This is a genomic window from Microvirga pakistanensis (genome assembly GCF_004458765.1).
In the GTDB taxonomy this organism is placed as follows: Bacteria; Pseudomonadota; Alphaproteobacteria; order Rhizobiales; family Beijerinckiaceae; genus Microvirga; species Microvirga pakistanensis.
On record NZ_SPJX01000184.1, the window covers coordinates 111162 to 165136 of the forward strand.

The 53975-nt window shown below is 65.0% G+C and carries 58 protein-coding genes (1 of these 58 only partly in view); 27 read left to right on the forward strand and 31 right to left on the reverse strand.

The window, feature by feature from the left end; translation table 11 throughout:
• Positions 1–63 precede the first annotated feature (63 nt).
• From E4K09_RS08225 to E4K09_RS08235, 3 genes are all read right to left on the reverse strand, one after another.
• Entirely contained in the window at positions 64–1344 is a 1281-nt protein-coding gene (locus tag E4K09_RS08225) for an ABC transporter substrate-binding protein (RefSeq protein ID WP_134496259.1), read from the reverse strand.
• 73 nt (positions 1345–1417) lie between these two features.
• The gene (locus E4K09_RS08230) at positions 1418–2419 is read right to left on the reverse strand and encodes an ABC transporter ATP-binding protein (protein WP_134496260.1); all 1002 of its coding nucleotides are present in this window, start codon (positions 2417–2419) and stop codon (positions 1418–1420) included.
• A gap of 36 nt (positions 2420–2455) precedes the next feature.
• Positions 2456–3253, reverse strand: a complete 798-nt coding sequence (locus E4K09_RS08235; RefSeq protein ID WP_134496261.1) for an HAD-IIB family hydrolase — start codon at positions 3251–3253, stop codon at positions 2456–2458.
• A 200-nt stretch (positions 3254–3453) separates the two neighbouring features.
• On the opposite strand from E4K09_RS08235, the gene E4K09_RS08240 reads away from it, so the two are divergent.
• Positions 3454–4254, forward strand: coding sequence for a DeoR/GlpR family DNA-binding transcription regulator (locus tag E4K09_RS08240; protein ID WP_166802223.1), 801 nt, complete (start codon positions 3454–3456; stop codon positions 4252–4254).
• A 57-nt stretch (positions 4255–4311) separates the two neighbouring features.
• Positions 4312–5562, forward strand: coding sequence for a glycerate kinase type-2 family protein (locus E4K09_RS08245; protein WP_134496263.1), 1251 nt, complete (start codon positions 4312–4314; stop codon positions 5560–5562).
• 89 nt (positions 5563–5651) lie between these two features.
• On the opposite strand, the gene E4K09_RS08250 is transcribed toward E4K09_RS08245, so the two are convergent.
• Positions 5652–6431 carry a sensor histidine kinase gene (locus E4K09_RS08250; RefSeq protein WP_166802224.1) on the reverse strand — a complete coding sequence of 260 codons (780 nt, stop codon included), beginning with the start codon at positions 6429–6431 and terminating at the stop codon, positions 5652–5654.
• Between the two features lie 349 nt (positions 6432–6780).
• On the opposite strand from E4K09_RS08250, the gene E4K09_RS08255 reads away from it, so the two are divergent.
• Positions 6781–6957, forward strand: coding sequence for a CsbD family protein (locus E4K09_RS08255; RefSeq protein ID WP_134496265.1), 177 nt, complete (start codon positions 6781–6783; stop codon positions 6955–6957).
• 45 nt (positions 6958–7002) lie between these two features.
• On the opposite strand, the gene E4K09_RS08260 is transcribed toward E4K09_RS08255, so the two are convergent.
• The 3 genes from E4K09_RS08260 to E4K09_RS08270 are packed head-to-tail and all read right to left on the reverse strand — an operon-like array spanning position 7003 to position 9038.
• Positions 7003–7233, reverse strand: a complete 231-nt coding sequence (locus tag E4K09_RS08260; protein ID WP_134496266.1) for a sulfurtransferase TusA family protein — start codon at positions 7231–7233, stop codon at positions 7003–7005.
• A gap of 40 nt (positions 7234–7273) precedes the next feature.
• Entirely contained in the window at positions 7274–7903 is a 630-nt protein-coding gene (mobA, locus tag E4K09_RS08265; RefSeq protein WP_134496267.1) for a molybdenum cofactor guanylyltransferase MobA, read from the reverse strand.
• 7 nt (positions 7904–7910) lie between these two features.
• Positions 7911–9038 carry an Mrp/NBP35 family ATP-binding protein gene (locus tag E4K09_RS08270; RefSeq protein ID WP_134496268.1) on the reverse strand — a complete coding sequence of 376 codons (1128 nt, stop codon included), beginning with the start codon at positions 9036–9038 and terminating at the stop codon, positions 7911–7913.
• A gap of 219 nt (positions 9039–9257) precedes the next feature.
• Between E4K09_RS08270 and E4K09_RS08275 the strand changes: the two genes are divergently transcribed.
• The 6 genes from E4K09_RS08275 to E4K09_RS08300 all read left to right on the forward strand — a co-directional run bounded on the left by E4K09_RS08275 (position 9258) and on the right by E4K09_RS08300 (position 14489).
• A complete protein-coding gene (locus E4K09_RS08275; RefSeq protein ID WP_134496269.1) occupies positions 9258–9761 on the forward strand; it encodes a pyridoxamine 5'-phosphate oxidase family protein in 504 nt (167 codons plus the stop codon).
• A gap of 184 nt (positions 9762–9945) precedes the next feature.
• On the forward strand, positions 9946–11211 hold the full coding sequence (locus E4K09_RS08280; protein ID WP_134496270.1) for a PQQ-dependent sugar dehydrogenase: 1266 nt from the start codon (positions 9946–9948) through the stop codon (positions 11209–11211).
• A 56-nt stretch (positions 11212–11267) separates the two neighbouring features.
• Positions 11268–11597 (forward strand): c-type cytochrome, encoded by a 330-nt coding sequence (locus E4K09_RS08285; RefSeq protein WP_134496271.1) that lies wholly within the window; start codon positions 11268–11270, stop codon positions 11595–11597.
• 85 nt (positions 11598–11682) lie between these two features.
• On the forward strand, positions 11683–12975 hold the full coding sequence (pncB, locus tag E4K09_RS08290) for a nicotinate phosphoribosyltransferase (RefSeq protein ID WP_134496272.1): 1293 nt from the start codon (positions 11683–11685) through the stop codon (positions 12973–12975).
• A gap of 4 nt (positions 12976–12979) precedes the next feature.
• The gene (locus E4K09_RS08295; protein ID WP_134496273.1) at positions 12980–13744 is read left to right on the forward strand and encodes a LamB/YcsF family protein; all 765 of its coding nucleotides are present in this window, start codon (positions 12980–12982) and stop codon (positions 13742–13744) included.
• A gap of 1 nt (position 13745) precedes the next feature.
• Entirely contained in the window at positions 13746–14489 is a 744-nt protein-coding gene (locus E4K09_RS08300; protein ID WP_134496274.1) for a class I SAM-dependent methyltransferase, read from the forward strand.
• On the opposite strand, the gene E4K09_RS08305 is transcribed toward E4K09_RS08300, so the two are convergent.
• The gene (locus E4K09_RS08305) at positions 14463–15437 is read right to left on the reverse strand and encodes an alpha/beta fold hydrolase (protein WP_244610418.1); all 975 of its coding nucleotides are present in this window, start codon (positions 15435–15437) and stop codon (positions 14463–14465) included. The genes E4K09_RS08300 and E4K09_RS08305 overlap by 27 nt on opposite strands.
• 31 nt (positions 15438–15468) lie before the next feature.
• Positions 15469–16128 (reverse strand): YcbK family protein, encoded by a 660-nt coding sequence (locus E4K09_RS08310; protein WP_134496275.1) that lies wholly within the window; start codon positions 16126–16128, stop codon positions 15469–15471.
• A 332-nt stretch (positions 16129–16460) separates the two neighbouring features.
• Here E4K09_RS08310 and E4K09_RS08315 point away from each other — a divergent pair, with 332 nt between their 5' ends.
• Positions 16461–16892: a DUF4112 domain-containing protein gene (locus E4K09_RS08315; RefSeq protein WP_134496276.1), complete on the forward strand. Its 432-nt coding sequence runs from the start codon at positions 16461–16463 to the stop codon at positions 16890–16892.
• Between the two features lie 69 nt (positions 16893–16961).
• Here E4K09_RS08315 and E4K09_RS08320 read toward each other — a convergent pair whose 3' ends face one another.
• The 6 genes from E4K09_RS08320 to E4K09_RS08345 all read right to left on the reverse strand — a co-directional run bounded on the left by E4K09_RS08320 (position 16962) and on the right by E4K09_RS08345 (position 22050).
• On the reverse strand, positions 16962–17756 hold the full coding sequence (locus E4K09_RS08320) for an ABC transporter ATP-binding protein (protein ID WP_134496277.1): 795 nt from the start codon (positions 17754–17756) through the stop codon (positions 16962–16964).
• Complete coding sequence (locus E4K09_RS08325; RefSeq protein WP_134496278.1) at positions 17749–18474, reverse strand: ABC transporter permease; 726 nt, start codon at positions 18472–18474, stop codon at positions 17749–17751. The genes E4K09_RS08320 and E4K09_RS08325 overlap by 8 nt, the downstream gene beginning before the upstream one ends.
• Positions 18474–19130 (reverse strand): ABC transporter permease, encoded by a 657-nt coding sequence (locus E4K09_RS08330; protein ID WP_280177452.1) that lies wholly within the window; start codon positions 19128–19130, stop codon positions 18474–18476. The genes E4K09_RS08325 and E4K09_RS08330 overlap by 1 nt, the downstream gene beginning before the upstream one ends.
• A gap of 192 nt (positions 19131–19322) precedes the next feature.
• On the reverse strand, positions 19323–20168 hold the full coding sequence (locus E4K09_RS08335; RefSeq protein ID WP_134496280.1) for a lysine/arginine/ornithine ABC transporter substrate-binding protein: 846 nt from the start codon (positions 20166–20168) through the stop codon (positions 19323–19325).
• Between the two features lie 216 nt (positions 20169–20384).
• Complete coding sequence (locus tag E4K09_RS08340; protein ID WP_134496281.1) at positions 20385–21230, reverse strand: lysine/arginine/ornithine ABC transporter substrate-binding protein; 846 nt, start codon at positions 21228–21230, stop codon at positions 20385–20387.
• A 121-nt stretch (positions 21231–21351) separates the two neighbouring features.
• Positions 21352–22050 carry a fumarylacetoacetate hydrolase family protein gene (locus E4K09_RS08345; protein ID WP_134496282.1) on the reverse strand — a complete coding sequence of 233 codons (699 nt, stop codon included), beginning with the start codon at positions 22048–22050 and terminating at the stop codon, positions 21352–21354.
• Between the two features lie 111 nt (positions 22051–22161).
• Here E4K09_RS08345 and E4K09_RS08350 point away from each other — a divergent pair, with 111 nt between their 5' ends.
• Together E4K09_RS08350 and E4K09_RS08355 are read left to right on the forward strand one after the other, a co-directional pair.
• Entirely contained in the window at positions 22162–23622 is a 1461-nt protein-coding gene (locus tag E4K09_RS08350) for an FAD-binding oxidoreductase (RefSeq protein WP_134496283.1), read from the forward strand.
• 5 nt (positions 23623–23627) lie between these two features.
• The gene (locus E4K09_RS08355) at positions 23628–24554 is read left to right on the forward strand and encodes a sugar kinase (RefSeq protein ID WP_134496284.1); all 927 of its coding nucleotides are present in this window, start codon (positions 23628–23630) and stop codon (positions 24552–24554) included.
• Between the two features lie 53 nt (positions 24555–24607).
• Here E4K09_RS08355 and E4K09_RS08360 read toward each other — a convergent pair whose 3' ends face one another.
• The 3 genes from E4K09_RS08360 to mbfA all read right to left on the reverse strand — a co-directional run bounded on the left by E4K09_RS08360 (position 24608) and on the right by mbfA (position 27650).
• A complete protein-coding gene (locus E4K09_RS08360) occupies positions 24608–25429 on the reverse strand; it encodes a DUF4142 domain-containing protein (RefSeq protein WP_134496285.1) in 822 nt (273 codons plus the stop codon).
• A 283-nt stretch (positions 25430–25712) separates the two neighbouring features.
• Entirely contained in the window at positions 25713–26627 is a 915-nt protein-coding gene (locus E4K09_RS08365) for a metallophosphoesterase family protein (RefSeq protein ID WP_134496286.1), read from the reverse strand.
• Between the two features lie 51 nt (positions 26628–26678).
• A complete protein-coding gene (gene mbfA / locus E4K09_RS08370) occupies positions 26679–27650 on the reverse strand; it encodes an iron exporter MbfA (RefSeq protein WP_134496287.1) in 972 nt (323 codons plus the stop codon).
• A gap of 351 nt (positions 27651–28001) precedes the next feature.
• Between mbfA and E4K09_RS08375 the strand changes: the two genes are divergently transcribed.
• Both E4K09_RS08375 and E4K09_RS08380 read left to right on the forward strand, forming a co-directional pair.
• On the forward strand, positions 28002–28484 hold the full coding sequence (locus tag E4K09_RS08375; protein WP_134496288.1) for an NUDIX domain-containing protein: 483 nt from the start codon (positions 28002–28004) through the stop codon (positions 28482–28484).
• A 163-nt stretch (positions 28485–28647) separates the two neighbouring features.
• Complete coding sequence (locus E4K09_RS08380; protein ID WP_134496289.1) at positions 28648–29157, forward strand: GNAT family N-acetyltransferase; 510 nt, start codon at positions 28648–28650, stop codon at positions 29155–29157.
• A gap of 2 nt (positions 29158–29159) precedes the next feature.
• Here E4K09_RS08380 and E4K09_RS08385 read toward each other — a convergent pair whose 3' ends face one another.
• From E4K09_RS08385 to E4K09_RS08400, 4 genes are read right to left on the reverse strand one after another with little or no spacing between them, the layout of a single operon-like run.
• Positions 29160–31238 (reverse strand): hypothetical protein, encoded by a 2079-nt coding sequence (locus E4K09_RS08385; protein WP_134496290.1) that lies wholly within the window; start codon positions 31236–31238, stop codon positions 29160–29162.
• Positions 31239–31246: 8 nt separating this feature from the next.
• The gene (locus tag E4K09_RS08390; protein ID WP_134496291.1) at positions 31247–34051 is read right to left on the reverse strand and encodes a DUF4159 domain-containing protein; all 2805 of its coding nucleotides are present in this window, start codon (positions 34049–34051) and stop codon (positions 31247–31249) included.
• 3 nt (positions 34052–34054) lie between these two features.
• Positions 34055–34981, reverse strand: a complete 927-nt coding sequence (locus E4K09_RS08395; RefSeq protein ID WP_134496292.1) for a DUF58 domain-containing protein — start codon at positions 34979–34981, stop codon at positions 34055–34057.
• 10 nt (positions 34982–34991) lie between these two features.
• Positions 34992–36008, reverse strand: a complete 1017-nt coding sequence (locus E4K09_RS08400) for an AAA family ATPase (protein WP_134496293.1) — start codon at positions 36006–36008, stop codon at positions 34992–34994.
• A gap of 199 nt (positions 36009–36207) precedes the next feature.
• Between E4K09_RS08400 and E4K09_RS08405 the strand changes: the two genes are divergently transcribed.
• Genes E4K09_RS08405 through E4K09_RS08420 form a run of 4 tightly spaced genes read left to right on the forward strand, consistent with a single transcriptional unit; the run spans position 36208 to position 38943 of the window.
• Positions 36208–36810, forward strand: a complete 603-nt coding sequence (locus E4K09_RS08405) for a DUF1285 domain-containing protein (protein WP_134496294.1) — start codon at positions 36208–36210, stop codon at positions 36808–36810.
• Positions 36807–37445 carry a CoA pyrophosphatase gene (locus E4K09_RS08410; RefSeq protein WP_134496295.1) on the forward strand — a complete coding sequence of 213 codons (639 nt, stop codon included), beginning with the start codon at positions 36807–36809 and terminating at the stop codon, positions 37443–37445. Before E4K09_RS08405 ends, E4K09_RS08410 begins: the two co-directional genes overlap by 4 nt.
• On the forward strand, positions 37442–37699 hold the full coding sequence (locus tag E4K09_RS08415; protein ID WP_134496296.1) for a DUF6111 family protein: 258 nt from the start codon (positions 37442–37444) through the stop codon (positions 37697–37699). Before E4K09_RS08410 ends, E4K09_RS08415 begins: the two co-directional genes overlap by 4 nt.
• Positions 37696–38943, forward strand: a complete 1248-nt coding sequence (locus E4K09_RS08420; RefSeq protein ID WP_134496297.1) for a CCA tRNA nucleotidyltransferase — start codon at positions 37696–37698, stop codon at positions 38941–38943. Before E4K09_RS08415 ends, E4K09_RS08420 begins: the two co-directional genes overlap by 4 nt.
• Positions 38944–39045: 102 nt before the next feature.
• On the opposite strand, the gene hemF is transcribed toward E4K09_RS08420, so the two are convergent.
• Both hemF and E4K09_RS08430 read right to left on the reverse strand, forming a co-directional pair.
• Complete coding sequence (gene hemF / locus E4K09_RS08425; RefSeq protein WP_134496298.1) at positions 39046–39942, reverse strand: oxygen-dependent coproporphyrinogen oxidase; 897 nt, start codon at positions 39940–39942, stop codon at positions 39046–39048.
• 10 nt (positions 39943–39952) lie between these two features.
• Positions 39953–40432, reverse strand: a complete 480-nt coding sequence (locus E4K09_RS08430) for a tRNA (cytidine(34)-2'-O)-methyltransferase (RefSeq protein WP_134496299.1) — start codon at positions 40430–40432, stop codon at positions 39953–39955.
• Positions 40433–40530: 98 nt separating this feature from the next.
• Between E4K09_RS08430 and E4K09_RS08435 the strand changes: the two genes are divergently transcribed.
• The 8 genes from E4K09_RS08435 (at position 40531) to E4K09_RS08470 (ending at position 48461) form a co-directional block, all read left to right on the forward strand.
• Positions 40531–42396, forward strand: coding sequence for an ABC transporter ATP-binding protein (locus E4K09_RS08435; protein WP_134496300.1), 1866 nt, complete (start codon positions 40531–40533; stop codon positions 42394–42396).
• 206 nt (positions 42397–42602) lie between these two features.
• The gene (gene petA / locus E4K09_RS08440) at positions 42603–43166 is read left to right on the forward strand and encodes a ubiquinol-cytochrome c reductase iron-sulfur subunit (RefSeq protein ID WP_134496301.1); all 564 of its coding nucleotides are present in this window, start codon (positions 42603–42605) and stop codon (positions 43164–43166) included.
• Between the two features lie 24 nt (positions 43167–43190).
• Complete coding sequence (locus E4K09_RS08445; RefSeq protein ID WP_134496302.1) at positions 43191–44471, forward strand: cytochrome b; 1281 nt, start codon at positions 43191–43193, stop codon at positions 44469–44471.
• A 23-nt stretch (positions 44472–44494) separates the two neighbouring features.
• Entirely contained in the window at positions 44495–45379 is an 885-nt protein-coding gene (locus E4K09_RS08450) for a cytochrome c1 (protein WP_193557267.1), read from the forward strand.
• Between the two features lie 64 nt (positions 45380–45443).
• Positions 45444–46064 carry a 2'-5' RNA ligase family protein gene (locus tag E4K09_RS08455; protein WP_134496304.1) on the forward strand — a complete coding sequence of 207 codons (621 nt, stop codon included), beginning with the start codon at positions 45444–45446 and terminating at the stop codon, positions 46062–46064.
• A gap of 308 nt (positions 46065–46372) precedes the next feature.
• Positions 46373–47251, forward strand: a complete 879-nt coding sequence (locus E4K09_RS08460; RefSeq protein ID WP_134496305.1) for an S-methyl-5'-thioadenosine phosphorylase — start codon at positions 46373–46375, stop codon at positions 47249–47251.
• Between the two features lie 71 nt (positions 47252–47322).
• Positions 47323–47868, forward strand: a complete 546-nt coding sequence (locus E4K09_RS08465; protein ID WP_134496306.1) for an adenine phosphoribosyltransferase — start codon at positions 47323–47325, stop codon at positions 47866–47868.
• Between the two features lie 14 nt (positions 47869–47882).
• Entirely contained in the window at positions 47883–48461 is a 579-nt protein-coding gene (locus E4K09_RS08470; RefSeq protein WP_134496307.1) for an HD domain-containing protein, read from the forward strand.
• On the opposite strand, the gene E4K09_RS08475 is transcribed toward E4K09_RS08470, so the two are convergent.
• Both E4K09_RS08475 and nfi read right to left on the reverse strand, forming a co-directional pair.
• The gene (locus E4K09_RS08475) at positions 48458–49486 is read right to left on the reverse strand and encodes a MaoC family dehydratase (RefSeq protein ID WP_134496308.1); all 1029 of its coding nucleotides are present in this window, start codon (positions 49484–49486) and stop codon (positions 48458–48460) included. The two genes, E4K09_RS08470 and E4K09_RS08475, sit on opposite strands and share 4 nt — an antisense overlap.
• Positions 49487–49523: 37 nt before the next feature.
• Positions 49524–50201, reverse strand: a complete 678-nt coding sequence (gene nfi / locus E4K09_RS08480) for a deoxyribonuclease V (RefSeq protein WP_134496600.1) — start codon at positions 50199–50201, stop codon at positions 49524–49526.
• A 160-nt stretch (positions 50202–50361) separates the two neighbouring features.
• Here nfi and E4K09_RS08485 point away from each other — a divergent pair, with 160 nt between their 5' ends.
• Complete coding sequence (locus E4K09_RS08485) at positions 50362–50787, forward strand: group III truncated hemoglobin (protein ID WP_134496309.1); 426 nt, start codon at positions 50362–50364, stop codon at positions 50785–50787.
• A gap of 51 nt (positions 50788–50838) precedes the next feature.
• Here E4K09_RS08485 and E4K09_RS28945 read toward each other — a convergent pair whose 3' ends face one another.
• The 5 genes from E4K09_RS28945 to E4K09_RS08505 all read right to left on the reverse strand — a co-directional run.
• Positions 50839–51003: a hypothetical protein gene (locus tag E4K09_RS28945; protein WP_166802225.1), complete on the reverse strand. Its 165-nt coding sequence runs from the start codon at positions 51001–51003 to the stop codon at positions 50839–50841.
• Positions 51004–51100: 97 nt separating this feature from the next.
• Entirely contained in the window at positions 51101–52198 is a 1098-nt protein-coding gene (gene ychF, locus E4K09_RS08490; protein ID WP_134496310.1) for a redox-regulated ATPase YchF, read from the reverse strand.
• 80 nt (positions 52199–52278) lie between these two features.
• Positions 52279–52896, reverse strand: a complete 618-nt coding sequence (pth, locus tag E4K09_RS08495; RefSeq protein ID WP_134496311.1) for an aminoacyl-tRNA hydrolase — start codon at positions 52894–52896, stop codon at positions 52279–52281.
• An 87-nt stretch (positions 52897–52983) separates the two neighbouring features.
• Positions 52984–53595 (reverse strand): 50S ribosomal protein L25/general stress protein Ctc, encoded by a 612-nt coding sequence (locus E4K09_RS08500; RefSeq protein ID WP_134496312.1) that lies wholly within the window; start codon positions 53593–53595, stop codon positions 52984–52986.
• Between the two features lie 145 nt (positions 53596–53740).
• Positions 53741–53975, reverse strand: the end of a protein-coding gene (locus E4K09_RS08505) for a MarR family winged helix-turn-helix transcriptional regulator (protein ID WP_134496313.1). The gene runs 305 nt beyond the window's last position; 235 of the gene's 540 nt are visible here — the last part of the coding sequence; its start codon lies off the right edge, out of view; it ends in the stop codon at positions 53741–53743.

Consider the following 53975-nt stretch of genomic DNA (forward strand, 5'->3'; position numbering starts at 1 on the left):
CTTTCTCCTGCGGGATCGAACGAGGTGCTGCGGCAGATTTTCCGCCGCAGCACGCGAGATTGGCTACTTGTAACGGCTCAGGACGCGCTCGGACTGCTTCTGGGCGCTGTCGAGGGCCTCCTGCGGCGTCTGCGTGCCGGTGACGGCTGCCTGCACCGCGTCGTTGACGATCTTGTAGATGCGTCCGTTGTCATGCACCGACAGCTCGGCCACGGCGTGCTCCAGCTGATCGCGCGCCACGACCGCCTGCGGGAAGTCCTTGACGTAGTTCTTCATGACGTCGGTCTGGTAGGCGGCCGGCGTCACGGCCACATAGCCGGTCTTGATGCTCCATTCGGCGGCGCGCTCGGGAGCGGTCATCCAGCGGATGAACTTCACGGCAGCCTGCTGCTGCTCGGGAGACGCGCTCTTGAACACATAGAAGTTGCCGCCGCCGGTCGGCGAGCCGCGGCGCTCCTTGGCCGGAAGCATGGCGACGCCGAAGTTGAACTTCGCGCCTTCCCTCACGGCCGTCAGGTTGCCGGTGGTGTGCCACATCATGGCCGTCTTGCCCTCGAGGAAGTCCGTGCGCAGGGTGCCCCATTCCACGGCGCCCTTCGGCATCACGCCTTCCTTCGCCGCGAGGTCGACCCAGTACTGGAGGGCCTCGACGGTCTTGGGCGCGTTGAAGGAAACCTGGTTGCCGGCCTCGTTCATGAGCTTCTGGCCGTTCTCGATGGCGAGCGCCTGGAGCATCCAGTAGCCGTAGCCGGTGGAGGGGATCTCCACGCCCCAACGGGTCACGTTGCCGGAGGCATCCTTCTTCACGAGCTTCTTCGACATCTCGGCCATCTCGGCCCAGGTGGTCGGCGGCTTCTCGGGATCGAGGCCCGCTTCCTTGAAGGCGTCCTTGTTGTAGTAGAGAACGATGGTGGAGCGCTGGAACGGAACGCTCCAGGTCTTGCCCTCGACGCGGCCGTTTTCCATGAAGGCCGGGTAGAAGCTGTTCAGCCATTCCTTGTCGGCGCCCGGGATCTCGTCGATCGGCACGATCGCCTTCTCGTCGATGAGCGTGAAGAGATCGGTCGAGAACAGAACCGAGAGCTGCGGGGGCTGGCCGCCCTTCATGGCGGTCATGGCCTTGGTCATCGTGTCGGTATAGTTGCCGGCGTAGACGGCCTCCACCTTGATGTCCGGGTTCTCGGTCTGGAACTTCTGGACCATGTCGTCGATGACCTTCGTGATCGGCCCACCGACGGAGACGGGATAATACATGGTCAGGTTGACCGCGTGAGCGACACTGGCGCTCAGGCTCGCCACCGTCATGAGGCCTGCGGTGAGCAGGGCTTTCGTCTTGAACTTCATTGTCCTCCCCCTCCGGGTTTAGAAGCACGCATCTGCGCCATCATAGCAACAGACGCCTTTTCAGAGAAAAGCCTCACCGGGGCAGGGTGCTGCCCGCACGACGCTTTCCGCTGTCCCTGTCAAACAGATGTATGTGACGGTTTTGCCACCCGAGAGCGACTTGTGCACCGGCGGGCAGCGCGCAATAGCCTGTCTGGCGGACGGAGACGGTTTCCCCCTTCACGTCGCAGAGGATGATGCTGTCGGCGCCCAGATATTCCACCGCCTTGACGGTGGCCGGAACGCCGTCGTTCTCCACGAGGGAGACATGTTCCGGCCGGACGCCCAGGACGGCGCCGTCCTCCCAGGAAATGATGTTCATGGGCGGCGTGCCGATGAAGCGGGCCGTGAAGTCGCTCGCCGGCTCGTTGTAGAGCTCGTGCGGTGCGCCGTTTTGCTCGATATGCCCGTCGCGCATCAGGATCACCCGATCGGCCATGGTCATGGCCTCGGTCTGATCGTGCGTGACATAGACCATGGTCATGCCGAGCCGCTGCTGCAGGCCGCGAATTTCCGTGCGCATCTCGTGGCGCAGCTTGGCGTCGAGGTTGGAGAGCGGCTCGTCCATCAGGCAGACCGGGGCCTCCGCGATGATGGCGCGGCCCAGGGCCACGCGCTGGCGCTGTCCGCCCGAGAGCTGGGACGGCTTGCGCTCGAGCAGATGGCTCAGGCCCACGATGTCGGCCACTTTCTTGAGGCGCTGGTCACGCTCCGCGCGTCCGACACCGCGAACCCGCAGGCCGAAGATGATGTTCTCCGCCACATTCAGGTGCGGGAAGAGCGCATAGGATTGGAACACCATCGAGATCTTGCGCTCGGCGGGCGATAGGTGGGTCACGTCCCGGCCGCCGATGGTGATGGTGCCGGAATCGACCTCCTCAAGGCCCGCGATCAGGCGCAGGGTCGTCGACTTGCCGCAGCCCGAGGGGCCGAGCAGAACCAGCAGCGTTCCCGCATCCGCCTTGAAGCTGATGCGATCGACGCCTCCGACGCCGCCCCATGTTTTCGATACGGCATTGACGATTATCTCGGACATAGGGGTGATCCTCGAAACCTCACAATAGAAGACGCATTAGGCTTTGGCGGCAAGGAGGAGCTCGGCCAGTTCGGCGAAGCCGTCCCCTGAATGTCCTTTGGCGATGTAGGCCGGCTTGTGCCGCAGCCGGTGCACGAAGGAATGGATGTTGGCGACCCCGACGCTGAGCGGGAAGGCCGCGAACATGGGCTCGTCGTTCGGCGAGTCGCCCGCATAGACGACGCAATCCTTCGCCTGTTCCCAGTCGAGGCCGAAGACCTCGGCCAGGAGGGTCCGGGCCATGCTGAGCTTGTTGTAGTCGCCGAACCAGCCGTTCACATGGATGGAGCTGACCTTCGCCTGCGCGCCATGGCGCTCGAAGATGGCCACGATCCTGTCGACCTCGGACTCGGGCAGGGCGGGAACGTCTTCGCAGAAGTCGATGGCGAGGTCGGCCAGCCGGTAGGCCTGGTCGCTGGCAAGAGCGGCTCCGGGAACGGAGGCGAGAACCTCTTTCTCGATGGCATCGAGGCTAGCGCGGTTCGCCTTCAGTTCGTCGGGCGAGGCCCAGAAGTGCTGCTCCATCGTCCTCCGCTGCCGATCATAGCGGAAATAGAAGGCGCCGTTCTCGCCCACGATGGCGTCCACCGGCCACATGCGCGCGATGTGATCGCACCATCCGGCGGGGCGGCCCGTCACCGGGATCACCAGGAAGCCCGCGCGTTGCAGGTTCTCCAGTGCTGCATAGGCGGCTGCCGTCAGGATGCCCTCGGTCGTGATGGTGTCGTCGATGTCGGTGAGGATGACGCGCACGGAACGCGCCTTTTCCAGCGGGAATTGGGACAGAGGAATCATGCCGCTGCCCCATGAACGGGAGAGCGGGCGCAGCGCAGACCGGTCACTTGCATTCGCGGGCGTTTCCTTCGCAGGCCACTTCGTGGCTCGTTGAGGAACCTAGATGACAAAATTTGGAGGATCAAGCAGACTAATGTGGGATGTTCCAACACTTTTGACGAAGTTACGGTATCCCGGTCTGTCAATCGGAGGCTCCTGCCGTGTCCTTCCACGAGGGCAAGAAAGCCGCGCGCCAGCGCCTGATCGTGGCCGAGCTGGGCCTGAGCCCGGCCGTCCGGACGTCGGATCTCGCCCGCAGACTCGGCGTCTCGGCGGAGACGGTGCGGCGCGACATCGAGGAACTGACCCAGCGCGGCCTTGTCAGCCGCACCTATGGCGGGGCGGCCGGCCGCCAGCTCGGCCTCCAGCCCGTCTTCCAGGACAGGAACACGCTCGCCGTGGAAGAGCGCGAGGCGATTGCCCGGGCTGCCGCCGCGTTGGTGAAGCCGGGCGACGTGATCATGATCGATTCCGGCTCCACCACGGCCCGTTTCGCGCATGTTCTCGCCGAAACCGCCTTGAGGGTTACGGTCATCACCAACTGCTTCGCGGTTGCCAATGCCCTGGTGTCGCAGTCTCAGGTGCGGGTCCTGTTCTGTCCGGGCGATTTTTCCGTGCATGAGCGGGGCGTCTACGGTTCCGAAACCTGCGCCTTTCTGCAGCGCTTCAATGCGGATATCGCGTTCATCGGCGCCAGCGGCCTCACCCTGGAGGGGCCGAACGACGTCGAGACGCAGGCATGCTGGGTGAAGCGCACCATGATCGAGCGGGCCGAGCGGGGGGTTCTTCTCCTCGACGCGTCGAAATTCAACCGGCGCCATCTCGAACTCGTCTGCCCCATGGCGGAGCTGTCCGACATCGTCACGGACCGCATGCCCGATCCTGCCCTGGTCGCCCGGATCGAAGCCGCGAACGTGTCCCTGACGCTCGCGCGACGCGGATCCGACCCAGCGGAGCCATGATGTGGCGGCCGGCGTTCGTGGTCTTCACGGCGGCGATTTCTCAAGTAAGGTATCGGCATGACAGACGATGCCCTGATCCTGCGTGCCATGTTCGATGCGGCTTTGAAAGCGGCGCTTCCGGACGGAAAGTTCGATGACCGGTTGCCGCCGCGACCAAAGGGCAGAACGATCGTCCTCGGGGCCGGAAAGGCGTCCGCGCGCATGGCGGCCGCTTTCGAAGAGGCTTGGGCGAGGGCAGGCGGGGTCTGCGAGGGACTGGTCGTCACACGCTATGGACACGCGGTGCCCACACGCTCCGTCGAGATCGTCGAGGCCGCGCATCCGGTTCCTGACGAGGCCGGTCTGAACGCCGCCCGGCGGATTCTTGCGCTGGCTCATGAGGCCGGTCCCGACGACCTCGTCGTGTGCCTCGTCTCCGGCGGTGCATCGGCGCTTCTCTCGTTGCCCGCGGAGGGCATCACCTTTGCGGACAAGCAGGCGCTCAATCGCGCGCTCCTGAAGTCCGGCGCACCCATCGGGGAGATGAACCTCGTGCGCAAGTCGCTCTCCGCCATCAAGGGAGGACGGCTCGCTGCAGCGGTCGCACCGGCGCAACTCGTCACCTATCTCATATCCGACGTGCCGGGGGACGACCCTGCGAGCATCGGCTCCGGTCCGACGATCCCGGAGCAGGTCGATCCCCGATCCGTTCTGTCCATCCTCGGCCGGTACGACATCGACGTGCCTCCCCACGTGGCGAAGGCCGTCCAGGCGAACGTGGTCGAGAGTGCAGTCGAGGGCGGTGTCGTGCACATGCTCGCCACGCCCAAGATGGCGCTCGACGCGGCCGCCTCGAAAGCGCGTGAGTTCGGCTTGGTCCCTCTGATCCTGGGTGATGCCATCGAGGGCGAGGCGCGAGAGGTCGGCCGCGCGCTGGCCGGCATCGCACGCTCGGTGAGGCAACATGGCGAGCCTGTGGCGGCGCCTTGTGTCCTTTTGTCTGGAGGGGAGACGACCGTGACCGTCCGCGGATCGGGGCGCGGCGGGCGCAACGCGGAATTCCTCCTGTCACTCGCCTTGGCGCTGCGCGGTGCGGACGGTCTGTCGGCCATCGCCTGCGATACCGATGGCATCGACGGATCGGAGGATAATGCCGGCGCATGGTTCGACCAGGCCATGTTCGCTTCCGCTCGCGAGCGGGGGGTGGATCTCGCTGCGCATCTTGCCGGCAATGACGCCTATACGGCCTTCGCGCAACTCGACCGGCTGGTCGTCACGGGTCCGACGTTGACCAACGTGAACGACTTTCGCGCCATTCTCGTCCGCTAGATCGCTGCTCGGCGAAGTGGACCCGGTTCGCCGTCGAATATACGACACAGCAAAGAAGGGGGATTGGGGCCGCGCATGCGGAAACAACTCTAGAACATGCCGGCCGCCCCGGTGACGTTCTTGTGCGGAATCGTCAGCGTCACCGTGGTTCCGTGTCCTTCCCTGCTGTGGATCTCAAGCCCGCCGCCGTGAAGCCGGAGGATATGCCAGGCAAGGCTGAGGCCGAGGCCGGTACCGGGAAAATCCTTGGTGTTTCGACCCCGGAAGAACGGCTGCATGAGGAAAGGAAGATCCAGATCGGAGATGCCGATCCCCTCGTCTTTCACCTGAACCACGATTCCATTCGGCACCGCACGCGCCCTCACGGCGATCGGATGTTCCGGCGGCGAGTATTTTATGGCGTTGGACAGCACGATCACGAGTGCCTGCTCCAGCAGGATGGGGTCGCCCACCATGGCATCCGGAAGGCCTCGCATATCGAGGGTCATCGGGTGGTCGGGTTTGTGGCTGATCTGTTCCCGGCATATGCGCCTGATCAGCGCCTCCGGATTGAATTCCCTGGGATTGAGGAGCATGCTTCCCGCGCCGACACGCGTGTAGGACAGGATCATATCGATCAATTCCTCGAGCCGCAGGCTGGCACGCCAGATCGTCTCGGCACGGCTTCTCACATCCTTGGCGCTGAGCCGCTCCGCCCGCCGTTCCAGGCCCTGCGCAAGGGCGCTGATGGTGGAAAGCGGGGTCCTGAGCTGGTGAGCCAGGAGGGCAACCGGATCCAGAGACTGAGCCGTTTTGTGCTCACCGGCCCGCGAGCGTGTCGGGCGGTTCGTCCTGGACGATGTCTTAGTCGGCCTTCGAGCTGGAGGCACAGGCATCTCTTCGCATATAAGTATATAACGTTAAATGAGGCTTCTCGAATTAGAGCACGCGAACTCCATGTCCATGCCAAAAGCCGACGAATTGTAAGATTGTGGCAATCGCGGTTTGCTTAATGATGATGAAAAGATGATTTTGTGTTTTGACCTAGAAGGTTCGGAATATCAGAAACATAAAATTGTACGGTGACAGCACAAACTGAGAATAAATGTCAGAATTCGGTATGCGATTTTACATCTTGTTTGGGGATGAATTGTAAGGTGGAGCTGCCATTATTGCCGGGGCTGAAACCTCTTTCGGTGGGTGTGCGTTAATTGACAGGTTCCAGTGAGGAGAATGATCATGGATCGTGATCGCAGCGAAGGCAGCATGAAGAACATCAAGGGCCGCGTGAAGGAAGGCCTCGGCAAGGCTCTCGGCGATTCCAAGATGGAATCCGAGGGCAAAATGGATAAGGCCGAGGGCCGCATCCAGAACACCGTGGGCGGCATCAAGGACAGCCTGCGCAAGGGCACCTGACCTGAAGGGTTCGACAACGAGGCCCGGCGACGAGCCGGGCCTTTTTCATGGCGATGGAGCCGCCTTGGCGATCAGGAAAGTCAGGCGCTTCTCATCCTGGTGCTGGTCGAGGAGAGTATCGCCCAGTTCCCGAACGAGATTGGGAACATCGATGCCCGCGAGGGGATCCGTGCAGATCACGCGCAGTCGGTCGCCGGGATTCAGGGTCAGCAGCGCCTTGCGGGTCCGCAGCACCGGAAGCGGGCACTTCAAACCTGACAGATCCAGCTCGGTCATCGAAATCCTCCCGTCCTGCCCGCCCGCTCTGAACGATGCTCTAGCGAGCGGCTTCGTGCTCGACAAGGCCGCGCGCAACCATCAGGTCCTCCGGGCTATTGATGTTGAAGAAAGGATCGAAGGGCTCGGTCGGCCAGGAGGCTGTCGCCAGTCCCCGGGCCTTCATCCAATCCCCCACCCGCCGCAGGCCTTCGATCGTCAGCGCATGGCGCAAGTCATGGCGTAGGGCCACCGGCCACAGGCCGACAGTGTAGTGCTCGCGCGGTCCGGACGCGGCGCAGGCCATGGGTTTTCGGTCCGCCTCACGCCTCGTATGGAGACGCGAGACGAGATCGGACGGGATGAACGGGGTGTCGCCGGGAACGCTGATCACCCATTCGACCTCGGGACGGTGAGCGGCAGCCCATTCGAGCGCCGTCAGCACGCCCGCGAGGGGGCCCGGACGCCCCGCCACGGAATCCGGAACGACGGGCAGCCGGACCCCGGAAAAACGCGAGGGGTCGTCGTTCGCGTTGAGGATGATTCCTGCGCATTGGGGCGTCAGGCGCCGTTCCACGGAGGCGAGAAGCGTTCGCCCGCCGAGTGTCAGGAGCGGCTTGTCGCCTCCGCCCATGCGGCGTGCCGATCCTCCCGCGAGAATGACGCCCAGGGTTGCCGGATGGGGCGTCACGGAAGGTTCACTCGATCACGATGCGCGGTGCGGAGCGCGCCGCCGCGCCGCCGGACAATGCGGTCCAGACCTGCTGCGCCATATCCTTGTAGATCCGGGCGTGGGGCCCCTCCGGATCCGCCGCCACGACAGGTCGACCGGCATCGGAGAGTTCGCGGATGGTCATGTTGAGCGGCACCTCGCCAAGGAAGGGAACGCCCAGGCGCCCGGCCTCCGAGCGCGCTCCCCCGTGACCGAAGATATGGGAGGTCTGGCCGCAATGGGGGCAGACGAAGGTGGCCATGTTCTCGATGATCCCGAGGATCGGGATTTCCACGCGCTTGAACATCGATACGCCGCGCCGCGCATCGATGAGCGCCAGATCCTGCGGGGTGGACACGATCACGGCCCCTGCGAGGGGCGTGGCCTGGGCCATGGTGAGCTGTGCGTCGCCCGTGCCCGGCGGCATGTCGACCACGAGCACGTCGAGATCGCCCCAGGCGACCTCGCGCAGCATCTGGGTGATCGCCGACATGACCATCGGGCCGCGCCAGATCATGGCGGCCTCCTCCTCGACGAGGAAGCCGATGGACATCACCTTGAGGCCGAAGGCCTCCATGGGCTCGAGGATGCGGTTCTCGAGCAGTTTCGGCTTGCCGTGGATGCCGAAGAGCTTCGGCATGGAAGGTCCATAGATGTCTGCATCGAGAACGCCGACCTTCAGGCCTAGCGCTCCCAGGCCCAGGGCGAGGTTGCAGGCGGTCGTCGACTTGCCCACGCCGCCTTTCCCGGAAGCCACGGCGATGACATGCTTCACGCCTGGGATTCTCTGGTTCTGCGGCTGGGCGGCTGCCCGCGGCCGCTGCGCAGCCGCCGGAGACGGGGAGGGCACGGTCGAACCGGTCGGGCGGTCGGCGGTGAGGCTCGCAAAAACGCCCTTCACGCCGGGCAGGCCCTGAACGGCTGTGGCTGCGGCCTGACGGACCTCTTCCATGGCCTTGGCTTCGGACGGATCGATAGCGATCGAGAACATCACCCGCCCGGCATCGTCGATGTGAACATCCGAGAGGCGTCCCGACGCGACGAGGTCGGTTCCGCCCGCATCGACCCGCACGGTCGAGAGCACCTGCAAGACATGTTCACGGGTAATCGCCACGATGGAGGCTCCTGGGCTGCGATCCACTAATCTCTTGAGTCTCATGTAGAGGTTTGAGCCCCATCCGTTAAGGCGCTGTCTGACGGCCATGGACAATATCCGAACCAAAACTCACCCCGCCCGTTGTTGAACCGATCCCTTGGAGCTGAGCCGGCCAGCCGAAAGGCGGCGCCTGCACATCGCCGACCCGAGACGTCGCAATGGAATCAGGAGAGGATAATGCATCAACACGGCCATAACGATCCGAACGCCAAAAAGCTCTACGAGCTGATCAAGGACGTGAAGATCGCCATGATGACCACCGTCGATACGGACGGTACGCTGCACAGTCGTCCCATGTACAGCCAGGAGGCCGACGAGCATGGCGATTTCTGGTTCTTCACGCAGATCCAATCCCCCAAAATGACGGAAGTGTCACGGGACAACGAGGTCAACTTAGGCTTCAGCGATCCCAGCAGCCAAACCTATGTGTCCGTTTCAGGCAAGGCCGAGATCGTGCGCGACAAGGCCAAGATCGAGGAGAAGTGGTCGGAGCCGCTGCGGGCCTGGTTCCCGGAAGGCAAGGACGATCCGCAGATCGCCCTGCTCCGCGTACATCCCTCGAAAGGCGAGTATTGGGACAGCCCATCCTCCACCATCGTGCATCTCTACGGATATGCAAAGGCAGCTCTGACCGGGCAGCAGCCCAACCCGGGCGATCAGGCGAAGGTCAACCTGAGCTGACGTCTCAGCAAGCGCGTCAGCAAAGAAGGGGCCGCTCGGCGGCCCCTTTTCCGTGAAGGCGCTTGCTTCTTCCTTTCAAGCTCTAGCTTCAGTATAATCAAGGACAACAAAACAAAGTGACTCGGAGATCATCCGAAGTTCGACAAAACGAGAACAGCAAAGGGGCGCCCCCAGGGAGGGAAAGATGAAATCCATCTGGCTTGCCGCCGTCTCCACTGTAGCGTTTGCGTCTTCGAGTTTCGCCCAGCCCGCCACTCAGCCGCCGACCAACAATCTCGAGAAACTTCAGACCTTCCAGAGCACGGGCACCGCCGAGCCCAGGCAGATCCCGCAGGAAGGGCGGCGCGCCGACGCGATCCGACGCAACCTTCAGAAGATCAAGCTGCCAGCAGGCTTCAAGATCGATCTTTACGCCGTCGTGCCCGATGCCCGTCACATGGCAGTCGGCCCCAATGCGGGCGTCGTGTTTGTCGGGACGCGCAAGAGCAACGTCTATGTGGTCACGGATCGCGACAAGGACCGTGTGGCCGACGAGGTGAAGCAGTTCGCGCCGTCCGTCGCATTCAAGATCCCCAACGGCGTCTGCTTCTCCCGCGACGGCATGCTCTACGTCGTCGAGCAGAATCGCGTGCTGCAGTTCCCGGCCGCGGAGTTCTTCTACGAAGGTCCCGACGTGGCGGCAGCCATCGTCGTGAAGCAGGGCGAATTGATCCCGCCGGGCGAGGAGAGCTTCAACCACACGGCCCGCGTCTGCCGGGTCGGTCCCGACAACAAGCTCTATATCGCCCTTGGACAGCCCTTCAATGTGCCGCCCAAAGAGAAGATGGAACTTTACAGGGAGGTGGGCATCGGCGGCATCATCCGCGTGGACCAGGACGGCAAGAACCGGGAAGTTTATGCGACGGGCGTCCGCAACTCCGTCGGCATCGAGTTCAATCCGGCCGACAAGTCCCTCTGGTTCACCGACAACCAGGTCGACGGCATGGGTGACGATCAGCCTCCCGGCGAGCTGAACCGGGCTGTCCAGATGGGCCAGAATTTCGGCTTCCCGTATTATGGCGGCGGCATGGTTCGCACCGTCGAGTACAAGGACGATCAGGTGCCCGCAGGCACCGTGGCGCCTCAAGCCGAAATGGCGCCTCATGCGGCCGATCTCGGGCTCGCCTTCTACACGGGCAAGATGTTCCCGGCCGCCTATCAGGGGGGCCTCTTCTCGGCACAGCACGGATCCTGGAACCGGACGAAGCCTGTCGGCGCGCGTGTGATGTTCACGCCCCTCAAGCCGGACGGCACGGCCGACAAGCCTCAGGTCTTCGCCGAAGGCTGGCTCAACGAAAACGGCGAGTATCTCGGCCGGCCCGTCGACGTGGCCGTTCTCCTGGATGGTTCGCTTCTCGTGTCGGATGACACGGCTGGCGCGATCTACCGCATCTCCTACGAGGGCCAGTGAGGCTGTCCCGGCGGGCGCGCTTTCAGCGCGCCCGTTTCCTCCCGAAAGGCAACATCATGAAGACAATCCACGCCCTGGCATTGCTCGGGGTTCTTTCAGGCTGCCTCGCATCGGCCGCAGTCGAGGCGGCCGATGCCAGAGCAGGACGCCAGAAGATCACCACTTGCCAGGCCTGCCACGGACTCGACGGCCTCTCGAAGAATCCCGAGGCCCCCAATCTGGCGGGGCAGATCGAGGGCTATCTCGTGAAGGCGCTCACGGAATACAAGTCGGGAGCGCGCAAGAACGAGAGCATGAACATTGTCGCAAAGGATCTCTCCGACGAGGACATGGCCGATATCGCGGCCTATTACTCATCGATCGAGATTGACGTGCTGCCGCCATAACGCCGGGGGATGGCGGCAACGCACCCTTTCATCGGCGGGAAGCCTTCGCTATTGTCCTGCCTTCCGAAACGGCTAGGAGCAGGCGATGGTGGACATCGCGACCAGGGTCTACAATCATACCTGGAAGATCGACCCGATCGTTCGGTCGGTCCTGGACACGGACTTTTACAAGCTCCTGATGGCGCAGACGATCTTTCGCCGCCATCGGGACGTGCAGGTGACCTTCGGCATCCATAATCGCACCACCCGGATCCGGTTGGCCGACATCATCGATGCGGGCGAACTTCGAGAGCAGCTTGACCATGTGCGGACCCTCTCGCTCACGCGCGGCGAGTCCACCTGGCTTCGCGGCAATACCTTCTACGGCAAGCGGCAGATGTTCTCGCCGGAGTTCATGGATTGGCTCGAGACCTTCCGTTTTCCGGAATACCTCCTGGAGAAGGAGGATGGCCAATATGTGCTGACATTTCACGGACCGTGGATCGAAACCACCATGTGGGAGATCCCGGCTCTCGCCATCCTCAACGAACTGCGCTCGCGCGGGGTCCTGCGGGGCATGGGCAAATTCGAGCTGCAGGTGCTCTATGCCCGCGCGATGACCCGCGTGTGGGAGAAGATCGAGCGCCTGAGGAGGTTGCCGGATCTCTCCATCTCGGATTTCGGCACGCGCCGCCGCCATGGCTTCCTGTGGCAGGATTGGTGCGTGCAGGCCATGCTCGAAGGCCTGGGATCATCCTTCCTCGGCACGTCGAACTGCCTCATCGCCATGCGCCGCGAGGTGGAGGCCGTGGGCACCAACGCCCATGAGTTGCCCATGGTCTATGCCGCGCTCACAGACAGCGACGAGGAACTGGCGCGATCCCCCTATTGCGTGCTGGCCGATTGGCAGGAGGATTACGAAGGCAACCTGCGCGTCATCCTGCCCGATACCTACGGCACGACGAACTTTCTCCGGAATGCCCCCGACTGGGTATCCTCCTGGACCGGCATCCGCATCGACTCCAAGGATCCCATCGAGGGAGGAGAGGAGGCCATTGCGTGGTGGCGCCAGCGCGGTCAGAACCCGCGTGAAAAACTCGCCATCTTCTCCGATGGCCTCGACGTCGACGTGATCGAGCGCATCCACGAGAATTTCCGTGGCCGCATGCGCATCGGTTACGGCTGGGGCACGTTGCTCACGAACGACTTCCGTGGGCTCGTTCCCGAGGGCGGGCTCGATCCCATTTCAATCGTCTGCAAGGTCATTTCCGCCGATGGCCGCCCGACCGTGAAGCTTTCGGACAACCCCACCAAGGCCATGGGGCCCGAGGAGGAGGTCGAGCGCTACAAGCGCGTGTTCCACGTGGGGTCGCAGACGGCGCAACCGGTATTGGTGTGAGGCAATGAAGATCGATCTGAACAGCGATATGGGCGAGAGCTTCGGGGCGTGGTCGATGGGCGACGACGAGGCGATGCTCGATATCGTCTCGTCGGCCAACATCGCATGCGGTTTCCATGCAGGTGATCCGTCCACCATGTTCCGCACGGCGGAGATCGCCAAGCGCAAGGGCGTGGCGGTCGGCGCGCATCCGGGCTTCAACGACCTGCATGGCTTCGGCCGGCGGGTGATCCGCGGCGATTCCCCGGCCGAGATCGAACGCATGATCGCCTACCAGATCGGAGCCATGCAGGCCGTGGCCGCCCTGGCCGGTCATAAGGTCACCTTTGTGAAGGTTCACGGTTCGCTCAACAACATGGCGAACGAGGAGGAGAGCCTGGCGCTGGCGATCGCCCGCGCCATCAAGGGGGTGGATGCAAGCCTCGTCAACGTGTGCATGCCGGGACTCCTGATGGAGAAGGCATCGGAAACCGTCGGCATTCCGGTGGTGCGGGAGTTCTTCGCCGATCGCACCTATGAGGACGACGGCTCGCTGACCAGCCGCAAGAAGCCCGGCTCCGTTCTACACGATACGGATGCGGCGGCCGAACGCGTGCTGCGCACGTTACAGGACGGGGCCATCATCTCGACCTCGGGCAAGCGCATCCCCATCGCGATCGACACCATCTGCGTGCACGGCGACGAGCCGAGCGCCGTCGCTATGGCACGCACGGTCAGGGCAAAGCTCGAAGCCAACGGCATCACCATCGCTCCGTTCTCGGGAACATAGCGTGACGTTCAAGGATCATTTCTCGGAAAAGTCGGGCGATTATGCAGCCTATCGTCCGACCTATCCGCGCTCGCTCGTCGATTACCTCGCCGGTCTTTGCGGGCAGACGGATGTGGCGCTTGATGTCGGCTGCGGCACGGGACAGCTCTCGGTGCTGCTGGCGGAGCGTTTCAGCCGCGTGATCGCCACGGATGCGAGCGCGCAGCAGATCGTGCAGGCCGAGGCGCATGAGCGCGTGGAGTATCGTGTGGCGCCGGCGGAGCGGAGCGGCCTTGTCGAGCACACGGTCGATCTGATCACGGCCGCGCAGGCGGCGCATTGGTTCGATCTCGATGCCTTTTATGAGGAGGCGCGTCGCGTCGGAAAGCCGGGCGCGGTGCTGGCGCTCATCACCTATGGGGTGATCCGGGCAGAGCCCGGCATCGACCCTATCATTCGGCACTTCTACAAGGATGTGGTCGGCGCCTATTGGCCGCCGGAGCGCCGCCATGTGGAGGAGGGGTATCGCTCCTTCGCGTTTCCTTTTGATGAATGGGATGCGCCGCCTCTGGCCATCGAGGTGGAGTGGCAGGCTTCCGACCTCATCGGTTATGTCGACACATGGTCAGCCGTTCGCGGGCTTGAGAAAGCGCAAGGACGTGAACCTCTCGAAAGATTCGAGCGCGAGCTCGTGGCGCATTGGGGCGAGCCGCGGCGCCGGCGCGTCATTCGCTTTCCCCTATCCCTGCGCGTCGGACGGATGTGACCGATCCGCCGCGAACGCTTTCGCCAGGAACGGCGTGAGCGCGGAGAGCGTCTCCTCGGGCGCTTCCTCTGCGAGGTAATGGCCGCAATCGATTCCATGCCCATCCACGTGGTCCGCCCAGTCGCGCCACACCGCCAGAACGTCGTACCAGCGTTCCAAGCCGTTGCGCAGCCCCCAGAGCGCCAGGACCGGGCAGGCGATGCGCCGCCCGGCCCTCATGTCGGCTTCGTCGAGTTGCATGTCGATGGTCGCGCCCGCGCGGTAATCCTCGCACATGGCATGGATGGTCTCGGGATCGGTGAAGCAGCGCCGGTATTCCGCCAGGGCTTGCGCATCGAACATCGCACGCCCGCGCCGCAGATAGAACGTGTCCGGATCGGCCGAGATGAGGGTTTCCGGAATGGGATGCGGCTGCGCCAGGAAGAACCAGTGCCAGTAGCCCATGGCAAACGCCATGTCGGTGCGCCGGAAATGCTCGTAGGTCGGCAGGATATCAAGAACCGACAGGGCCGCGATGCGGGCCGGGTGATCGAGCGCCATGCGATAGGCGCAGCGTCCGCCGCGGTCGTGGCCGACCACGGCAAAGCGGTCGAAGCCGAGGGCTTGCATCACCTCGACCATGTCCCGCGCCATGGCGCGTTTCGAATAGGGCGCATGGTCGGACGTCGTCGGGGGCTTGGAGCTGTCGCCGTAGCCGCGCAGGTCCGCGCAGACGACTGTGTACTCTTCGGCGAGCCGCGGGGCGACCCGGTGCCACATGACGTGCGTTTGCGGATGCCCGTGCAGCAGCAGAACGGGCGGGCCGTTGCCCCCATGGCGGAGATTGATGACGGCCTCGGATGTTTCGATCCGGCCATGCGTGAAGGTCTCGAACATGTGCGGACTGTCCTCCATTTCCGCCGGAGGCTCCAGCCCTACCAAAGCAGGCGAGAGCAGGCCGTCATCCATGAAGGCCGCCTCGTCCGCTTTGGGGGCTCGCTCACCAGGAGCGCCGCTCTCCGTTGTCGATATGGATGATGCCGTTCCGATACATCTTGAGGCCCCCGACCTCGGGCCGCGAGCCCAAATAGGCCATGATGCCGCGGGCGCGGGCCTTCACCCTGAAATCGAGAGCGCGGCATGACAGGTGGAGCGAGTGGCGTGCGCCGCCTGCGCGCCAGTTCCGGCTCTTGCTCCGGTGAGTGGACTCGATGCTGACGGGACCGAATTTCTCGGCGACATCGGCAATGACCGCCAGCAGGTTCCCGGGCAGGCATTGCGTCGGAGCGGCTGCGCGCAGCTTGATCGTTCCCCGCGACACCAAGGATGTGAAGCCCGCAGGACCACGCGTTCCGAGGGTACCGGCATCGGGTAGGCTCCCGGTGGTCGCCGGATCGGTGATCCGGTCGCCGGAGGGCAGGCTCGTGTACTCGACCTTGGGAAGAGTGGTGGGAACGGCGCGGGCCTTGGCGCGCACTTTGGACGGCGGCCGGCTCGGGAGCAAAGGCGCAGCTTTTGGAAATGAAATCGGGATCACGATCCCGTTCTGCTCCGCATGGGGGCTTTGCGCATGCGCCGGGTGCCCCACGAGGGCCGCCAGGCAGGTCCCGGTCGTGAAGGCGAGCCAAGGCGCGCAACGAACTTTCAATTCGGTGCTCATCGGGTTCTCCCCGTTCTGAGCCCCCACATCATGGAAAGCCGATGGATGGTCCTCCCACCGGCAGCAATTTTTTGGCCAGTAAACCGGCAGGTGCGGTGATCGCTTGAGAGAAGCTACCTATGCAATGGCTCAGTTGGAGCAAGGGTTGGATGAAGAATTTAGTCTGATCAAAAGTATTACTACCTATAGAAATCCTTATTTTCCAAGAGTCTTAGCCTAAAATGATCTCATTATTGCAACGTTATTAAGTTTAACTTTCAGGGTCTTGCAGTGCCCATCCGCGATACACATATCATGTTGCGAGCCTTAACATCGGCCCATTGGAGACTGGAATGCCTGCTGCCCGTAGCGACCTGTTCGATGCCATCAAAGCTGCCGGCCCGACCCGGGAGGATTCCCTCGCGCGCATCACGCTTGTGGCGAAACTGATGGACAGTGCTTTCGTGGTTCCCGGCCTTAACCGCCGGATCGGCCTGGATGCGGTTCTGGGTCTCGTGCCGGGGGTCGGCGATGCCATTTCGGCAGCCCTGGCGAGCTATATCATCTGGGAGGCGCGCCAGCTCGGTCTCCCGCGCTGGAAGATCGCCCGCATGATCGGCAATGTGGCGGTGGATACGGCGCTCGGCGCCATCCCCTTGGCCGGCGACGTGTTCGACGTGTTCTTCAAGGCCAACGAGCGCAACCTGCGGATCATCCACGACCATCTCGGCACATCCAAGCGGGGGCCGAAGGTGATCGACGGCACCGCAATGCGGATCGAGTGATAGCCGCTTCACCGAAAAAACGCGACCCTCTGGGTCTGCACGATGCGCTAGGACCGCGCTTTTTTGCTGTCACCGGTGGCTTGAGATGAACTGCTGGAAGCGTTCCGATTTCGGCGCGGCGAACACTTCGCCGGGAGGCCCTTCCTCTTCCACCATGCCTTTGTGAAGAAACACCACCCGGTTCGAGACGTCGCGGGCAAAGCCCATCTCGTGTGTCACGACAAGCATGGTGCGGCCCTCCTCCGCGAGCGAACGCATCACGCGCAGCACCTCGCCGACGAGTTCCGGGTCGAGCGCCGAGGTCGGCTCGTCGAACAGCATCACCTTGGGATGCATGGCCAGCGCACGGGCGATCGCCGCGCGCTGCTGCTGTCCGCCGGACAGATGGGACGGATATTGATGGCGCTTGTCGGCGATGCCGACCTTCGCCAGCAGCTCCTCGGCCTCCGCGATGCACTCCGCCTTCGGGCGCCTCTGCACATGCACCGGCGCCTCGATGACATTCTCCAGGATCGTCATGTGAGACCAGAGATTGAAGCTCTGGAACACCATCGCGACGCGCGAGCGGATGCGGTCCACCTGCCGCTGGTCGGCGGGCATCATGCCTTTGCGGCCGTGCTTCAGCTTGATCGTCTCGCCCCCGATGGTGACGTCGCCGCTGTCAGGCACTTCGAGCATGTTGATGCAGCGAAGCATCGTCGACTTGCCCGATCCCGACGCGCCGAGGATCGAGATCACGTCGCCCTCGTTGGCCTTGAGCGATATGCCCTTGAGAACTTCGAGCGTACCGAAGCTCTTGCGCAGATTGCTGATCGATACGGCGGGAGTGGACTGGGACGACAAGGATGCAACTCCGTTAGACATGCGCGGCCTCCAGGCGCGGCTCCACGGCAGGCGCGCGGCGCAGGTGCGGCGAAAGCCACCATTCAATGGCCATGATGATGCGGGTGATGATGAAGTTCAGAACGAGGTAGATCACGCCTGCCACGATGAAAACCTCCACGGCCCGGAAGGTCTGCGAGATCATCTTGGCCGCGAGGCCCGTGACTTCCATCATGGTGATGACGGAGGCGAGCGACGTGGCCTTCACCATCAGGATGATCTCGCTGCCATAGGCCGGCAGGGCCTGCCGGACCGCGATCGGGAAGATGATGCGGCGGAAGAGCAGGAAGCCGGACATGCCGCAGGCCCGTGCGGCCTCCACCTGGTTGTAGGGCACGGCCTGCAGGCCGCCGCGAATGACCTCGCTGCCGTAGGCCCCCGTATTCATGGTCAGCGCGAGGACCGCGCACCAGTAGGGCTCGCGGAAGAAGCCCCAGAGACCGAACTCCTGCAGAGTGGGGCGGAACTGTCCGAGACCGTAATAGATGAGGAAGATCTGCACGAGCAGCGGCGTGCCGCGGAAGACGAACACGTAGGCCTGTGCCGGCCAATTGAACACCTTGAAGCTCGACATGCGCATGAGCGCGAGCAGCATGGCCAGCACGGCACCGAACGCGATTGACGTGAAGGCGAGATTGAGCGTGAGCGGAACGCCGGCGATGAGGCGCAGGAAAGCCTCCTGCATGAAGGCGAGGTCCATCAGGAAGCCCTCCGCATGCCGCGCATGGAATAGGTCTCCGCGCGCTGGAAGAGATAGGTCGAAACCCAGGTGATCAGGAGATAGAGGATCGCCGCCGTGATGTAGAAGTCGAACGGACGACGCGTCGAGCCCGCGGCCACCTGCGACTGACGCAGAAGCTCGACGAGCCCGGTGACCGAGATTAGGGCGGATTCCTTCAGGACCAGCTGCCAGGTGTTGCCGAGGCCCGGGATCGCATAGCGCAGAACCTGCGGGGCGATGATCCGGCGGAACATGAGCCAGCGGTGCATGCCGACGGAGCGGGCGGCCTCAAGCTCGCCGCGGCTGACGACCTGGTAGGCTCCACGGAAGACCTCGGCCTGATAGGCTCCGGACACGATGCCGATCGCCAGGGCGCCTGTGACGAAAGCGGGTACGCCGATGAAGCCCTCGGCTCCGAACAGGCTGCCGATCGCCCCGAGCGCCGCGCTGCCGCCGAAATAGAAGAGATAAATCACGAGCAGGTCGGGGATGCCGCGAAGAACCGTGGTGTATCCGTCCGCCAGCCACCGGACCGGAGCATTGCCGCCGATCTTGCCCCAGGCCACGAAGGTGCCCACGACTGCGCCCGCGAGAAAGCCGCAGGTGGCAACCGCAATCGTCATGCCCGTCGCCATCAGAAGAGCCCATCCCCAGCCGTTGGGGCCGAACCCGACGAGTTCGAAATAGCTCAGTTGTTGCACGCTTTAACTTTCTTGACTGTGCCCGTCCTCTAGAGCGGAGGACGGGCCGTTTCCTTTCACATCCGGGTGGCCGGCTGCTGCTCCCCAGGCGTCTGGCCATGGGGAGCAGTTCTGGCCGCTCTCTTGTCAGGTTTGCGGCGTCATGTCGATCTTGAACCATTTCTGCGTCAGCTTTTGGATGGTTCCGTCGTCGACGGCCGATTGAATGGCCTTGTCGAACATGGTCTTGAGCTCAAAATCGTCCTTGCGCAGGCCCACGGCCACGCCGCGCCCGAGCACGTCGCCGCTCACGGCACCGCCCACCATCTCCATGTCCTTGAACTCCGGCTTTTCCGTCGAGGCCTTCAGGGAGGAGTGAGCCGCGAAGATCGCGTCGATGCGCCCGGCCGCTAGGTCGAGATCGTGCTGCTCGGTGGTCTTGTATTCACGGATCGTGATCGTGTCCTTCAGGTACTTCTCAAGGAACTGGCCGTTGACGGTGGAGCTCTGCGTGCCCACGGTCTTGCCTTTCAGGAGGGGCTTCCAGGCCTCGATCATTGTCTTGGCGGCTTCCGGATCCTTGTCGAGACTCAGGCGCTGGCCCGCACCCGCGAGCTTCTCGAGCGGCGAGCCCTTCATCACGCCCCAGCCATGGGGGCCGGACGCGTACGGACGCGAGAAGTTGATGGTCTCCAGGCGCTTTTCCGTGATGTTCATGCCGGCCATGATGGCATCGTACTTCTTGGCCTGGAGCGCCGGGATGATGCCGTCCCAGTCCTGGGCCACGATCTCGCACTTCACCTTCATGCGCGCGCACAGGTCGTTGGCGAGGTCGATCTCGAACCCTTCGAGCTTGCCGCCGGCGCCCGTGAAGTTCCAGGGAGCATAGGCGCCCTCGGTGGCGATCTTGACGGTCTTCTCCTGGGCCGATGCCCCGCCGAGCGCGAGGGCGGAGGCCAGCAGGGTGAGACCCAGTGCCTTGAATAGCTTCATTCTTCTTCCCCTGGTCAGTTTCGACTGATCCTGTTCTCCGAAGAGAGGCCTTGGCCTGCCATCGGCCCTCGAAGGTAACAGCCAAAAGCCAAGCCGGCGCAAGGTCTATTCGGCCGAATCGACGGGCCGGCCTGGCGTTTTCGGCCGCAACTGACCCCTTTTTCATACAGAAAAGGCGCGGCCATAGCCGCGCCTTGGAAACGAGGGAAGCTCGACTTAGCCCTTCGGCGAGATGTCGATCTTGAACCACTTCTCGGACAGCTTTTTCACCGTGCCGTCCTTGACGGCTGCCTGAATGGCCTCGTTGAAGGTCTTCTTCAGTTCGGCATCTTCCTTGCGCAGGCCGACGCCGACACCTTCACCGAGCAGGCCGCCGGTGATGGACGGGCCGACAAGAACATAGTCCTTGAACTCGGGCTTCTCGAGGGTGCCAATGATCGCCGTGGAGTCCGCCAGAACCGCATCGATGCGGCCGGCGGCGAGGTCGAGATCGTGAGCCTCGGTGGTCTTGTACTCGCGGATCTCGGCGGTGCCCTTGTAGTACTTGTCGGCGAAGTTCGCGTGAATGGTCGAGCCCTGGACGCCAACGGTCTTGCCCTTCAGGAGGGGCTTCACGGCATCGATGGCCTTCTCGGCGGCCGCCTGCTGCGAGCCGAGGTTAAAGGCCTGGCCCGTACCGGGCATCTTAGCGAGCGGCGAGTCCTTCGCCACGAGGAAGCCGTTCGGGCCGGCGGCGTAGGGGCCGGCGAAGTCGATGGTCTTCTTGCGCTCGTCCGTGATGCTCATGCCGGCCATGATGGCATCGTACTTCTTGGCCTGGAGCGCCGGGATGATGCCGTCCCAGTCCTGGGCCACGATCTCGCACTTCACCTTCATGCGCGCGCACAGGTCGTTGGCGAGGTCGATCTCGAACCCTTCGAGCTTGCCGCCGGCGCCCGTGAAGTTCCAGGGAGCATAGGCGCCCTCGGTTGCGATCTTGACGGTCTTCTCCTGCGCCGATGCCCCGCCGAGCGCGAGGGCGGTGCCCAGAAGGGCGAAGCCGACAGACTTAACGAATTTCATAGTCGTTCCCTTAACTTATGGCTCAGATTCATCGTGAGCCCAACGTCTCGCGGCCTTCGGGCCGCGCCGTGACGCAGTAACAGTCAATCTCCGGAAAAAGGCAAGGGGCCGTCGGTGCCCCTTACACAACCCGAAGGCGAATCTCGCCGAGGCCCTCGATGGCTCCGACCATGACCTGTCCTCGCGTCACGGCTCCCACGCCGTCAGGCGTTCCCGAAAAGATCACGTCGCCGGGGGCGAGCTCGAAATAGGAGGAGAGATAGGCCACCTGCTCGGCCACGGACCAGATCATGTCGGAGAGGTCGCCCTTCTGCCTGACGGTGCCGTCGACCGACAACGAGATCGCGCCTGTGGCCGGATGGCCGATCCTGGCGGCCGGATGGATCGGGCCCACGGGACCTGACAGATCCGCCGCCTTGCCGAGCTCCCAGGAGCGGCGCAACTGCTTCGCCTCGTCCTGAAGGTCGCGGCGGGTCATATCGAGGCCGACCGCGTAGCCGAACACGTGGTCGAGGGCCTCTGCCACGGGGATGTCCCGGCCGCCCTTGGCGATGGCGACCACCAGTTCCACCTCGAAATGGTAGTTTTGCGTTCTGGGCGGATAGGGATGGTCGACCGTCCGGCCGTCCGGGACGAGCTGGAGGGCATCGGCCGGCTTCATGAAGAAGAACGGAGGTTCGCGGGTCGGGTCGCCGCCCATCTCCCGCGCATGGGCCGCATAGTTGCGGCCGACGCAATAGACGCGCCGCACGGGGAAAAGGTCGCTGGAGCCGGCAACCGGCAGGGCCGGAACCGGGGGAGTCGGGATGACATGGGCCATGGTGGTTCGGGAATGTGTTCCGATGAAGGGGCAGGGTCGTCTTTCTCTTTCCTACACCTTGCGGTTCTCCCTACAAGACGTCATGAACGGGGCTCCACACGAGGAATGACGATGACCGCACCCGGCAGTACTGGCGCAGCTCTCATTGACACCCTGAAGGCACGGCTCGGCGATGCCTCCGTGCTGAGTGCGGCGAGCGACCTCGAAGGGCACCTCACGGAATCCCGCGGCCTCTATCGCGGCGAGGCCCTGGCGGTGGTGCGGCCCAGGGATCGTGACGAGGTTGCATTCGTCTTGGCCGAATGCGCGAAGGCCGGCGTGCCGGTCGTGCCTCATGGCGGCAATACCGGACTTGTCGGCGGCGGCGTTCCGTTCGGCGGCGTGGTGCTGTCCCTCACGCGTCTCGACCGCATCCGCGACATCGACCCTGTGAATGCCACCATCACGGTCGAGGCGGGGTGCATCCTGAAGGCGGTGCAGGATGCGGCGAGCGATGCCGGTTTTCTCTTTCCGCTGTCGCTGGCCTCGGAAGGTTCGTGCCGCATCGGCGGCAACCTCGCCACCAATGCCGGCGGCACCGCCGTGCTGCGCTACGGCAACATGCGCGATCTGACGCTCGGTCTCGAGGTGGTGCTGGCCGACGGACGCGTCTGGGATGGACTGAAGGGCCTGCGCAAGGACAATACGGGCTATGACCTGAAGAATCTTTTCGTCGGGTCGGAGGGCACGCTCGGCGTCATCACGGCCGCGGTGCTCAAGCTCTTTCCCAAGCCCCATGCCCGTGTGACGGCCTTCATCGGCTGCGCCTCGCCCTTTGATGCTCTCAAAGTCTTCCAACGTCTGCGCGAGGCGGCGGGCGATCAGCTCACCGCTTTCGAATACATGCCGGAATTCGGTCTGGAGATCGTGCTCAAGCACGTCGCCGGCTCGGTCCGTCCGCTCGCCGAGAAGCACGATTCCTACGCTCTGGTCGAGCTCTCCTCGCCGCAGAAGGATGCCGATCTGCAGAGCCAGCTCGAGGCCGTGCTCGGGGAGGCCTTCGAGGAGGGCCTCGTGCAGGATGCTGTCCTCGGCTCCAGCGAGGCGCAGAGCAAGGCGCTCTGGAGCCTGCGCGAGAGCCTCTCGGAGGTGCAGGGCAGAGAAGGCGGATCGATCAAGCACGACGTGGCCGTGCCCGTCTCCCGCGTCGCCGAATTCATCGACGTCGCAACGAAATCCTGCGAGGCGGAGATGCCGGGCGTGCGCGTCTGTGCCTTCGGCCATTTCGGCGACGGCAACATCCACTTCAACCTCTCCCAGCCCGTGGGGATGGACAAGAGCCAGTATCTCTCCCAGTGGGAGCGCTTCAACCGCATCGTGCACGATATCGTACACGACATGAACGGATCGATCTCGGCCGAGCACGGCATCGGTCTCATCAAGCGCGACGAGCTGGAGCTCTACAAGGATGCGGTGGCGCTTGATCTCATGCGCAGCCTCAAGCGCGCGCTCGATCCGCGGAACATTCTCAATCCCGGTAAGGTCATCTCCATCGGAGACAAGGCTCCGGCGTCGCTTCCCAAGGCAGGATAAGGCCCATGAAGAGCATCGATCTTCTCACCATCGGCGAGCCTCTGATGGAGTTTGCGGAGGTGCAGCGCGACGGCGAGCGTCTCTACCTGCCGGGCTACGGCGGCGACGTCTCCAACGCGGCGGTCGCGGCCGCGCGCCAGGGTGCGAAGGTTGCGATCTTCACCGCTCTGGGAGGTGACTTCTTCGGGCAGGACTTTCTCGATCTCTGGCAGCGCGAGGGGATCGACTGCTCCTCGGTCATCCGGCCCAAGGACGGCAGGACGGGAGCCTATTTCATCAGCTACGGCGCGGACGGGCATGTGTTCTCCTATGCCCGCGCGGGATCGGCCGCGAGCCTGATCACAAGCGAGGAACTGCCGCTGGCGCAGATCGCATCGGCCCGTATCCTGCATGCATCCGGCATTTCGCAGGCGATTTCGGAAAGCTGCGCGGACGCGGTCTTCGCCGCGATCATTCATGCCAAGTCGAATGGCACGGTCGTCAGCTATGACACCAACCTGCGCCTGAAGCTCTGGCCGCTGGAGCGCGCCCGCGCGATCATTCACGGTGCATCCGCCCTATCGGACATTCTCCTGCCCGGTCTCGACGATGCGCGCCAGCTCACGGGACTTGAGCGGCCGGAGGAGATCTGCGCGTTCTATCTGGGTCTCGGCTGCGGCGTGGTTGCGCTGACCATGGGCAAGAACGGCACCATGGTGGCAACCAGGGAGCGAGTCGATGTGATCGCCGCCCGGCCCGTCGAGGCTGTCGACGCCACGGGCGCGGGCGACACGTTCGATGGGGCGTTCCTGGCCGAGTGGCTCGCGCACCGCGACCCGTTCCGCGCGGCGGCCTATGCCAATGCGGCTGCGGCTCTGTCGACGCTTGGCCGCGGCGCCGTCGCGCCCATTCCCGAGCGCGCGGCGGTCGAGCGCTTTCTTCAGAGCGCATGAAAACGGCGGGCCCGAGAGCCCGCCGTGACAGTCCGTTCGATCCGTCGCGCCGCTTAGCGGCGACGTCCCGCCGTGCCGCCCGGCAGACGGCTCGCTTCCGCGAGATGGTGCTCGATATGCGGCACCACGGAAGCCGCGAACTGGCGGAGGGAGGGATCGCCGCCCGCCTGGGCATAGCTGGCGTGCAGGCTCAGGGCCTCCTGGTGGGCCATGCGCTGATACTGGCCGTAGAGGCTGTCGAACTGCCTGCCGGAGGCGGAGGCGAGCTGGTTCAGCATGGCGGTCTTCTCGGGGCTGAGCGGAACGCCGAGACGGATCGGGGTCACCGAGCCGGTGGCTTGCACGTCGGCGCCAGCCCCGGCGGCCGCTCCCGTCGTCGCGCCGATGCCTGCGCCCACAGCCGCACCGACCGGGCCGCCTACCAGGGCGCCGACGCCCGCGCCCGTCAGGGCACCGGCTGCCGAGCCTCCACCCGCGCCAGGGGATGTCGCGGCCGCGCCGGCGGTTGCACCGGCCGTCGCGCCGATGCCTGCGCCAACGGCTGCCCCGACGGGGCCGCCGACCAGAGCGCCGATTCCCGCGCCGGCCAGCGTGCCGCCGACAGAGCCCGGAATGAACTCACCGGATGCGGAATAGACCGCGCGACCGCCGTTCAGGGCTTGGCTGGTCATGCCGTGATCCCGGATCATTTGCTGGGCGTACTGGCGCACATTGGGGTTGCGGGAACGCTGGAGGGCGAGCTGGCTCGATGCGATCTCGAAGGCGTCGGACTGGGCGGCCATCATGCGATAGGTCCGGCTGTCCATCATCGTCTGGGCGAAGGCCGGGGCGGAGATGGATGCAAGCAAGGCCGCGAGAACAACATGTTTCTTCATCAGGGAACTCCTGTTTCAGGGAGCGCAGAACACCGTTCGAAGCCCGCGAGGCTTGCAAAAGTCGTGGGTGGCTGCTGCACCCCATCAACGAGGAGAGATCTAGGCGGTTCCAGAAATGTGAAAGATAGGTCTTGAGTCGGCAAGCATTATTGCCGAGCTTGAGGCAAAGGCTGCAATACAGGCATGGGTTGTTCTGGCCTCTATTCGGTGTTCGTCTTGGCCGAGCGAGCCTGAATGCTTGCGGCGTTGTGGAAATCGTCGTGGCGCCATGGAAGCCGCGCGATTATGGTGAGGCTTGAGATTGGCGGATGCGCGCGAGCGAGAGCATGCCCATGCCGCCCACCGTGCCGTCGGGCATCAGACCACGGAGCTCCGCCTTGAGCAGGAAACCCGTTTCATCCCGGTCGATCGTGAAAAGATGGTAGCCGGCCTTGTGCGTGAGCGTTCCGCCGCGCGCCGAGGCGGAAGGCGCGCCGATGACGGGAACCGGGCCGCGTGGCCCGTCGAGATGCGCGAGGGATCCCACGTGGTTGTGCCCATGAAGGATGAGTTCGGCGCCCACACGCCTGATCATGGCTTCGAAGCGCTTGGCGTCGGTGAGATTGCGGCCGGGCTCGGCGCCGCCCACATGGGGTGGATGATGGATGAGGACGATGCGGAAGCAGGACGGGTCGCGTCCCAGCTCGCTCAGCATCGCCTCCGTGGCCTTCGTCTGCTGGGATCCCACGCGTCCGCTCGCCACGAAGGGCAGGGTGGGAATGGCCGAGGACAGGCCCACGATGGCGACCTGTCCGTAACGGCGCAGATACGGGAACACGGCCTCGCGGCCATCGTCTCCACGCGTCCAGGGCGCGACCTTCCTGAGAAGGCCCTCGAGGGAGCCGCGCACATAGGCATCGTGATTGCCCGGCACGAAGGTGACCCGCATCGGATCGCCCAGGCTTTCGAGAAAGACCCGAGACGTCTCCCATTCGTCGGGCAGGCCGATATTGCAGGTATCTCCCGTGCAGGTGATATGGTCGGGCTTCTGCGCATGGATGTCGGCCACGAGCTCCGCCAGGAGCTCCATGTCGTGCAGATCCTGGCGGCTGCGATGCCAGTTGTACCAGCCGGTGAGGCGCTTGCTCAGCAACTGCTTCAGGCGCGGCCGCGGGAGGGGTCCCACATGAGGATCCGTGAGATGGGCAATGCGAAACATGATGGCCTAATGCAATGAACGGACGACAGTTCGCCCCTGCCGCCCGCGTCGTCAAGCATTGCCGATGAAGATGCCCGCCAGCAGGACCAGCACGCCGCCCACGATGACCTGATAGGTGGCGCGCCAGAAGGGAGTATCCATGTATTTCGTGCGAATCCAGGAGATCGCGACCAGCTCGACGGCCACCACGAAGGCCGCGATCCCGGTCGCCAGCAGGAAGGCATTGGGCCAGGAATCCGGCACCAGATAGGGCAGGGTGTGTCCGAGGCCGCCCGCGGCCGTCATGAACCCGCAGACGAGGCCCCGCAGCCAGGGAGAGCCGCGTCCGGTGATCTCGCCGTCATCGGAGAGGGCCTCCGTCAGACCCATGCTGATGCCGGCGCCCACGGATGCCGCAAGGCCGACGAGGAAGGTCTCCCAATTGTTTCCGGTCGCGAAGGCCGCCGCGAACAGAGGAGCCAGGGTCGAGACGGAGCCGTCGATCAGGCCTGCCAACCCCGGCTGCACATATTGCAGAACGAACAGGCGGCGGCGCGCCTGCTCCTCCGAGGCTTCTGTATCGGCGGTCAGGTGGGCTTCATGCAGTTCGCTCGCCTTGCGCTCGTGTCCGCGCTCGATCTCCGCGAGCTTGGTGAACAGCTCGCGGACGGAAACATCCAGGGTCTGCTGCGCGGCCTTGTCGTAGAAATTCGCCGCCTGCAGCTCCATGAGCTCCGCCTCGCGGCGCATCTTGTCGAGGTCGAGATGGGCGTTCCACCAGAACGCCCTGCGCTTCAGGAAGCCGCGCACGTCCTCGCGGCGGATCGGGGGGAGATGCTCGCCGAAGCGGGACCGGTAAAAGCCGTAGAGGGAGTTTCGGTGGGCCCGCTCCTCTTCGGCCATGCCGTCGAAGATCTCGGCGGAGGCGGGGAAATCGCCACGGAGGCGGTCCGCGAAGTGCTGGTAGATCCGTGAATCTTCCTCTTCGCTGGCGATGGCGAGCGCGACCAACTCGCGCTCCGTCAGTTCAGACAGGGATTTCATGTCCGGCTCCTGTTTAGAAGTATTCTAAACAGGCCCGTTGCGTGCAGCCAAGTCCCTGCTTCTATCCTTGCGGTGCAGCTGCACCTGCAGAAGCAGCCTCAGTACTGCGCGCCGGGGATCAGGGTCGAGTAGATCGTGCGGTCTTCGAAATTGAGAGCCGGAGACCAGGCGAAGCGGGCAGAGCGGTTGAGACGGGAGAGGATCAGAGAAAGAAACATCGGAACACCTTTGGTTGGTGCTGTGTTAGACCTTAGTATGATGGTGGTCACGCGTTATTCCGACGGAGCAGCTATGCATAGGATGAACGTCTTCGTTCATCTTTCCGTAATCATCCTGTGATCAGTTCGGCCGATGTCCGACTCCGCGCCATCGAGCAAATCCTCCCGCATCGTCTCCTGGGGGCTCCATACCTACTGGCGGTTCTCGCGGGGGATGACCTTGGGAGTCCGAGGCGTGGTTCTCGACGGCCAGAGCCGGGTCTTCCTCATCAGGCACACCTATGTTCCGGGCTGGCATCTGCCGGGAGGCGGGGTCGAGACCGGAGAGACGGCCCTCGATGCGCTCACCCGGGAGCTGCGCGAGGAGGCCTGCATCGCCATCGACGAGACGCCGGTTCTCGCGGGCGTGTTCTTCAACCGAAAAATCTCCCGGCGCGACCATGTCCTGGTTTACGTGATCCGGCGTTTCACCGTCCTGGAGGAGAAGCGGCCCGACCGTGAGATCGCGGAAGCCGGGTTCTTTCCCGTCGACCGGCTGCCCGAGGGCACGACGGAGGCGACCCGCCGCCGCCTGGCCGAAATCCTCGAGGGCCAGCCTCTTTCGCCCAATTGGTGAAGGAGAAGGGTTTGCGCGGCGTGCCCTGGGCTGCTATGGCCAGCGCACCCGAGGAAACGCCACGCCCATGACCAGCATCCGGATTCAGCGACGACGACAGGGCTGACGCGATTGCCCAGCCGCCTCTGCTGCCTGCCGTCATCTGCTGTTTCCGAGTTCGTTCATGACCGAGCTTTCCCTTCTCATCCGTTCCGAGCAACCCACCGATTCCGAGGCGATCGAGCGCCTTCACGAGCGCGCTTTCGGCCCGGGCCGCTTCGCCCGCACAGCCTCCCGGCTGAGGGAAGGGGCCGGCCATCTGCTCGATCTCTCCTTCACGGCCATGGTGGGGACCCTTCTGGTGGGCTCCGTGCGCCTCACGCCGGTCATGGCCGGGGATGAGCCGGCCCTGATGCTGGGGCCGCTGACCGTCGAGCCTGCCTTCGAGAACCGCGGCATCGGTGCCGCGCTCATGGGCCGCTCGCTGGAAGCCGCCAAGGCGAAAGGCCACACCCTGGTGCTGCTCGTGGGCGACGAGCCCTATTACAGCCGCTTCGGCTTCAAGCGCGTTCCGCCGCAATCCCTGCAATTGCCCGGGCCGGTCAATCCCGCTCGCTTCCTCGCCCTCGAACTGCAGGAGGGGGCGTTGGCGCACGCCAAGGGGATCGTCACGCCGCTACCGAAGGATGCATGACGTCAAGCCCTGCGGCGGCCTTCCGTCAGCCAGGCCGCGAGCGTCGCGCCGATCAGCAGCGCAAGGCCCACGAAGCCCAGCGCCAGCGGAAAGACGGAGACGCCGCGCACGATGGCGCTCTCGCTCGGCCTGATCCCGATCCAGTCGCCGCCGGAGAAGCGCGAGCCGGAATGCACCGCGAGAATGCGCGGCACGGTGATGCCCTGGTCGCCCGCCATGGCGACCCGGCGCACGGAGCCGCCGGTCGCTTCCGCAATCGGGCTGAGTGCTTCCGTATTGCTGAACACGTCCATCAATTCGCGGGGATTGGCCGGGCCAATGCTGACGAAGGCGACGAGGTCGCCCGAACGCACGGTGTGAAGTCCGAGCTCCTTGCCTTCGACTTCGGCCGTGAAGAGGCCAGGCCGGCCTTCGGTGAGCGGAATGCTGGTCTCCGCTCCGCTCGGCGCCACGAGGGTCACGGGATCAGCCGCGTCCTCCATGGTTTGCCGCTCGATGCGGATGGTGCGTCCGTTGGCGGAGGCGCGGAGCGCTTCCTCCTCCAGAGCGGGTTCCTTCATGAGCCAATGGGCGAGACGGCGCAGGAGGTCGAGATGCGGGCCGCCATCTTGATAGCCGCGCGCCCAAAGCCAGGCGTGGTCCGACAGAAGCAGCGCGACGCGGCCCTTTTCCTCGCGGCGGAGCACGAGCAGGGGCAGATCGTTGGCCCCCGACATCAGCGTCGCTCCCGACTGCACCTCCGAGCCGATGATGCGCAGCCACTCTCCCCAGGCCGGCGGCGACGTCTCGGAGCCCGGCAGCTCCCGCGTAACCGGATGGCGGTTTCCCGTATCGGTGATGCTGGCCTTGTAAGGCTGCTCGACGATGCGGCCGTTGGGAACGCCCGGAATGACAGGGGCGAGCCGGGTCTGCGCCAGGCTGCCGTAGCTTGCGAATTCCGGACCCGCCGCGACCAGGATCGCGCCGCCCTCGCGCACGTAGCGCACGATGTTCTCGAAATAGCTCGAGGGCAGGATGCTCTGGTTGGCGTAGCGGTCGAAGATGATCAGGTCGAAATCCTTGATCTTCTGCTGGAACAGTTCGCGGGTCGGAAAAGCGATCAGCGAGAGTTCGTTGATTGGCGTGCCGTCCTGCTTCTCCGGCGGGCGCAGGATCGTGAAATGGACGAGGTCCACATTGGCGTCGGATTTCAGCAGGTTGCGCCAGGTGCGCTCGCCGGCATGGGGCTCGCCTGAGACCAGCAGCACGCGCAGCTTTTCGCGGATGCCTTCGACGGCAATGACCGCGCGGTTGTTGGCCTGCGTCAGCTCGTTTGGCAGGCCCTCCACTTCCAGCTCGACCACGTTCGTGCCGCCATGCTCGATGCGAACCTGCAACGAGAACGGCGTGTCGGCGCGGACCTGCTGGCGGGACAGAACCTGCCCATCGCGGCGAAGCGTGACAAGGGCGGAGCCGGTGCCGCCGCGCTCCATCACCTGCGCGCGAATGGTCTGATCCTTGCCGACGATGCCGAAGCGGGGGGCCTCGATCAGCTTGATCTGCCGGTCGCGCTCGTCCGGACGGCCGGTGATCAAAGCGTGGAGCGGTGCCTGGAATCCGAGAGATTGCGCCGTGGGCGGGATGTCGTGCACCACGCCGTCGGTGATCAGGATCACGCCCGCGAGGCGGTCCGGCGGAACGTCCGACAGGCCGTTGGAGAGGGCGGCGAACAGGCGTGTTCCCTCATCGCCGCCGCTGTCGTCCGCATCGATGTAGCGTGGCTCCACGTCGGCCAGCGAACCGAAGCGCCGCTCCAGCTCGGCCCTGACCTGGTCGGTCATCGCGGAGCGGTCGCCGAGCGTCTGCGACGCCGAGCGGTCGGTCACGATCGCCACGATATCCTTCACCTTCTCGCGCTCCTCCTGCACGAGCGACGGATTGGCAAGCGCGAGGAGGACAAGCGCCAGGGCGACGGCTCTGAGGATCGCCACGGGGCCGCGGGAGACCACGGCCAGGAGCGCGAGCAGCCCGGCGACGGCGCCGATCGCCCAAAGCGCGTAAAGCGGGATGAGGGGTGAGAAGCTGATCGAGAGGACTGACATGAGTTGCCTTACTGGCCAAGCCGCTCGAGCAGCGCAGGCACATGCACCTGATCGGCCTTGTAGTTTCCGGTCAGCGAGTACATCACGATGTTGATGCCGCTGCGATAGGCCATCTCACGCTGGCGCTGATCGCTGCCGACGATCGGGTAGAGGTACTCCCCGCGCGGGCCCACGGCCCAGGCGGCGGCGAGGTCGTTGGACGTGATGATGATCGGCGAGACGCTGTCGCCGGAACGGGCCGGGCGGTTCTCCTCCCCTTCCGCCTGCGGCGGCAGAGCCTCGACCCAAGTCTGCCCCGTGGCGTATCGGCCGGGGAAGGAATCGAGAATGTAGAACGTCTTCGTCAGCACGTGATCGGCCGGCACCGGCTCGAGCTCGGGAATGTCGAGCGTGGCCAGCATGCGGCGCAGATATTGCCCCTCGGCGCTGACGGCGCCGCCCGGGCGATTGGTGAAGGCGTCGCGGGTGTCGAAGATCACCGTGCCGCCGCCCTTCATGAAGGCGTCGAGACGCCTGATGGCGGCCTCGGACGGCATGGGGCGCGTGGGGATGATGGGCCAGTAGATCAGCGGATAGAAGGCCACCTCGTCCCGTGAGAGGTCGATGCCGATGGGGTCGCCCGGCGAGAGGGCCGTGCGCTGCGACAGGATCTGCGTCAGGCCCGTGAGCCCGGCCTTGCTCGTCTCGTCGACGCCTGCATCGCCCGTGATCACGTAGGCCAGCCGCGTCACGAGGGCCGGATTTGCATTCTCGTCGGTGCGGCGCAGCCCCAGATCCTGTGCCCTGGCGTCGGGGGCGGACGTGAGGACCATCATCGCGGCAAGGAGGATGGAGGTTGCGGCCCCCGCCTTGCGCAGCCGTCCCGAGAGATTCGACAGATGACCGCCGAGCCAGAGGGAGGCGAGGGTGTCGGCAAGGAGCAGGATGAGAGCGAGCATGAAGAGAGGCATGCGCAGATCGATGGTTTGGGCGCCGGCCAGCGGCGCGACCCGTGCGTTGAGCGGGGCGATGTCGAGCGGCGCGAGCTTGTCTCCGGGCAGGAGCGCATTCACGGCAAGGCTCGAATCGACGGGGCCGTAGAAGCCCGGGGGATGCTCTCCCGTGGCGCGCTCGATATAGCCCCGCGCCACGGCGCGGGCATTGGCGGGCGGCGTCGTAAACACGCCGTAGCCGTCGAGCGTCAGGCGCGGAGCGACGGTTTCGTTCTCCGCGTTGCGGGCTTCGGCGCTCACATCGCCCGGTGCGCCCGCGAGAGCCGTGATCCGCCGCAGCATGTCGACGAACAAGCCGGACAGGGGCAGGTTCGACCAGGTGGTGTCCGCCGTCACGTGGAAGAGCACGATGAGGCCGTCCCCGCGTTTGTCGGCGGTGACGATCGGCGTTCCGTCCGCGAGAGACGCCCAGGTGCGCGAGGGCAGATCGCCATCGGGTTCGGCCAGGATCTGGCGGCGAATGCCGATTTCATCCGGAATGGCGAGCCCGAAGAACGGGCTCTCGCGCGTGAAGGGCGCGAAGGTCTTCGGGGTATCCCACGACAGCGAGCCGCCGAGGCTGCGTCCGCCGCGGCGCAGGCGTACCGGCACGAGTTCGTCGTTCCCGGCCGCCAGGCGCGAGCCGGCGAAGCGCAGGAGCAGCCCGCCGTTCTGGACAAATTCCGTGACCCTGCCCAGGGTCTCGCGGTCGAGGCCGCCCACGTCCGCGAACACGAGCACGGAGACCTGTTCCTCGATCAGCTGGTTCACCGCATCGGCGACGCCGCCGCGGCCCGTGCGGATCTCCGAATAGGGAGAGAGGGCGCGCTCGATATAATAGAGCGGCGACAGCAGCGGCTGACTCTGATCGGCGGTGCCTCCGAACACGAGGCCGACGCGCCGGCGCTTGCCACGCTCGTCGAGCAGGTTCACGGCGCCGGCGGAACTCTCGCCGAGAATTTCGATGCGCGCGATGGCGTTTCTGATCTCGGTCGGCAGATCGAAGGCGACGCTGGTCTCGGTGGCGTCCGGCTCGAAGCTGAATCGCATGTCGGCGAGCGGCAGGTTCCTGAGATCGAGGGCACGCAATGTGCCGGAGTCGCGGCCGTTGGGCTCCGCGCGCACGACCCGCGCGTTCAACCGTCCGCCGACATTCTCGACGCCCGCCATGGCAAGCGTGGTAGCGCGCTCGGATTTGAGAACCGTGATCCGCCGGTCATCCGCCATCTGGGTCAAGCCGTCGATGAAGCCTTGCCCGTCAACGCCCGCCACCCCGTCGCTGATCCAGACGATATTCGCGTCGGGCGTGCTTTCCAGAAAGCGCCCGATGGATTCCAGATGGGCCGAGCGGTCCTGCAGATGCGGTTGCGGCTTCAAGGAGCGCAGACGCTCCAGCGCGGCCGATGGATTGGTCGGTTCCAGAGCACTCGGCTGCTCCGCCGTCGCCACGAGGGAGACGGTGCGCCCGTCGCGGCCCGCGGCCTCGATGCGCTCCGAGGCCAGATTCATCCGGTCGCGCCAGTCATGGGCGGCGGCAAGGCCGTTGTCCACGACGATGAGGAGCGGTGCGCGGCTGTTGTCCTCGGCGAGAGGATTCCAGATCGGCCCAGCGGCCGCGAGGATGAGGAAGGCCGCAAGCAACAGGCGCATGAGCAGCAGCCACCAGGGCGTGCGGGCGGGGGTCTCCTGTTCGGGGCGCAGGTCGGCCAGGATCTTGAGAGGCGGGAAATCGACGCGCCGCGGCTGCGGCGGCGTGATGCGCAGCAGCAGCCAGATCGCCGGAAGGGCCGCGAGCGCCGTCAGGACGAGCGGGACGGCGAAGGTGAGAGGAAGCCCCAGCATGACCTAGCGCCCTCCCATGACCACGCCGCGGGCCGCCGACACCAGCGTCAGCAGGCGGAGCGCGGCTTCGCTCGCGGGCCGGTCGGTGCGATGGATCGTGAAGGTCCAGCCCCGGCGGCGCGTGATCTCCTGCAAATCGGACCGATGCTGTTCGATCCGCGCGCGATAGGCCCGTCCCCAGGATACGGCGTCGCCGATGCGCAGCGAGAGGCCGTCCTCCAGGTCGTGCAGAACGGCCTGACCCTGGAACGGGAACGTCTCCTCGACAGGATCGACGATCATGACGAGATGGCCGCGGGCGCCGCGGGCGGAGACGCCTTCCACGGCAGCTGCGATGTCGCGCACGGGAGAGAGAAAATCGCCGATCAGGATGGCTTCGTGCTGGGGCGCGATGGGAGCGCCCGGAGGAAGATCGTCCTCGAGGGAGGCGCGGTCCGCCACCAGATTCTGCGCCATGGTCTCGGCAATACGCCGCGTCGCGCGTGGCGCCATGAGGCCGAGCATGCCGATGCGCTCGCCCGATTCCACGAAGCAATCGGCCATGGCGAGCCCCAGCACGACGGCGCGCTCGATCTTGGGGGCCTGGGCAAGTTCGGAGGCATAGGCCATGGAGGCGGAGCGGTCGATCCAGATCCACAGGGTCTGCGCCGTCTCCCATTCGCGCTCACGCACATAGAGCCGGTCGTCGCGGCCCGAGCGGCGCCAGTCGATACGCTGCGCGGCTTCGCCGGCCACGAAGGGGCGGAACTGCCAGAAACTCTCGCCGACGCCCGCGCGTCGGCGGCCGTGGATGCCGTGCGCGAGGTTCGCCGCCACGCGCCGGGCTTCGAGCACGAGGCGCGGCATGCGATCGGCGAGCGAGAGCGCGCTCTCGGTTTCCTGGCGCCCCGGTGACCGGGCGCTCTCGGGAAGGACCCGGACACGGGCCATGACGCTGTCCCTAACCTTTGAGCCGGGCGGTGAGACGGCCGATGACGCTCGACAGCGTCTCGCCATCGGCGCGGGCCGAGAAGGTGAGCGCCATGCGGTGCTTGAGAACGGGCTCGGCCAGCGCCGTTACGTCGGCGAGGGAGGGCGCGACGCGGCCCTCGATGAGGGCGCGCGCACGCACCGCCAGCATCAGCGCCTGGCTGGCGCGGGGGCCCGGCCCCCACAGAACCTTGTCGCTCACGCCCTCGATGCTGTCGCTCTCGGGACGGGCCGAGCGCACGAGATCGAGGATCGCTTCGACCACGCTCTCGCCGACCGGCAAGCGGCGCACGAGACGCTGGGCGTTCATGAGCGCCTCGGCATTCATCACGGCGACGGGCTTGTGATCCTCCGCGCCGGTCGTCTCGATGAGGATGCGCCGTTCGGCCTCGCGGCTCGGATAGCCCACGTCGATCTGCAGAAGGAAACGGTCGAGCTGGGCCTCGGGAAGGGGATAGGTGCCTTCCTGCTCCACCGGATTCTGCGTGGCGAGCACATGGAAGGGCTGGGGCAGATCGTGCCGCTCGCCGCCCACGGAGACGTGATGCTCCTGCATGGCCTGGAGCAGGGCGGACTGGGTGCGGGGGCTCGCGCGGTTGATCTCGTCCGCCATGAGAAGCTGCGTGAAGACCGGACCTTTGACGAACCGGAAGGAGCGGCGCCGGTCGGCGCCTTCGTCGAGGATTTCCGATCCCAGGATATCGGACGGCATCAGGTCCGGCGTGAACTGGATGCGGCGGGCGTCGAGACCCAGCACGGTGCCGAGCGTCTCGACGAGCTTGGTCTTGGCCAGGCCCGGAACGCCCACGAGCAGACCGTGGCCGCCCGCCAGCAGGGTGATCAGGGTCTGGTCGACCACGTCCTCCTGGCCGAAGATGACGGTGTGGATGGCCTCCCTGGCGCGCCCGACAGTCTCAAGCGTTGCCTCCGCATTGCGGATGATCGCGTCGTCCAAGGCGGTGGGCGCTTGAGAAATGCTGGCCGTCATGAGGTCACTCTCCCTCTCGTTGCATACGCCCCATCCATCTAGTCTGCCTTCGATTCCTATCGAGTGGCAAGGGTCGATGCGCCGCAGCGGACAAAGCCGAAGGATTGGATGTGGCGGTTGAGGACACTATGCTGAGGAAGTAGCCGGCGGCAGCCTTTCGTCGATCCTCCGAGTTGATTTTCTTGTTCACGCTTGTGTCATGACCCATTCCAGCACTCCCACTCCCGGCAGCGCCCTGGCCCGCCTCACGCAGGCGCTGGGCTCCGATCCCAAGCGCAAGGGCCCGCCTCCGGTCGAGCGTTGGAACCCGCCCTATTGCGGCGAGATCGACATGCGCATCGCGGCCGACGGCTCCTGGCACTACATGGGCTCTCCCATCAACCGGCCCGCCCTCGTCAAGCTGTTTTCCACCGTCCTACGGAAGGACCCAGAGCGCTACGTGCTCGTCACGCCGGTCGAGCGGGTGGGGATTGCCGTGGAGGACGCCCCGTTCCTGGCCGTCGAGATGGCGGTCGAAGGGGAGGGGGATTCCCGTCAGATCGCCTTTCGCACGAACGTGGACGATCTCGTGCAGGCGGGGCCGGACAATCCCCTGCGCTTCGAGGAGGGCGAGCATGGAGGCGTGAAGCCTTATGTGAAGGTTCGCGGGGACCTGTGGGCCCTCGTCACCCGTTCCTTGACCCTGGACCTGATTGCGCTCGCCGAGGAACGGCAGATCGAAGGACGCAATCTGTTCGGAATCGCGGTCAAGGATGCGTTCTTTCCCATCGCCTCCGCCGCGGACCTGGGAGATTTTTCATGAGGGCCGCCCCCCTGGACAGGCCGGATTTCCTGACCCTGGCCGCGGAGCGGCTGCGGCCCGAGCCGCCGCATCTGGAGGATGCGCTCACCGATCCGCGTGGCGACCACAGCCTCGACAACGTGCCTCTGGCGCTTCCGCTCTCTCCGAAACCCGCCGCCGTTCTCGTCCCTGTCGTGATGCGGGAGGAGCCCGCTTTGCTGCTCACCGAGCGCTCCGCGGCGCTTCGCCAGCATTCGGGGCAGATCGCCTTTCCGGGCGGTCGCGTCGACCCCACGGACGACTCGGTCCTTGCGGCCGCTTGCCGCGAGGCCCAAGAGGAGATCGGGCTCGACAGCCGCTTCATCTCGCCTCTCGGCTATCTCGATGCCTATCTGTCCACCACCAATTACCTGGTGATCCCCGTCGTGGCGCGCGTCTCGCCGTCCTACACCCTCGACCTCAACCCGCACGAAGTGGCCGAGGCCTTCGAGGTGCCGCTGAGCTTTCTCATGGACCCGGCGCGTCACGAGCTTCACTCCCGTGAATGGAAGGGCCGGCTTCGCCGCTATTATGCGATGCCTTACGAGGGGCGCTATATCTGGGGGGTGACGGCGGGAATCATCCGCAATCTTTACGAGAGGCTCTACACACCATGACGCGTGCGCTCCTGCAGGGATTGGTGCTGTTCCTCCTGCCTTTCGTGCTCTTCGCCGCCTATCTGGTGATCCGGCGCCGCAATGCCCTGGCCTGGTCCTCGTGGAGCGATCAATCGCTCTGGCTCGCCATCGCGGGGCTTGTTATGGTCATCGTCTCGCTCGTCGTCACGGGCTTGACGACGGATGGTCAGACCGGCGCCTTCGTGCCGACGCATATCGAGAATGGACGGGTCGTTCCGGGGCAGTTTCAGTGAGCCAGAATCTCGATCACAAGGCGCTTCTGAGCCTGCTCGAGCGCCCGCAGCTGCGCCGTCTCCTCGAGGTCTTCAACGGTCATGGCGAAGAGACCCGCATCGTCGGCGGCGCCGTGCGCAACGCCCTGCTCGGGCGTCCCGTCACGGAAGTGGATTGCAACACCACCATGTTGCCCGAGGCCATGGTGAAGCGCGCGAGCGCGGCCGGGTTCAAGTCCGTTCCGACCGGCATCGAGCATGGCACCATCACGGTGATCGTGGACGGCGAGCCCTTCGAGGTCACCGCCCTGCGCGTGGATGTGGAGACGAACGGCCGTCAGGCGGTCGTGCATTTCGGGCGCGATTTCGTGCTCGACGCCAAGCGCCGCGATTTCACCATCAACGCCCTGTCTCTCGGCCTTGACGGGCAGCTTTACGATTACACGGATGGTGCCGCCGATCTCCAGGCGCGGCGCGTGCGCTTCATCGGAAACGCGCATGCGCGCATCCGCGAGGATTACTTACGCATCATGCGCTTCTTCCGCTTCCATGCGGAATACGCGGAAGGCGCGCCCGATGCGGCGGGGCTCGCTGCATCGGGCGCGGAGCGGCACGGATTGGCGATCCTCTCGAAGGAGCGCATCCGCCACGAGCTTCTCAGGCTCCTGGTGGCACGGCGCGCGGAAGAGACGCTTCAGGTTCTCGCCGGTCACGGTTTCCTGACATGGCTCCTCGCGGGGGCCGCGGAGTTCGGCCGCTTCGGCAGGATGGCCGCGTCCGACAGAGATCGTCCGGTGCCGATCTGGCGTCTGGCCGCGCTTGCCGTGATGGTCGAGCAGGATGCGGATCGCATGCGCGCGCATCTGAGATTGTCCAATGACGAGCACAAGAAGCTCGCCGCCTATGCGCGACTGCTCGCCGGCCTCAAGACCCGGGTTCTGCCGCTCGACGCAATAGCCATCCGCCGTCTTGTGACCGAGCACGGGGTCGAAACGTTGAGCGCCGTCCTGGCGGCTGTCGGCGGAGAACCGTCCCCCGTCGTGGACAGGCGCGCCTTCGAGGCTCTCGAGCGTTATCGGAGTGGCCGGGACCCCGTGCCGGTGTTCCCGCTGCGCGGCGCCGATCTGGTCGCGCGCGGCATTCCGAAAGGCCCGCGGATCGGCGAGCTTCTCGCGAAGGCCTATCAGGCCTGGCTCGCGGAGGGGTGCCGCACGGACGAGGCCTCCGCGAAGGATCTGTTGGAGCGGATGTTGGCGCAGGTGTGACCGATACGTGATCCCTGAACTGGTCCGGGCACCCACGCCTCACCCCGCTCCAAGACGTGGATGGCCGGGACGAGCCTGGGCATGACGAGGAGACTGCGTAGTCTACGGCCACCTGACCGTCGGCGGCATCGAGGAGAGGATCGAGGCGATGTTGCCGCCGGTCTTGAGGCCGAAGATCGTGCCGCGGTCGTAGAGCAGGTTGAACTCCACGTAGCGGCCGCGCCGCACCTGCTGCTCGATGCGGTCCTCGTCCGTCCAGCCCGTCGTAACGTTGCGGCGCACGATCTCGGGATAGATCCGCAGGAAGGCCTCGCCCACATCCTTGGTGAAGGCAAGGTCCTCGTCCGGGTTCCCGGTCCAGTGGTAATCGTAGAAGATGCCGCCGATCCCACGGGGCTCGCGGCGGTGCTTGAGATAGAAATACTCGTCGCACCATGTCTTGTACTTCTCATAGGAGCCTTCGGGCGCATGGCGGCTGCAGGCCTGCGCCATCGCCGCATGGAAGCTGACGGTGTCCGGATCGTCCTGCGTCCGGCGGCGGTCGAGCACGGGCGTGAGATCCGCGCCGCCCCCGAACCAGGATTTCGTCGTCACCACGAAGCGCGTGTTCATGTGGACGGTCGGCACGTTCGGGTTCCATGGATGGGCGATGAGCGAGATGCCGCCGGCCCAGAAGCGCGGGTCTTGGTCGGAGCCGGGAATCTGGCCACGGAATTCCGGCGCGAACTCGCCATGGACGGTCGAGACATGCACGCCCACCTTCTCGAAGACCCGCCCGCGCATCATCGACATCACGCCGCCGCCGCCCGGCGCGCCGCTGTGATCCGTGCGCTCCCAGGGCGTGCGCTCGAAGCGGCCCGCCTGCGAGGCCTCGGGAGGCAGGGGCGCCGTGACCTCGTCCTCGATCGCCTCGAAGGCGGCGCAGATCCGGTCGCGCAGGGAGGCGAACCAGAGCGGGGCTTCGATCTGCAGGCGTTCGATGTCGGCTGTGTCGGTCATGGGGGTCGCCTCACGTGTCGGTTGGCGCGGGAATAGGGAAGGAGCCGGTCTGCCGCAAGGCTTCGCCGAGGATCATGGCGGCGGTCACCGCCACGTTGAGCGAGCGCATGCCCGCCTGCATGGGCACGACGATCCTGGCATTCGCCGCGGCATGGACCTCATCCGGCACCCCGGCGGATTCGCGGCCGACCAGGATGACGTCCTCCGGGGCATAGCGGAAATCCGTGTAGGGCACGGCGCCCTTCGTGGTGGCGAGCACGAGCCGGCCTCCGCTCTCGCGCCGCCATTCCTCGAAGGCGCGCCAGGAGATGTGACGTTTGATCGTCACATGGTTGAGGTAATCCATGCCGGAGCGGCGAAGGTTGCGGTCCGACACGTCGAAGGCCGCGGGCTCGATGATCTCCACGGGAACGCCGAGGCAGGCGGCCAGGCGCAGCATGGTGCCGGTGTTCTGGGGAATGTCCGGCTGGAATATGGCGAGACGAGGCATGGCACCGTCATCGGTGCAGGAGCGCCCGGCGTCAAGTGAACGCTTCGGTCCGGCCTGTGTTAAAGCAGGGGACCACGGCAAAGAATTCGGGGAAGGGAATGTTCCGGTGGCTGGAAAAGCGGGTCGATCCGTTCGCGCCGTTCGACGAGAACGAGACGCCGCCGAACACCGTGGGGGGCTTTACCTGGCATTATCTCAGGCCCGTCCGCTCCTGGCTCGTCCTCCTGTTCTTCGTGGCGCTGATCGTCGGCCTGTTCGAATCGTCCCTCTACATCCTGCTCGGCTGGCTGGTGGACATCCTGTCGAACTCCACGCCGGACCGGATCTGGGACGAGCACGGCACCACGCTCATGGTCATGGCCGCCCTCGTCGTGTTCGTCAGGCCTGTCCTGAACTTCGCGCATGAGCTGGTGGCCAATCAGATCATCATCCCGCAGAGCACCAACATGATCCGCTGGCGGACCCATGTTTACACGCTGGGCCATGCGGTGAGCTATTTCCAGGCCGATTTCGCAGGGAGGCTCGCCAACCGCATCATGCAGGGCGGGGGTGCGATCCGCAGCATCGCCGTCACGATGATCGACACGCTGCTCTACGTGGCGATCTATGCGGTCACAGCGCTCGGCGTCTTTTCCAGCGTCAGTCCATGGCTCGCCTTGCCCATGGGGCTCTGGATCATCGGCTATGCGGTTCTCCTGCGCTTCTTCGTACCGCGCGCCAAGGAGCGGTCCCTGAAGGTGGCCGATACCCGCTCGGCGCTCGTGGGCCGGGTGGTGGACAGCTACACCAACATCCTCACGGTCAAGCTCTTCGCGCGGGCCGACGAGGAGCGCTCGGCCGTCAAGGAGGCCGTGCGGGCCAACACGGACGCTTTTCTTCGGTCCCTGAGGCTCAATTCCGTCGTTTCCGGCCTCCTCTCCGTCATGAACAGCCTGCTCCTGGCCGCCACCGGGGCCCTTTCGGTGATGCTGTGGAGCCGGGGCGTCATGACCAGCGGCGAGGCCGCCTCCGGCCTTGCTCTCGTGATGCGGATCCTCGCCATGTCGGGCTGGGTCATGCACACGGTCCGCGACGTCTTCGAGAATATCGGCACCGTCCAGGAGAGCATGCAGACCATCGCCCGGCCGCACGGGCTCGTGGATGCGCCCCAGGCGCCGCGCCTCAAGGTCGCCCGGGGGGAGATCCGCTTCGAGAACGTCTCCTTCCACTACGGCAGGGAGGAGGGCGTCATCGAAGGGCTCACCCTCACGATCCGGGCAGGCGAGAAGGTGGGACTCGTGGGCACCAGCGGCGCCGGGAAGACCACGATCACGTCGCTGCTCCTGCGCCTGCACGACGTGGAGGGCGGGCGCATCCTCATCGACGGGCAGGACATCGCGAGGGTCTCGCAGGACTCCCTGCGCTCCTCCATCGCAGTGGTCACCCAGGACACCTCGCTCCTCCACCGTTCGATCCGGGACAACATCGCCTATGGACGGCCGGAGGCCACGGAGAGGGAGATCCTGGAGGCGGCGCGCCTTGCCCATGCCCATGACTTCATCATGGGTCTCGAGGATCATCGCGGGCGGCGCGGCTATGACGCGCATGTGGGCGAGCGCGGCGTGAAGCTCTCCGGCGGTCAGCGCCAGCGCATCGCCATCGCCCGCGTGATCCTGAAGAACGCCCCGATCCTGGTGCTCGACGAGGCGACCTCCGCCCTGGATTCCGAGGTCGAGGCGGCGATTCAGGACTCCCTGTCCACCCTCATGCAGGGCAAGACGGTGCTCGCCATCGCCCATCGCCTTTCCACCATCGCGGCCCTCGACCGTCTCATCGTCCTCGAAGAGGGGAGTATCGTGGAGGAGGGGACCCATGCCGAGCTTCTCCAGGCGGGCGGTCTCTATGCCCGGCTCTGGCGGCGGCAGTCGGGCGGATTCCTGGGCGCGGGGGCGGGCGAAGGATCTCCGGAAGCGGTGTCCGTCTAGGCTGGTTTCCAAGGAAACAGGTTGGAACATCTCCAATCCGCCTATGGACAGGCGGGCTTGACCGTGCCAAAGAGCCACCGCGCGGCGACTCCCAGTCGCATTGCGTGCGCGTTGACGCGTATGCTTGTTCCTTTCAACCCGGAACCGGCGTGCCGAATGCCTTGGTTTGCAAGACATTGCCGATGCGCGGTTCTCGTTTTTGATCAATGCTGGAGAGCCAAGTGGCCGAGACCACCACTCATGTCGCTGAGCCGACACGGCGCGATTTCCTTTACATCGCCACGGGCGCGGCCGCCGCTGTCGGCGGAGCAACCCTGGTATGGCCCTTCGTCCAGTCCCTGGCGCCCGACGCGGCGACGGTGGCGGCAGGCGCCCCTGTCGAGGTGGACCTGACGCCGATCGCCGAAGGGCAGATCGTCAAGGTTTTCTGGCGCGGCAAGCTGATCTTCATCCGTCACCGCACGGCCGAGGAGATCAAGTCCGCCCAGGACGTGAACGTGGCCAGCTTGCGCGATCCGCAGGCCGACGCGGACCGCGTCAAGGAAGGCAAGTCCCAGTGGCTGATCGTCTACGGCAACTGCACCCACCTGGGTTGCGTGCCGCTCGGCCAGCAGGGCGAGTACCATGGCTGGTTCTGTCCCTGTCACGGTTCGGTGTTCGACACCTCCGGCCGCGTCCGCGGCGGTCCGGCGCCGATCAACCTGCCGATCCCGCCCTATTCCTTCGCGTCCGACACGAAGATCATCATCGGCCAAGAAGCCACGGCGTAACCCCGGGACGATCAGGCGACAATCATGAGCGAACATCCCACAACTTACGTTCCCAAGAGCGCCTTCGGTAAGTGGTTCGAAAGCCGCTTGCCCATCGCAGGGCTCATCCATTCCTCGTTCATCGCATTCCCGGTGCCGCGGAACCTGACCTATTTCTGGACCTTCGGCGCGATCCTGGTCTTCATGCTCGTCTCGCAGATCGTGACGGGCGTGTTCCTGGCCATGTACTACACGCCGAATGCGACGATGGCCTTCCAGTCCGTCGAGCACATCATGCGCGACGTGAACTACGGCTGGCTGATCCGCTATCTGCACGCCAACGGCGCGTCGATGTTCTTCGTCGCGGTCTACGTGCACATCTTCCGCAACTTCTACTACGGCTCCTACAAGGCGCCGCGCGAAGTGCTCTACATCCTGGGCGTGATCATCTTCCTGCTGATGATGGCCACCGCCTTCATGGGCTACGTGCTTCCCTGGGGCCAAATGAGCTTCTGGGGCGCCACCGTGATCACCAACCTGTTCTCGGCGATCCCGGTGGTCGGCGACACCATCGTCAGCTATCTCTGGGGCGGCTACTCGGTGGGCAACCCGACCCTGAACCGCTTCTTCTCCCTGCACTACCTGCTGCCCTTCATGATCGCGGGCGTCGTGATCCTGCACATCTGGGCGCTGCACGTGCCGGGCCAGAACAACCCGACCGGCATTCCGATCAAGTCGGGCAAGGACGCGGTTCCGTTCACCCCCTACGCCACCATCAAGGACATCTTCGCCGTCGTGGTGTTCATGCTCTTCTTCGCATGGTGGGTGTTCTACATCCCGAACTATCTCGGCCACGCGGACAACTACATCCCGGCGAACCCGGCCGTGACGCCCGCGCACATCGTGCCCGAGTGGTACTTCCTGCCCTTCTACGCGATCCTGCGCGCCATTCCCGACAAGCTCGGCGGCGTCATCGCGATGATCTCGGCCATCCTGATCTGGTGCTTCATGCCCTGGCTCGACACCTCCAAGGTGCGCTCCACGGCCTATCGCCCGCTCTACAAGCAGTTCTTCTGGCTGTTCGTGGTGGTCTGTGTCGTGCTCGGCTGGCTGGGCTCGCGCCCGGCGGAGGGCTGGTACGTGATCGCATCGCAGATCTGCACTGTGTACTACTTCGCCCACTTCCTGATCGTCCTGCCGGTGCTCGGCTTCGTCGAGCGTCCGCTGCCGCTGCCGAATTCGATCCTCGAATCCGTCATGGGCGTGCAGAAGGGCGGGGCCGGAATCCCGGCCGGCGCCAATGCCGAGCCGCATTCCAAGGGCTGATGCGAGAGTTGGGGAAAAAGAAAATGATGAAGCGTACTCTTCTCATCGCAGCGGCCGTTCTCGGCCTCTCCGCTCCCGCTTTCGCTGCCGGCGAGACTCCCGTCCCGCCGCAGCAGAAGTGGAGCTTCCAGGGCCCGTTCGGCACTTTCGACCGGGCACAGCTCCAGCGCGGCTTCAAGGTCTATCGCGAGGTCTGCGCCTCCTGCCACGGCCTGTCCTACGTGGCCTTCCGCAACCTCGCGGAGGAAGGCGGTCCGGAATTCTCCGAGGCCCAGGTGAAGGCGCTCGCCGCCGAGTATCAGATCACGGACGGCCCGAACGAGGCCGGCGACATGTTCCAGCGCCCCGGCCGCCCGGCCGACCGCTTCCCGTCTCCGTTCCCGAACGAGAACGCCGCGGCCGCGGCCAACGGCGGCAAGGCTCCTCCGGACCTGTCCCTGATGGCGAAGGCCCGCACCTACGAGCGCGGCTTCCCCTGGTTCATCACGGACATGTTCCGCCAGTACTCGGAGAACGGCGCCGACTACCTCGTGGCGCTGCTCAACGGCTACCAGGAGCCCCCGGCCGGCTTCCGGGTGCCCGAGGGCGGCCACTACAACCACTATTACCCGGGCCACGTGATCGCCATGCCCAAGCCGCTCAGCGACGGGCAGGTGGAGTACCCAAAGAACGAGGCCGGTCAGCCCCAGGCTCCGGAGACCGTCGACCAGTATGCGAGGGACGTCACGGCCTTCCTCACCTGGACGGCGGAGCCGCATCTCGAGGCCCGCAAGCGCCTCGGCTTCCAGGTCATTCTGTTCCTGCTCGTCCTGTCGGGACTGCTCTACTTCACCAAGAAGAAGGTGTGGGCCCGGGTGGGCGGCGAGGTCGAAGGCCACGCTACGCCTCCGATGACCCACAATCCGTAACATAAGAAAGGCCCCGGTCCCCGGGGCCTTTTCTTTTCGGGTGACATCCCGCCGGGACGAATTTATGCCGGACGGCATGCTGCAGACCATCGCCGACGACATCTGGGGCCAGCCGTGCCTCGCCTATCATGTCCAGCCGCACCTTTCCCCCGAGACGCAGGCCTCTCTCGCGGACCTTCGGAGGGACATCGCCGAACTCTGGCCCACTCCGCTCTTCCTCGCAATGCCCGAGGCGCTCCACGTCACGCTCTATGCCCTGATCCAGGTGAAGGCGCATCTCGACAAGGAACGTTATTGGAGCGGCATTGCCGAGCCCTGCCGGGCCCTGCTCGACGGGCTGTGCCGGGGCCATGGCCCCCTTGAGCTGCACTTCACCCGGCTGAAGGCGACGGACACGGCCATCATCGCCGTCGCCACGGACGAGACGGGTCTGATCGCCAAGCTCCGCGAAGCCATTGCCGAGGAGCTTCCTCCTCCGCCCGGCCTCGAACCCATCCGCTATGACCTCATCCACACGACGCTCGCGCGCTACCGTACCTCCGACCGGGTGCCGGATGCGGCCGTCGAGGCGTTGGAGGCAATCCCGGTCTCGATCAGGGCTCCCGTGACGCGCCTCAAGATCATCCGGGAGACCCTTTTCCCCTGCCAGGTTCTCGATGAGGTCCAGTCGTTCCCGCTCTGCTAGCGCATCGTGCAGAAAAGTGGACGCGGTTTGCTGCCCGAACGATGCGCCGTTCAAAAGTGGAGCATCGGGTTGGATTCCACTTTCGGGTCCGATGCTCTTGGAACTTGTCGCAGCAGGGAAAGAGCCTTGCGCTCCCTCACGCCATCACCGGCCCTGTGCCGGTGATGGCGGAGGCGCGCTCTTCTGACCGGGATGGCCGGGAAAGGCCGGCATGGCGAAGCATGGACCGTTCGACGGAGCCTCCATTTGGGTTCTCGCCCGACAGCCGCTATGGTCGCGGCTCAGTTTGACGCGAGGACCGGACAACAATGACGAAGGCAGTTCTGGGGATCATCGGCGGATCGGGGGTCTATGATCTGCCTGGGATCGAGGATGTGCGGGAAAGGCCCATCGCCTCGCCCTGGGGCGAGCCCTCGGATGTGCTGCGCATGGGGCGGATCGGCGAGACCGACGTGGCCTTCCTGCCCCGCCACGGCCGCGGCCACCGGCTTTCGCCCTCTGACATCAACTACCGCGCCAATATCGACGTGATGAAGCGGGCCGGTGTCACGGACCTGATTTCCGTCTCCGCCTGCGGCTCCTTCCGGCAGGAGTATCATCCGGGCTTCTTCGTGCTGGTCGACCAGTATGTGGACCGCACCCACAAGCGGGAGAATTCCTTCTTCGGCCGAGGCTGCGTGGCGCATGTGCCCATGGCGCATCCGGTCTGTCCCCTGCTGCAGCGGCGGATCGCGGCCGCTGCGGTGGCGGAGGACATCCCGCATGCCGTCGGCGGCACGCTCGTGTGCATCGAAGGGCCGCAATTCTCGACCTATGCCGAATCCATCACCTACCGGGAGCAGGGCTACGACGTGATCGGCATGACGGCGATGCCGGAAGCCAAGCTCGCTCGCGAGGCCGAAATCACCTACGCCACCGTCGCCATGGTGACCGACTACGATTGTTGGCATCCCGAGCACGACAGCGTGGACGTGGCCTCCGTCGTCGCGGTCGCCCGGGAAAACGCCTCTAAGGTGGCGCGCCTGATCGCCCGCATCGCCCGCGATTTCCCCGCCGAGCACGAGCCGTGCCCCGTGGGCTCCGACCAGGCGCTCGACGGCGCCATCATGACGGCCCCGTCGGCGCGGGATCCCGGGCTTCTGAAAAAGCTCGATGCCGTCGCGGGCCGTGTGCTAAACCCCGCCTAGACCATCGGGGGAGCGAACCGGCATCGCGCGTCCCTCGAGCACACGACACCGGCATTCACGGCAGGCATCCCATGGACCAGCGTCTCCTCACCGATCTGAAAGCAGCGATCCGCTCGATCCCAGATTATCCGAAGCCCGGCATCGTATTTCGCGACATCACGACCCTTCTTGGGGATGCGCGGGCTTTCCGCCGCGCGGTGGACGAGCTGGTCCATCCCTTCGCGGGCGGGCGCGTCGACAAGGTCGCAGGCATCGAGGCGCGCGGGTTCATTCTCGGGGGCGCCATCGCCCATCAACTCTCCTCGGGCTTCGTGCCGATCCGCAAGAAGGGCAAGCTGCCCCATGAGACGGTGCGCATCGCCTATTCGCTGGAATACGGCGTGGATGAAATGGAGATCCACACCGACGCCATCGGGCAGGGCGAGCGCGTGATCCTGGTCGACGATCTCATCGCCACCGGCGGCACGGCGGTCGCCGCAACGCAGCTCCTGCGCCAGATGGGCGCGCAGATCGTGGCGGCCTGCTTCATCATCGACCTACCCGATCTCGGCGGAGCCTCGAAGCTGCGCGATCTTGGTGTGGAAGTTCGCAGCCTCGTGAGCTTCGAAGGACACTAAGGGGAGCATCGGCGATGCCAAGCGACCGCCTTCTGGGGGCGCTGGAATTCCTGCGGGAAGCGGAACGGCTCAAGAGCACCCTGCGCAGCGGCCACACCTCTACCGGACGTCCCGAGAGCGTGGCCGAACATACATGGCGGCTCTGCCTCATGGCGCTCGTGTTCGCGGACGAGTTCGGGAACATCGACCTCTTGCGCCTCGTCAAGCTCTGCATCGTCCACGATCTCGGCGAGGCCCTGAGCGGCGACGTCCCCGCCGTGATGCAGACGGAAGGCTCCGGCAAGCCCGCGCAGGAGAGGGCGGACTTGGAAGTGCTCACCCGGTCGCTCGATCCGGTGAAGCGCGCCGAGATCCTGGGCCTGTGGGAAGAGTATGAGGCGGCCGCATCGCCCGAGGCCGTCCTGGCCAAGGGCCTCGACAAGCTGGAGACGATCCTTCAGCACAATCAGGGCCAGAACCCCGCCGATTTCGACTACGCGTTCAATCTCGGCTATGGCCGGAGACAGACATCGGCCCACCCGCTGCTCGCGGAAATCCGCGCTCTGCTCGACCAGGATACAAGAGCGCGGGCGGAGGCGTCGCGGGCTCTTTAGGGATGCCGCTCCCAGAACACCATGCCCTCGAAGGAGAAGACCTCCTCTCCGTGCTGGTTCGTGGCGGTATTGTGGTGGAACGCCAGTCCCCAGCCGGGACGGGAGTTCGACACGCGCTTACCGGTCACCGTCGAGCGGTAGGTGAGGGTATCGCCCGCATAGACCGGCTTCAGCCACTTTAGATCGGTGAAGCCGGGCGAGGGGCCGAGCCTTGCGGGCCGTGCGCCGTGGGACAGCGCATTGGCGCGGATGCGGTCGCGATGGGCCACCATCAGCTTCATCCAGATGGCAGCCGTATGCCATCCGGAGGCGCAGAGGGCGCCGAACAGGCTGTCCTTGGCCGCCTCCGCATCCACGTGGAACCGCTGCGGGTCGAATTGCCGGGCGAAGTCGATGATGTCGCCGGCCTCGAAGGTGTACGAGCCCAGCTCTTCGGCTTCCCCGACCATCAGATCCTCGAAATAGGGATTGGACGAGATGTGGGGCAGCTCCCGCTCCGGGGTGTGGTCAGGCATGGCGGGGGAGGCTGCCGCAAGAACGGACGGTCCCGGACCCGGGTCCGAGCCCTTGGCGGGTTCCGCGTCGCGACGGCCGAACATGACCCAGTTCTTCTGCGTGAACACGGTCTCGTCGGCCTGGTTCAGCATCTCGAACCCGAAGCGCACGAGGCCGATGGAGGGCCGGCTCTTCGACGGACGGGCCTCGAGGATCGTCATGCGGGAGCGCAGCGTGTCGCCGGGCCTGACGGGCTTGAGCCATTTCACCTCCTCGATGCCGGGGGCCCCCATGGAGGTGGAATCGAGGATCAGCCCGTCCGCCAACAGGCGCATGTTGATGGAGCAGGTGTGCCAGCCTGAGGCGATGAGCGTGCCGATGAAGCTGTCCTTGGCGGCGACTTCGTCCACGTGGAAGGGCTGCGGGTCATATTCCTGCGCGAAGGCGAGCAGCGCCTCCTTCGTGACCGTGTAGGGGCCGAGCATCTGCGTGGAGCCGGGCGTGAAGTCTTCGAAAGCGTAACGGGGCATGGCGTGTTCTATGCGGTTTCAAACGCTGCGCTTGAGCTCAGGCCGGGACGGGACTGAACTGTCCGGCTGCGTTGTGCGCCAAGCGGATCGGTTCGGGCAAGCGATACTTTGGAGAGCAGAGAAGCACGAGTTCGGCCGCACTCGGGATATCGGCCAGGTGCCCGGGCGAGATGAACATCGGATTCTTGGCCGTGCGGGTGCGCAGGGCCACTCCGATGGTTTCCTTCCTGTCGATCAGGGGCGCGGCCGATCCCTTCTCCTCCGCGAGATCCTTGTAGCGTCCGCATAGCAGGGTCTTGCCGCAACCGATGGTCGGGCGTTGCAGCCACAGGCCCATATGGCTGGCGATGCCGATGCGTCGGGGATGGGCGATGCCCATGCCGTCGAACAGGAACACGTCAGGCTCGCTCTTCAGCTTTTCGAACGCCTCCTCCAGCACCGGGCCTTCGCGGAAGCTCAGGAGGCCGGGCACATAGGGAAACGGCGTCGGACGCTGCGCGAGAACGGTCTCGACGGGCAGAAAACCCGGAAAGGTCACGACGACGATCGCGGCCTGCGACTGCTCGTTCTTGACACTCACATCCACCCCGGCCACGAGCTTGACCGCCCCGAGATCGATGGGACGGTCGGACACGACCTCCCGCCTCAGCTCCTGCTGAAGGGCGATGGCTTCGGAAGGGGAGAGGTCCCAAGAATGGCGGCGATGAAGCTGCATGAAGGTGGCGAGAATGTTCCTAAAAGGCTCAACGCTCAAGGTGGAGGATCGATCCGCCCTGCTTCATGCGCTGCCAGCAACTCAGGAATGCCCCTTATGGCATTCCGGCCGAACAAGTCCCATAAGAGCGGGGAGAGCCCATTTTACCTGAGAGATCCAGTTGTCTCGACAAACCGCCACTGGCCGCAGCATCCCCATCATCACTCCCGCCCAAGGGGTGACGGAGGCGATGATCCGGGAGCTTGTCGTCACGTTCTACGACCGTGTGCTGCGCGATCCCGAGCTCGGACCCATCTTCCACAAGGCCGTGTCGGGCCGGTGGAGCGAGCATCTGGCCGTCATGGTGGATTTCTGGTCGTCGATCGCCCTGAGGACGGCGCGCTACAGCGGCAAGCCGCAGGCGGCGCATATGGGGCTCGATCTCACGCCCGAGCTGTTCGCGCGCTGGCTCGATCTTTTCGCCGGGACGGCGCGCGAGATCCTTAAGCCGGACGTGGCCGAGTTCTTCATCGAGCGCGCACGGCGGATCGCCGAGAGCCTTCAGATCGGACTCGGCATCGGCCCGAAGGCGCTGCGCCTGCCGTAAAGAGGGATGGAGATTTCTTTTGGCGGAGCCGACATCCGCTTGGCCGGAAGCCTAACGCTCCCACCACTCCAGATCATCGGAAGCCGTCTTCGGCAGGAGGGACGAGATCGCGATCATGACGAGGCCGCAGGCCACGAGAACGGCGACGAAGAACTCGGCGCTGCCGAAGCCCGGGGAAAGGAACGTCGAAAGGATTGTCTCAAAGAAGTCCTGCATGGATCCAACCTCCATGCTTGTCATGAAAGCAGAAATCTCCTGAACGGACCGGGAAGCGCCCGTTCAGGATTCCGACAGTTTCCGTTCCCGATCCGGGTCAGGTGTTGAAGCGGAAGTGCATCACGTCGCCGTCCTGGACGACGTAGTCCTTGCCTTCCAGCCTGAGCTTGCCCGCATCGCGCGCGCCTGCCTCGCCCTTGAGGGATACGTAGTCCGCATAGGCGATGGTCTCGGCCCGGATGAAGCCCTTCTCGAAATCCGTATGGATCACGCCGGCGGCGGCGGGTGCCCGCGTGCCCGTGGTGATCGTCCAGGCACGGGCTTCCTTCGGACCCACGGTGAAGTAGGTGATGAGGCCCAAGAGCTCGTAGCCCGCGCGGATCACGCGGTTGAGGCCGGGCTCCTCAAGGCCCACGGCATCGAGATAATCCTTCTGCTCCTCGGCCGGCAGAACGGCGATCTCACTCTCGATCTTGGCCGAGACCACGACGGCCTTGGCGCCTTCTTCCCTGGCGCGTTCGAAGACGCGCGCCGAGAATTCGTTGCCCTTGTCGGCGGAGCTTTCCTCCACGTTGCACACGTAGAGAACGGGCTTGGAGGAGAGCAGGCCCAGCATCTGGAACAGGCGCTCCTCCTCGACTTTGCGCTCCACCATGCGGGCCGGTTTGCCGTCGCGCAGCAGCGGCAGGGTGCGGTTGACGAGATCGAGCGTCTCCTTCGCCTCCTTGTCGTTGCCCTTGGCTTTCTTCTCGAGCGCCGTGACGCGCTTCTCGAGGCTGTCGAGATCGGCCAGCATCAGCTCGGTCTCGATAGTCTCGATATCGGCGATGGGGTCGATCTTGCCCTCGACATGGGTGATGTCCGTATCCTCGAAGCAGCGCACCACATGGGCGATGGCATCCACCTCCCGGATATTGGCCAGGAACTGGTTGCCGAGGCCTTCGCCGCGGGACGCGCCGCGCACGAGGCCCGCGATGTCCACGAAGGTGAGGCGGGTGGGGATGATCTGGGCCGAACTCGCGATGCCGGCGAGCTTGTCGAGACGCTCGTCCGGCACCGCCACGTCGCCCACATTCGGCTCGATGGTGCAGAACGGATAGTTCGCAGCCTGCGCCGCGGCTGTCTGCGTGAGCGCATTGAAGAGGGTGGACTTGCCCACGTTCGGCAGGCCGACGATGCCCATCTTGAAGCCCATGGCCTCACTCCTTGTCCTGGCCGGCCCCTGTGGCCGGCATTGTTCTTGCGTCAGCCGGCAGAAAGCGCCGGCCTGAATTCCTACTTGTCGGCGGCCTTCTCTCCGGGCCGCTTCACATCCGTCCAGCCCTTCGCCTCCATGGCGAGGTGGACCTTGTTCTGGAAGCTTCCGTCCTCACCCTTGGCGAGGAGGGCGGCATTGTCGGCGATGATGCGGCACAGATCCTCGACCCATGGCTCCTCCGACTTCGCGAAATCGCCCAGCACATGGCCCTGCACGAGAGGCTTGAGGCCGGGATGGCCGATGCCGAGCCGAACGCGGCGGTAATCGTTGCCGCAATGGGCGGAGATCGAACGCAGGCCGTTATGGCCCGCATTGCCGCCGCCGATCTTCACGCGCAGCTTGGCGGGCGGCAGATCGAGCTCGTCGTAGAACACCGTGACATCCTTGAGCGGGATCTTGAAGAAGTTCTGCGCTTCTCCGACTGATTGCCCTGACAGGTTCATGAAGGTCTGGGGCTTCAAGAGCAGCACCTTCTGGCCGCCGATCACCACGTCTGCGGCCTCTCCTTGAAAGCGCTTGCGCCAAGGGCCGGCATTGTGCACGCGCGCAATCTCGTCCACGGCCATGAAACCGATGTTGTGGCGGTTTCTGGCGTAGCGAGTTCCCGGATTACCAAGGCCGACGAAGAGACGCATCGCTCAGGTTTTTCATAAGAAACGCTCCGGCCTTGCGGTCGGAGCGTTGAAGCCGGTCAATGGGCTCGAACGCCCGATAAAGGCCGATCAGGCGGCGGTGCCTTCGGCAGCCGGAGCCGCTTCCTCGTCCTTCAGGCCGGTCGGGGCCACGACGGTGACGAGGGTGGGGTTCTCGGTGGAGGTCGCCTTGGCGCCGTTCGGCAGGCTGATGTCGTTGAGGTGGACCGAGGCGCCGATGTTGAGGCCCTCGATCGAAGCCTCGACGTAATCCGGGATCGCGTCGGGCGAAACCTGGAGCTCAACCGAGTGCTCGACGATCTGAACCGTGCCGCCGCGCTTCACGCCGGGGGACTTGTCCTGGCCGACCACGTGCACCGGAACCACGACCTTGATGGTCTGGCCGGCAGAGACGCGGAGGAAGTCGACGTGAAGGGGGAAATCCCTCACCGGGTCGAGCTGATAATCGCGCGGAATGGCGCGAACCGTCTGGCCGTTCACGTCGATGTCGAAGATCGTCGTGAGGAAGTGACCGGCGAAGATCAGCTGCTTGGTTTGGTTGAAGTCGAGGGCGATCGCCTGGGCCGACTGGCCGGCTCCGTAAATGACGGCGGGAACTTGGCCTTGGCGACGAACGGCCCGGGCGGCCCCCTTGCCGGCCCGGTCGCGCGCCACGGCCTTGATCTGCTTTACTTCGCTCATGGTCGTGGTCCTTTGAATGGGAATGAAAAACCGACGGCCGCCTAACGGCGGCCATGAGGTTCGCGCCCGTGCCTCCAAGGGTGTCGAGCGGGCGCGAGGCGGCTTATAGGCGATAAAGCCCTCGAATGCAAGAAAGAGCGGCCCGTCAGTCGAACGGCGGCGTGCCCGTGATCGTCAGGGCGAGTTTCCGTAAAAGCCGGGCAAGATCGTTCTGCTCTTCGTCGGTCAGGCCCGAGAGCATGGCCGCCTCGATGGCCATGTCCTCCCGAAAGGCGGCCGTGGCCCGCCGGACGCCTTCTTCCGTCAATTCCACGGGAAGGCTGCGGCCGTCGCCCTCGGCCGCAGCCCGCCGGATCAGGCCGGCCTTCGTGAGCCGGTTC

Excerpts from the sequence above, each read along its gene's own strand:
- E4K09_RS08225 (WP_134496259.1), bottom strand. The coding sequence starts at position 1,344 with ATGAAGTTCAAGACGAAAGCCCTGCTCACCGCAGGCCTCATGACGGTG.
- E4K09_RS08230 (WP_134496260.1), bottom strand. The coding sequence starts at position 2,419 with ATGTCCGAGATAATCGTCAATGCCGTATCGAAAACATGGGGCGGCGTC.
- E4K09_RS08235 (WP_134496261.1), bottom strand. The coding sequence starts at position 3,253 with ATGATTCCTCTGTCCCAATTCCCGCTGGAAAAGGCGCGTTCCGTGCGC.
- E4K09_RS08245 (WP_134496263.1), top strand. The coding sequence starts at position 4,312 with ATGACAGACGATGCCCTGATCCTGCGTGCCATGTTCGATGCGGCTTTG.
- E4K09_RS08255 (WP_134496265.1), top strand. The coding sequence starts at position 6,781 with ATGGATCGTGATCGCAGCGAAGGCAGCATGAAGAACATCAAGGGCCGC.
- E4K09_RS08260 (WP_134496266.1), bottom strand. The coding sequence starts at position 7,233 with ATGACCGAGCTGGATCTGTCAGGTTTGAAGTGCCCGCTTCCGGTGCTG.
- E4K09_RS08275 (WP_134496269.1), top strand. The coding sequence starts at position 9,258 with ATGCATCAACACGGCCATAACGATCCGAACGCCAAAAAGCTCTACGAG.
- E4K09_RS08280 (WP_134496270.1), top strand. The coding sequence starts at position 9,946 with ATGAAATCCATCTGGCTTGCCGCCGTCTCCACTGTAGCGTTTGCGTCT.
- E4K09_RS08285 (WP_134496271.1), top strand. The coding sequence starts at position 11,268 with ATGAAGACAATCCACGCCCTGGCATTGCTCGGGGTTCTTTCAGGCTGC.
- pncB (WP_134496272.1), top strand. The coding sequence starts at position 11,683 with ATGGTGGACATCGCGACCAGGGTCTACAATCATACCTGGAAGATCGAC.
- E4K09_RS08295 (WP_134496273.1), top strand. The coding sequence starts at position 12,980 with ATGAAGATCGATCTGAACAGCGATATGGGCGAGAGCTTCGGGGCGTGG.
- E4K09_RS08305 (WP_244610418.1), bottom strand. The coding sequence starts at position 15,437 with ATGGATGACGGCCTGCTCTCGCCTGCTTTGGTAGGGCTGGAGCCTCCG.
- E4K09_RS08310 (WP_134496275.1), bottom strand. The coding sequence starts at position 16,128 with ATGAGCACCGAATTGAAAGTTCGTTGCGCGCCTTGGCTCGCCTTCACG.
- E4K09_RS08315 (WP_134496276.1), top strand. The coding sequence starts at position 16,461 with ATGCCTGCTGCCCGTAGCGACCTGTTCGATGCCATCAAAGCTGCCGGC.
- E4K09_RS08320 (WP_134496277.1), bottom strand. The coding sequence starts at position 17,756 with ATGTCTAACGGAGTTGCATCCTTGTCGTCCCAGTCCACTCCCGCCGTA.
- E4K09_RS08325 (WP_134496278.1), bottom strand. The coding sequence starts at position 18,474 with ATGGACCTCGCCTTCATGCAGGAGGCTTTCCTGCGCCTCATCGCCGGC.
- E4K09_RS08330 (WP_280177452.1), bottom strand. The coding sequence starts at position 19,130 with ATGGCGACGGGCATGACGATTGCGGTTGCCACCTGCGGCTTTCTCGCG.
- E4K09_RS08335 (WP_134496280.1), bottom strand. The coding sequence starts at position 20,168 with ATGAAGCTATTCAAGGCACTGGGTCTCACCCTGCTGGCCTCCGCCCTC.
- E4K09_RS08340 (WP_134496281.1), bottom strand. The coding sequence starts at position 21,230 with ATGAAATTCGTTAAGTCTGTCGGCTTCGCCCTTCTGGGCACCGCCCTC.
- E4K09_RS08345 (WP_134496282.1), bottom strand. The coding sequence starts at position 22,050 with ATGGCCCATGTCATCCCGACTCCCCCGGTTCCGGCCCTGCCGGTTGCC.
- E4K09_RS08350 (WP_134496283.1), top strand. The coding sequence starts at position 22,162 with ATGACCGCACCCGGCAGTACTGGCGCAGCTCTCATTGACACCCTGAAG.
- E4K09_RS08355 (WP_134496284.1), top strand. The coding sequence starts at position 23,628 with ATGAAGAGCATCGATCTTCTCACCATCGGCGAGCCTCTGATGGAGTTT.
- E4K09_RS08360 (WP_134496285.1), bottom strand. The coding sequence starts at position 25,429 with ATGAAGAAACATGTTGTTCTCGCGGCCTTGCTTGCATCCATCTCCGCC.
- E4K09_RS08365 (WP_134496286.1), bottom strand. The coding sequence starts at position 26,627 with ATGTTTCGCATTGCCCATCTCACGGATCCTCATGTGGGACCCCTCCCG.
- mbfA (WP_134496287.1), bottom strand. The coding sequence starts at position 27,650 with ATGAAATCCCTGTCTGAACTGACGGAGCGCGAGTTGGTCGCGCTCGCC.
- E4K09_RS08375 (WP_134496288.1), top strand. The coding sequence starts at position 28,002 with ATGTCCGACTCCGCGCCATCGAGCAAATCCTCCCGCATCGTCTCCTGG.
- E4K09_RS08380 (WP_134496289.1), top strand. The coding sequence starts at position 28,648 with ATGACCGAGCTTTCCCTTCTCATCCGTTCCGAGCAACCCACCGATTCC.
- E4K09_RS08385 (WP_134496290.1), bottom strand. The coding sequence starts at position 31,238 with ATGTCAGTCCTCTCGATCAGCTTCTCACCCCTCATCCCGCTTTACGCG.
- E4K09_RS08390 (WP_134496291.1), bottom strand. The coding sequence starts at position 34,051 with ATGCTGGGGCTTCCTCTCACCTTCGCCGTCCCGCTCGTCCTGACGGCG.
- E4K09_RS08395 (WP_134496292.1), bottom strand. The coding sequence starts at position 34,981 with ATGGCCCGTGTCCGGGTCCTTCCCGAGAGCGCCCGGTCACCGGGGCGC.
- E4K09_RS08400 (WP_134496293.1), bottom strand. The coding sequence starts at position 36,008 with ATGACGGCCAGCATTTCTCAAGCGCCCACCGCCTTGGACGACGCGATC.
- E4K09_RS08405 (WP_134496294.1), top strand. The coding sequence starts at position 36,208 with ATGACCCATTCCAGCACTCCCACTCCCGGCAGCGCCCTGGCCCGCCTC.
- E4K09_RS08410 (WP_134496295.1), top strand. The coding sequence starts at position 36,807 with ATGAGGGCCGCCCCCCTGGACAGGCCGGATTTCCTGACCCTGGCCGCG.
- E4K09_RS08415 (WP_134496296.1), top strand. The coding sequence starts at position 37,442 with ATGACGCGTGCGCTCCTGCAGGGATTGGTGCTGTTCCTCCTGCCTTTC.
- hemF (WP_134496298.1), bottom strand. The coding sequence starts at position 39,942 with ATGACCGACACAGCCGACATCGAACGCCTGCAGATCGAAGCCCCGCTC.
- E4K09_RS08430 (WP_134496299.1), bottom strand. The coding sequence starts at position 40,432 with ATGCCTCGTCTCGCCATATTCCAGCCGGACATTCCCCAGAACACCGGC.
- E4K09_RS08435 (WP_134496300.1), top strand. The coding sequence starts at position 40,531 with ATGTTCCGGTGGCTGGAAAAGCGGGTCGATCCGTTCGCGCCGTTCGAC.
- petA (WP_134496301.1), top strand. The coding sequence starts at position 42,603 with ATGCTGGAGAGCCAAGTGGCCGAGACCACCACTCATGTCGCTGAGCCG.
- E4K09_RS08445 (WP_134496302.1), top strand. The coding sequence starts at position 43,191 with ATGAGCGAACATCCCACAACTTACGTTCCCAAGAGCGCCTTCGGTAAG.
- E4K09_RS08450 (WP_193557267.1), top strand. The coding sequence starts at position 44,495 with ATGATGAAGCGTACTCTTCTCATCGCAGCGGCCGTTCTCGGCCTCTCC.
- E4K09_RS08455 (WP_134496304.1), top strand. The coding sequence starts at position 45,444 with ATGCCGGACGGCATGCTGCAGACCATCGCCGACGACATCTGGGGCCAG.
- E4K09_RS08460 (WP_134496305.1), top strand. The coding sequence starts at position 46,373 with ATGACGAAGGCAGTTCTGGGGATCATCGGCGGATCGGGGGTCTATGAT.
- E4K09_RS08465 (WP_134496306.1), top strand. The coding sequence starts at position 47,323 with ATGGACCAGCGTCTCCTCACCGATCTGAAAGCAGCGATCCGCTCGATC.
- E4K09_RS08470 (WP_134496307.1), top strand. The coding sequence starts at position 47,883 with ATGCCAAGCGACCGCCTTCTGGGGGCGCTGGAATTCCTGCGGGAAGCG.
- E4K09_RS08475 (WP_134496308.1), bottom strand. The coding sequence starts at position 49,486 with ATGCCCCGTTACGCTTTCGAAGACTTCACGCCCGGCTCCACGCAGATG.
- nfi (WP_134496600.1), bottom strand. The coding sequence starts at position 50,201 with ATGCAGCTTCATCGCCGCCATTCTTGGGACCTCTCCCCTTCCGAAGCC.
- E4K09_RS28945 (WP_166802225.1), bottom strand. The coding sequence starts at position 51,003 with ATGCAGGACTTCTTTGAGACAATCCTTTCGACGTTCCTTTCCCCGGGC.
- ychF (WP_134496310.1), bottom strand. The coding sequence starts at position 52,198 with ATGGGCTTCAAGATGGGCATCGTCGGCCTGCCGAACGTGGGCAAGTCC.
- pth (WP_134496311.1), bottom strand. The coding sequence starts at position 52,896 with ATGCGTCTCTTCGTCGGCCTTGGTAATCCGGGAACTCGCTACGCCAGA.
- E4K09_RS08500 (WP_134496312.1), bottom strand. The coding sequence starts at position 53,595 with ATGAGCGAAGTAAAGCAGATCAAGGCCGTGGCGCGCGACCGGGCCGGC.